Consider the following 54,297-nt stretch of genomic DNA (forward strand, 5'->3'; position numbering starts at 1 on the left):
GGAAATAAAATATGCCCAATCAAGGTTAAAATATTATACCAAATTGCCCCTGTCAGTAATAATGCGGGTTGTTGGTACCAAGTATCAAAAATGGGTACGCCGAGCATGGTATAAATGGCAATTAATAGTGCACCAAATGCGATGGTAGCGTATCGCTGTCCTAAAGCACCAAGAAGAATAAAGCCACACGTAGAAAATGCGAGGCCAAAAAAGAAAAATAAAGGATAGGGAAAAAGGAGTTCAATAGAAACGGATGCAATAAAAAAACAAAAAAGTGTAATAATTAAATTTTTTATTCTACCAGTTAGCCTATCATCTAAGTCAGTTAGTGCTGCAGCAACGACACCCAATGTGAGTGGGATGGTGATTTTAGGCTCTTGACCTAACAACCATGGCACTAAGGTTGCGCCTGTCAGGGCTATAAATATTCGGATATAATATAAAATATGGCTGTTATATAGCACACGACGATAACTGGTAAGCAGTGTTAACACAAAGTACCTCAAAGGTAAGACAAGCCTTAATCTATATAGGATAGCTTGTTTGCAAGGAATAAAAAACCGTTTGGAATCAAGCCAACCGTATTTTTGTCATTGATTTTCTCAGGTGCAGGACGTATGGAACTGAAATCAACACAGATTGGACAGCGTCTGGCTCAGCATCCCTACAATCGGGTTCGCTTACTCAACGCAGGTATTGAAGTCAGTGGTGAAAACCACCAATATCTTATCCCATTTAATGAACTCATTGATCTTCGTTGTAAGAGAGGGATTGTTTGGGGGGAGTTAGAATTTGAAATTGTGAATGAACAGGTTGTTCGTTTACATGGCACGGAATGGAAACAAACTCAGCGCTTTTACCATTATTTAAATGAAAAATGGCAGCAATGGAGCACTGAAATGAGTCAAATCAGTGCTCATGTATTGACTGAGTTAGTTAATACGATTGAACAATTGACTCAGCAAGATCATTGGTTGACATTACATCAATTGGCTGAAATAAAGGATAAAATATCACAAAAGTTCTCATCATTGCCTATGCCTTTAGCACGCATTTCATTGTTTGAAAATTGTGCATCACAGTATCAAGAATGCCTGAATTGGCTAAATAACAGCCAAGAATGTCGAAAACAAATTAATGACTATTGGTGTGAGTCTGTTTTAGTTCGTTATCACGATTTTTTCCAGCAAGTAGAAACATCACCTCTCAATTATTCTCAGTCCTTATCTGTGATCAATGGTGAGGATAATGTATTAGTGCTGGCGGGGGCTGGAAGTGGTAAAACATCAGTCCTAGTCGCTAGAGCGGGTTGGCTTATCTTGCGAGGTTTGGTAAAACCAGAACAAATTCTCTTGCTGGCTTTTGGTCGTAAAGCTGCGGATGAAATGAACGAACGTATTCACTCACGCCTACAACAAGATATTGAAGCAAAAACTTTTCATGCTCTTGCTTTACACATTATTCGTGAAGGTAGCAAAAAATCGCCAGTGATTAGTGAGTTAGAAACAGATACTCAAAAACGGCATACATTATTATTAAATGAATGGCGGGAACAATGTTCGGCTAAGAAAGCGCAAGCAAAAGGGTGGCGAGAATGGCTTTCTGAAGAGTTACAATGGGAAATTCCAGACGGTGAATTCTGGAAAGACGAAAAAATTAGCACTAAAGTCGCTACTCGGTTAGACCGTTGGCTAAGTTTAATGCGTATGCATGGTGGTAGCCAGAAGGACATGATTGAGAATGCAGCGGAAGAAATAAGAGATCTTTTCCAAAAACGTATTCGTTTAATGGCGCCGTTATTGAAAGCGTGGAAAAGCGCATTGAAAGATGAAGGTGCAATTGATTTTTCAGGATTAATTCATCAGGCCATCAATATTCTAGAAAAAGGGCGTTTTATTAGCCCATGGAAACATATTTTAGTTGATGAGTTTCAAGATATTTCTCCTCTTCGCGCTAAGTTATTGCAAGTACTACGCAAGCAGAATAAGCAAACGACGTTATTTGCTGTTGGAGATGATTGGCAAGCTATCTACCGGTTTAGTGGTGCAGAATTAGACTTAACCACATCGTTTGAACATAACTTTGGTATTGGAGAACTTTGCGCTTTAGACACAACTTATCGTTTTAATGAGCGTATAGGTGAGGTTGCTAATCAGTTTATTTTACAAAACCCTATGCAGTTAGATAAGCCATTGAATAGCTTAACTAAAGGAAATAAAAAATCCGTTATTCTTCTGTATGAAGATGCACTGGAACGTTTGTTGGATAAAATGAGTGGTTATGTTCTTGATGATGAAACGATATTAGTGCTCGCTCGCTATCATTATTTAAAACCTAATATATTAGGTAAAGCCAAGACCCGTTGGCCAAAATTAAATATTCAGTTTATGACTATTCATGCCTCAAAAGGGCAGCAAGCAGACCATGTGATAATTTGTGGTTTGAATAGTGGAAAGGATGGTTTCCCTGCTCCTGCGCGAGAATCAATTATTGAGCAAGCATTACTGCCTAAGCCAGAAGATTTTGACCATGCAGAAGAAAGACGTTTGCTATATGTTGCATTAACACGGGCTAAGCAGCAAGTTTGGTTGCTTTATCATCCAGAAAAGCCGTCAGAATTTGTTGATGAACTCAAGCAATTGGGTGTTCCAAAGCAAAAGAAACCGTAAGGTAATCTTATTTTGTATTAAGCGCCAGAATGTTGTGGCGCTTAATATTGATAGATTAGTTAGTTCGTTTAGTTAAGTAGCTTTGGTAATCAGGAATAACAATGTCTATCGCATTATCAAAATAGGTGGAAGTAATTAAAAAATCAGCAGTTGCAGGGTTGGTTGCGACAGGAATATTCCATACTGTGGCTAAGCGCAGCAAAGCTTTAACATCTGGGTCATGAGGTACTGCATTAAGAGGGTCCCAGAAGAAAATCAATAGGTCGATTTTTTGTTCCGCAATCATTGAACCAATTTGTTGGTCTCCCCCCATTGGGCCGCTTAACATACTGGTGACTGGCAATCCAGTGTGCTGGTTAATTAAATTACCGGTTGTTCCTGTTGCATATAAATTGTGAGTTTGAAGCCGTTCATTGTTTTTCTTAGTCCAAGATAATAATGAGGGTTTACAGTGGTCATGGGCAACCAAAGCAATATTTTTTGAGGCTGTAATTTTACGGGTAGTTGATTCCATGATATTCCCTTAAATAAGATGCGAGATAGACATCTTTAAAAATTGAATGAGCAAAGATATACAACATATATCATAATGCTAATGAATAGTTTATAGATTTTGGGAGATATTTTGATGAGAGATCAAGAAATTGCTGAAATTTTAAAGAGTGTCCGAACTATCGCTTTAGTCGGGGCGAGTGATAAGACAAATAGGCCAAGTTATGAAGTTATGGAATATCTTTTGCGCCAAGGTTATACCGTTATTCCAGTGAGCCCAAAATTGGTAGGGCAAACTTTATTAGGGCAGCTTGTATACGAAAAGCTTAGTGATATACCTGTTCCTATTGATATGGTCGATGTATTTCGTAATGCAGAAGCTGCAGTAGGAGTAGCCAGGGAAGCGGTAGAAGTAAAAGCTAAAGTTTTGTGGTTACAAAAAGGCGTGATTAGCGAAGAAGCGCAAAAAATTGCTTTGCAGGCAGGTTTACAGTTTGTTATGGATAAATGCCCAAAACAAGAAATCCCTGCATTAGGCCTTGAAAAATAAACTACATTTTAGCGTTAAAAAGTAAAGCAGCTAGTTAGCTGCTTTACGGTTGCGTTCATAAATAACAATATCGATATTTGCAGGTTAGTTGCGAAGGCGAGGTGCTTGCAACTGAGACCTTATTGATTCCGCTAGTTCATCCATTGATGGTTGTTCTGGATGGTCTTCTGCGGTTTCATAGGTAATTTGAGCTTCGGCCAAATAAGTATGAACAGCATCCCCATTGTCATCTTCCATAACAACATGATACCAAGGTAGATCGCGTAGTGTGCTGTTAGCGGCAATATCATCATCATGTGGTTGTTCGAGCGAATACTCAGCGTCTACATCTACAACAACGCCTAAGTAGCCGAGAAGTTTGTGTCTAACTTGTTGCCCGATTCCATATTTACTGGTGATCATCATAGCGACCTCCTAAAAGCCTTGCTTATACTTCAAACTATATATGGGCAGTGCTACGCGTTTTCAAGCTAAGATATGGACAATTATCAATAACGCAATACACTGTCTTTATACGTAACTATCAAAAGCAGTGCCTCATTTAGCAGATTATCTGTTCAATGAATAAAAAACAACTGTTAAAAGAAGGTATCAATACAATATGCTCTGACAATGGAGGCTCACATGACTGCATCAGGTCGTTATTTTTATATTTATGGTCGTGTTCAAGGGGTTGGGTTTCGTTACCAAACCTATCATTGGGCTAATCAGAATGGCATAAAAGGCTTTGTGTGTAACCGGGATGACGGCAGCGTTAAGTTAGCTGTTTATGGCTCAGAGCAAGATATTGAGTTTGTTGATGACTGGCTGAAAGCGGGTGGTCCTCCGGGAGCAAAGATAGACCATTTTTTCACCGAAAATTGGAAAGCTGAGCCAATAGCGGATTTTAGTGTCCGCTATTAGCAAGAAATTAAATACATTTCACCGGTTTTGGCAGGCCAGCAAGTTTAGTGGCTTGCTTAGCTGGGCCTTTTGGAAATAGCCGGTATAAATAGCGGCTATTGCCTTTTTCTTCCCCAAATTGTTGAGAAACTGCTTTAACCAACATACGGATAGCCGGTGAGGTATTAAATTCCAAGTAGAAATTCCTGACGAAACGGATAATTTCTAGGTGTTCATTAGTAATTTCAATATCTTCTTGCTGCGCGAGTAAAGGGATTAATTCTTCACTCCATTGTTGGCTATCAAGCAGGTAACCTTGCGCATCTGTTTCTATTTCTTGATTATTAAAAACCAACATACTCTTATTCAACTCAAATAAAATTAGAACGTAAATTTAGCAAAAATTGGGATATAACCCAAGTAAAGTCGTTAGAATGTCGATATTTTCATCTAACAGTATGAAAGACGTATATTTTTAAAGCGAATGATCAAATTAGGGGTTTACATCCAATGAGAGGATGTTTATAGTGCACGTCATTGCGGAGGGGTGGCCGAGCGGCTGAAGGCAGCGGTCTTGAAAACCGCCGATGGGAAACCATCCGAGAGTTCGAATCTCTCCTCCTCCGCCATATTCACTTACAATCAAGTCTACTAAAGTCTTCCAATCCCAAGTAAATCAAGCATTCTAACTAAATCCCATTATTCCAACGTCTACTAACGTCTATTGAAAACTACCCCCTTTAGGTGGTACATATGGGGGTACATTTATACCCCATGATTTGAGTACCCCCAAATGAAGCTAACAGTTAAACAAATTGATTCCAGTAAGCCTAAAGAAAAAGACTACAAACTATCTGATGGCGGTGGACTGTATCTATTGGTTAAAACTAATGGCGGAAAGTATTGGCGGTTAAAATACCGAATCGATGGCAAAGAGAAACTTTTAGCTATTGGAATTTATCCAACCGTTACACTAGCTGATGCGAGAAGAAAGCGAGATGATGCAAAGAGATTGCTGGCGGATGGAATTGACCCAAACCAACAACGCAAAGAACAAAAGCAAGCCTCAAAGATTGACAGTGTAAACACTTTTAAAAATATCGCCCTTGAATGGTATGAGGGAAGAAAGGATCGCTGGTCTGTTGGTTATCGTGATGACATGATGGACGCATTCGAAAAAGACGTCTTTCCTTATATAGGTAATCGCCCGATTGCTGAAATCAAACCTATGGAATTACTCGAAGTACTTTCTATTATGGAAAAGCGCGGAGCAACCGAGAAGCTAAAGAAAGTGCGTCAACGTTGTGGCGAGGTATGGAAGTACGCCATTATTACTGGTAGGGCAGAGTATAACCCTGCGCCAGATTTAGCCAGTGCCTTTGTACCACATAAGCGTGAGCACTACGCCCATCTTTCAGTTAGTGAATTACCAGAGTTTCTTTCTTCTATAGATAAGTATATGGGGAGCCAGATTGTTAGAGTGGCGCTAAGGGTGCTTATTTTAACTGGAGTTCGACCAGGCGAATTGAGAAAGGCGGAATGGTCAGAAATTAACTTTGATACTGGGGTATGGGAAATACCAGCTGAAAAAATGAAGATGCGCCGCCCTCATATTGTTCCACTATCAGAGCAGGTTATTGATTTACTGAAACAGATACATCCAATCAGTGGCAGCTATCAATATATATTCCCTAGCCGTACTGATTATAGAAAGCATATATCAGATATGGCATTGAATACGATGATTAGGCGCATGGGCTACAGCGGCAGAGCCACAGGCCACGGCTTCAGACACACAATGAGCACCATCTTACATGAGCAAGGCTATAACACTGCATGGATTGAGACACAGCTAGCGCATGTTGATAAAAACTCTATTCGTGGAACGTATAACCATGCTCAGTATATTGATGGGCGTAGAGAAATGCTTCAATGGTACGCTGATTATATGGGGGCATTAGAGAACGGGGATAATGTTGTCCACGGCAACTTTAAACGTGCTTAAGTCACCAGCAGTCGCATACAGAACCAGATAATAAAATGTCTGGTTTTTTGTTTTGTAATGAACTGTTATTGCAGTAAATATTTAAAATATCAACTAACTTATCCACAAGAACCATCCAATTAGTTCACTTGATAATACGCAGATATACTATACACTTTACTTTAGTATTTCTTAATGGATGACAGTAGACCACAGATAACTCAGGGAGTGAGGCGTGGATATATTAGCTAGCCGAAAATGGCTAACACTTAAAGAAACATCTCGTTTTTTAAGTAAGAAATTAAAAAATGAGATTAGATTATCTGATGTTGCGCGATTGATTGCTGATGGCGTAATAAGACCCTCAGTTTTTTTTCATACCCCAGTTTTTGTTAGGGCTGTAGACATTACAGATAGGCCGCTTTCTTATGTTTTGTCTGAAACAGAAACAGCTCTTTCCGATAATCGCAAGTTATTAAGCCAAGAGCCAATATTACCTAATACATTAGTACCTCACGCCACACCTATTGATAATCAAATCATGAGAGTTTCTAGTTTGTGGTCAGCTTTGCCTACGGGTAATCGTGCGGAGTTTGTGAGGCAAGCAATCATTGAGAAGCTACAGCGTGAACTTTGATGATTTATGCAACAGTACGTGCGCGTGCGAGACTATAAACCTTTGACGATTTAGTGACACGCTAAGAATGATGATTTTCGGGCACGTTGGCAAAGGCTGTTAGATAGTTTTTACACATCTTAGAACGGGAGTTTTTACACACGCTAGACGGAATTATCGGACACGTTAGCGGCTAGTTTTCGGACATCGTAGCAAGAGTTTTCGGAGTCCATAAAAAGGGTTGAATTAGCGACAAATATAGACATTAAATCTTAACAATTCTTAACGTTAATTCAGATGAAATCTTAAGGTTTCTTAGGGTAAATGATAAGGTTTGATAAGGTATGTGTTAACAATTGTAAACGTTTGGATGATAACATTTGATAACGTATTTTCACGCAGTACCACCTCACGAAACCTCACGCCATTAATATTTTACTACTAGCCAAAACTAGCCTTGCTACTAGGGAAAACTAGAGGTTATTGCGCAAAAACGCTAAATAGTTAATGTGAGTCGTTAGTAATTAACGCATTGATAAATAAATAGTATTTTGTATCTAATGAAATTGCGCATTGATGCCAAAATTGCGCACTAAAACTGCGCACAGAATTGCGAATTCGCAGTTTGAAAATTGCGAACAAAAGTGCGAGTTTCGCAGTTGGCCATGAGGTGGAATGTAGTATTAAAGCCGCTTTCTGTCTGGCTTTGTTCAATGATGGCCTGTTATCAATTGTTATGGTTCATTGTTGAGAAATGTTAAGGTTGTTCGCAGTTTACTACTACATAAAACTACACTTTGAACTTAGTAAAACTTAGTAAAACTTAGTAATCATTCACAGTTTGATATGTATCGGAATGTATCGGTAAATTGCGCACTAGATGCTAAGAAATGCTAAGGTTTAATGCGCAGTTGAATACCAAGTTTTACGGGGGTAATTAGCTACTCAGTTTCCCTGCTATATCCTTGTGACGCTTCCACGCTGAATAAATATCCTTATCCCACGCTTTACCGCCTTTAGTTTGATATCCAGCCTCATTAATTCGTTCAGCGATAACGCGCCCGTTATCTATGCCCTCTGATAGCACCAAATTAACCACAGAAACGACAGCAGACTCATTATAGGTATACGGTGGGATATCTGCCTTTCCAGCAATCAAAGACGCCACAGACGATTCTAGGCGTTCTACTAGCGATAGCATACGAGCGTCAGGGTTGCTGTCTGGTCGGTTTAACTTCTCTTTGATAGCTGAGACTATCCACGATGTTTTATCGCTACCAGAGTTCGATACAGCATCATTAAACAGGGCTTGTAGTTCAGCAGGTAGACGAAAGGCAATAAGATTAGATTTACTCATGATAATAGTCCGTTATTAGCTCAGTGAGTGCTTATTATATCAGCGTATAACACTGTTATACAGATTAGAAAATATAAAATTGCTGGTGGATTTAACGAGTAATTGTATAACTTAATATAACAAAGTCAGGGTAACTTACTGTAAAACAAGCAAAGCGTATTATTGCGCCTTGTAACTAACTGAATGCATAGCAAAGCTCAAATTTGAGCACAGTCTAATTTTACCAATAGAATCAATCGGCTCATTTTTGAGCCTGTATTTGTCAATAGAAACAGTGCCCTCAAAATTGAGGAGGGTTAACGATTGTGATTATGGCCATAGTCGGAAAGGGTGACAGTTGAAATGCTACCCTTGGTACTAAGGACGGCTTGAAATGAAGCTCTCATATAAAAACCACAAATTAGTGCCTTTAGCCAAAGTAGCTAAATATTAGCCAGTACAGCTAACTACTCGAAAATCACGGTGTAGCTATTTTGATATCAAAAAGAATCGCAGCAATAACGTACCAAAATGGTACTAATATAAACCACGGTGGTACTATGGTGTTGTTATAGTGATTGTAAGGTATCCGTTTTGGTATCCACCGAAAAGGCTATATTTTACTGGATACTCCATCCGCTGAATGTTGACAATTGTTGACATCAGAACCAGACAAAACCAGACATGGGAACCTGACAAAACCTGACATGAGAACAAAGTAAATGTTGTTAATTGTTGTGGTCGAAAACTTGTCAAAACTTGTCATCACGCCAAAGAAATTTATAAGCCCCGTTCAAAACCAAGTAGGTACGCAGTAGGTATGTGTTTAATTCTCGCATTTCGCTATAATTAAATAAAATCATGATGTTGTGGAAAAGTACGCAGAATGGTACGCAGCAAAACAAGGGTAATAAGTTTTGACTAGTCTTGACGGATATAACTTGGTTGCCACTGTGAAACATAACCCATTGATTTTTCCGAGACCGTCACTTTGGGTTAGCCATGAGGTAGCGTATTTTAACCTGTGCGCGTGGTTGCCATTTTGACGGTTGCCACTCTGGTTGCCAGCAAAACAGCATGTTTTATGCTAGTGGATTGATAGCCTTTGATTGTTCCAGTTCAGCACAATCAAGGTATAGCGATAATCACAACACCTTTGAGGTATAGCCATGTTACAACGTGAAGCAATAGAAGCCGTTATGATGGAGTTAGCCCACCAGCAAGGGCAATCACTTAACGGACGCGATAGGTTAGCAATTAGAACAGGTGTAGCGCAGACAATGCAGGCTAAAGAGCGTCATAGGCGGAGAATGACAGCACCAACCTACCAATGGACTAAGCCAGCACCAAAACGATAATAGGTTGCCTTGATATCAAGGGTACTTAAGGCGGTTAAATAGGACTCCTTGAGATTAAGGAGTCATGAGGCTCTGAAATTGGAGGCTCGTCACTGGCTGGCAATATTCTAATCATGGCCATGAGATAAAAGTAACCACTTTGGTAACCACCAAAAGTAACCACAATGCAAATAAGCATTGCGATACCCACAGGACAATTTTGTCCTCTGAATATTAATTTCATACTGATAATAAAAACATCTCATAACGATAAATGTAATCATCTTAAAAGGATGGTCGTAATTAATTGGTAGATGTGAACTATATTTCATATAAAATATTCTACGCTTAGGACTTAAAGCCATAAACAAGAGTGTTATAAGCTATTAAATTGTGTCTGTGAGAAATATTATAAAAAAGGTGAAGCATTGTGAGCATATTAAAATCGATTTGGGATTTTTTTGGGCTTTATCAGACTAAAAAAATAAGAATTTTACATGCGTTAATTCTACTTTTGGTAATATCACAAATCATTGTGAGTAATTGGATGACGGGAACTAAGTCAGTAGTTGTTCCGTTTTTTGACGAGACTTATTTATTCACTTGGATTCATATCGTTTCAGGTTTTGTGCTTTTTTTCTTAACGTTCTTTTTAGTCGTGTTATGTTTTAACCAGCGAGGGTTTAGATATTTTTATCCCTATCTCTGGGGGGACTTTAAGCAAATCAAAGAAGATATAAACTCTCTTTTAGCTAAAAAGCTACCAGACAGCTTACCTAAAGGGCTTGCCGCGACAGTTCAAGGGTTAGGGTTAGGTGCTTTATCAATTGTTATTTTGTCTGGTATTGCATGGTTTATTCTATGGTTACAGCAGTCACCACTTGCTTTAGAGGCTAGAAGTATTCATAAATCACTCACAATTTTAATTGAGATTTATATTTATGGTCACGGTGGTTTAGGGATTATTCATTTTATAATTTGGAAAAAAAGTAAAAATAAATAGGTTTGCTTGATACCTCATTGGCAATATGGGTGATTAGTCGCCCATATTCATTAAATGATATTTTTTTGCAATCTGTAGATGCTAATAAGTTACCGTGACGCAAATATGCGTTACTTAGTAAATCAATAGCTTATCTACTCTGAACATGAATGACTAAAGCTAAAATAACGGTCCTATTACGGTCCGTATAACACGATTAAACGGCAAGATTACGGCAAGGTTAAACGGGGATGTTACGGGGAGGGTTAAGCCGATAACGGTAAGGTTACGGTAAGGAATCAGGGCGAGATTACGGCGAGGTTTCCACAATGGTTTCCAGTGAAAACGGACTTTAGCAAATGGAAACTAACACTAAGGTTACGCTAAGGCTTCAGGTGGTCAATTTGACCGTTAGTAATGAAAACAATGTGTTGCCACCTCTTACCATTGGTCGCTGAAGCGATGACCAATGAGCGTTAATCTGGTTTTGTGACAGAATTAAACGTTATCAATTAGTTATATTTTGATTCCGTCGATTTAACGGAATTAAGTATAATCAACAGCTTATATCTACATACGGGATTATCCCGTATCATCATGGATAAATTGACGTTTAGATCACCCCTAGAAATTGGAATTATTACCCAATCTTCCAGAGTCCCATCAGCATTTTATTTTAACCAATAGCTTATATTGTGATGGTATCAAGATGAATAAACCAGAAATGAGAAAAGCAAAATCAATCAGGATCACCACATCAGGAACGGTAACAAAAGCCCCTGAGAGGGTTAAAACAGCTACAGGTAAAGTTATGGTCACAATGACTATTCAGGCTGAGAGTGACAAGCGTAGCCCGTACCCATTAAAGATAGTGGCATTCGATATTAACGCGCTGGAGCTTATGACCTGCCAGAAAGGAAACAAAGTCACGGCTACAGGTCGCTATGAATGGTTTAATGGTTATCAGCTAACAGGGGCGCAGATAGTTACCTGTTAGTAAAAGTTAGTATCAATACTGACATTAGAATTAGCGTAATGTGGTAATATTCAGTTAACTATTACCTCTAAACTTGACAAAACTTGATTTTGAAATATTATAGAATCATGCAAAAGAAGCTAAATATTGAGCAATTAAATCTTGCAATGCAAGAAAAAGGGATGACACAGACTTCTGTGGCTAATGCCCTGTCTGTTTCCAAAGAGGCTGTATCTCAATGGATAAATGAAAAGGTTTTCCCAAGACCCAATAAATTACTTCAACTAGGTAAGTTACTAAACTTAAATGTAAAAGAGTTAGTAATATCTACCGACAATGATATGCCAAGGGTTGCTTTCCGCAAGATGAAAGGAACTAAAACAAAGGATTTTCATGTTGAGAAAGCCCAGTCAATTGGTTATCTACTTAAGCAATTAACTGAGTATCTTCCTTTTGATACATTAGAAGTTCCACCAACACTAAAAAAACCAAATTGCGATTACTCGTATTTATGTCAGGTAACTTCGAAAGTTAGAAAAGATATAGGTATTGATGATGATACAGTTATTACCTTTCAACATTTAATTAAAAGGTTTAAGTCTCTGCAGACTGTAATCATTCCCGTTCTATGGGGTAGCAAAAATAGACATGAGAACGCAATACATATTTATCTCCCTGATAGTAAAACAACGTGGGTGTATTTAAATCTTGATACTAATATTCATGATTTTAAATTTTGGATGTCACATGAATTAGGGCATTGCTTGTCTCCAAGTTTAGATGGTGATGATGCAGAGGATTTTGCAGATGCTTTTGCGTCTCATATACTTTTTCCTGATAAGGTATGTAGTAAAGCTTACGATGGTATAGTCAAGCTACAATCTAATACAGATAGAATTTCTAAAATACTGGAGTGGGCTGATAAATATGTTATATCTCCAATTACAGTCTATCAGCAATTAAATAAATTTGCGGTTCATTCTGGTAAAGAGAAAATTGAATTCAGTAAATCCTTTTATGGTGCTGTCACTAATTTCAATAAAAAATATCCAAACTTCAGTGAGGCTTTATTTACTAATAGAGATAAAGATGCTTGTGCGTTATCTTCAGATTTTATAAAGATAGCAGAAGAGGGATTTGAAACACCTATATTTTCTCTTATTTCAAAGTATATTAAAGAAAAAGGTAAAGGTGCTAGCTTTATTCAGTCTGTGTTAGATTTATCTCCTTTAGACGCACGTAGTATTTATTCTGAGTTAGTGTAATGGCTCAAAAGAAAATATTAGTTGATACTAACTCTTATCTACGAATGGCTGAAAATATTCATCCATTATTGTTTACTATATTCGGAAAAGATGAATATTGCTTATATGTATTACCTGAATTAAATAAAGAATTAAATAACAATAAGTTTCAAAGTAAATTCCCATGGGTACACGAAGCTGATTTTGTTGGTAATAGATCTAAGTTTCCAACTGTAGGAAGAAAAGCGAAAAATAGCATAAAACAGACAGAAGAGTATCTTTGGGACTATGTTCTTAGCGATTTACCAGGACCATCTCCTGTTGATGTAAAATATATAGCTTATTCTTTAGAGCTGAATATACCTGTTGTGACAGATGATCAAGATATGATTGAGTTAGCATCAGTTTTTGATGCTGTAACGATGTCAACAATTGATCTATTAAAATTAATGGTTGATTGTAGTCATATAAATCTTAGCAAAATACAAGCGTTGTGCATGTATTGGAATTATAATAGAGATTATCCATCAAATTATCATCGCGATATAAAAAAACACTTCCCTGAGCTACTCCTCTCAGCTTAATAGCAAAGCATGAAAAAAGCAGTGAATAAATACGGATAAGGTTATTTCTGGTTGGCATTTCATTATATGCAATAAAATCGCCATTGATGATATTTATGCAATGATGTTACTGGAAAGTGTAAGGCTAACATTGAGATTAAAAATCACCTCAAAACAGGCATGACAAAAATATTAGGGGGTACATTTGGGGGTATCTATAAAGTTAGAATTTAAATAATTATTTATTATCAATGTATTGATTACTATGTATGGCTCTCTCCTCCTCCACTTCTAGCAACATCTTCCAAAGTCTTCCAATTCTAAGTAAATCAAGCATTCCAACTAAATCACATTATTCCAATGTCTACTAACGTCTATTAAAAACTACCCCCCCTTAGGTGGTACATTTATACTCCATAATTTGAGTGCCCCCAAATGAAGCTAATCATTATACTAGCTGATGCCAGAAGAAAGCGTGATGATGCAAAGAGATTACTGGTGGAGGGAATTGACCCAAACCAACAACCCAAAGAACAAAAGCTGGTGGAATGGGCTAAAAAATAGCAGGGGAATTTATTAAGCACCATAATTCACCATAAGATATGGTGCTTGTGAATTAGCCGTGTAAGTTAATTGGTATTCATTTTTAATTATTCTTGATAATGCTGAATTTTAAGCTTTAAGTTACTTAAGTGTTCATTTAGAGATAAAATTTGGTTTTCAAGATTAGCGTAGTGTTCAGTAAGCAAATTCATTCTCTCAAATGAAGTTGATGTTCCTATATTTCTTAGTGCCGCGTATTCTTTAATCTTTTTTAAAGGCATGCCAGTTTCTTTTAAACGAGTGATAAACTTAACCCATTCAATATCATCTTCAGAATAGTACCTATGATTGTTTGCTTGTCTGGATGATTTCAATATTCCTTCTTTTTCATAGTATCTAAGGGTGTATATGGTGAATCCGGTTAGTTGTGCAAACTGACTGATTGAATAATTCATGTATTACCTAGAAGTTTCTTGACCTAGAGTTAACTCTATCCTTTACCCTTTTGAAACTTTTGTCAAAGAGGGTATGTCATGAGAAATAAACATTATGCGGTTATTACAGGTGCGAGCTCAGGTATTGGTCGTGCAATTTCAATAAAATTAGCTGAGCGTGGATTTAATATTATTGCTGTAGCAAGGCGAGATTCCTTGTTGAACCAATTGAAAATCGAATTGCGTAAGATTAATCAATACATTGAGGTCGTAACAAAATCATGTGATTTATCTATTACAGATGATGCAATGTCACTTTATGAGGAACTGAAAGCTTTTGATATTCGGGTATGGGTAAATAACGCCGGTGTTGGATATTATGGGGAAGCATTCTCTCAGCCAATAAAAGATGCACAAACTTTATTAAATTTGAATATCAATACACTCGCAGTTCTATCGTTAATGTTCGTGCGTGATAATCAGAATATTGATGATTCACAGTTGGTCAATGTAAGTTCTGCGGGAGGATATACTATCGTACCTACAGCCGTTACCTATTGTGCTTCGAAATTTTTTGTTAGCTCTTTTACTGAGGGATTGGCTCATGAATTATTGAACTTGGATGCTAAGATTAAAGTAAAATTACTGGCTCCTGCAGCGACCAAAACAGATTTTGGTCGAATTGCTAACGGAGTAGAATATTATGATTATGATAAAGTTTTTGGTACATATCATTCTTGCGAGGAACTAGCTGATTTCTTCATTCAGCTATATGACTCAAACAATGTTGTTGGATATATAGATAGAGAGAGCTTTAGCTTTAAATTACTAGATAATAAAATGCCTTACGCAAATAACAATAAATTTAATCAAAAAATATAAATACGAAAAAACCGCCAAAGTATAAGCCGAGGCGGTTATGTATAATTGGCTTTATCAACTAAAGGGCTCACCAAATGAAAAAATCATGGTAATAAAGCCAGTTGTACTAATGCTTATATGATGGTTGCTAGGCAGAATATACGTTAACGAAACGTTAATAATATAAGGTGTTTTTTGTTGATCTAATGGCGTTTTATTTGTATTTTTTGGCTTAATCAGACATGAGAGTAAATAGCATGCAGTTTTGAGTTACCATCCCACATAACTAAATAATGATTAATACCATGGGTTATAAGTAAATCATCAAGGTTAGTTTCATCAAAAAATTTCAGTGGATAGAAAGATAGTAACTTGTTGAAATTGTTTTATAAATATAATATTTAATATCTTAATGCCATGGATTTTATCAAGATGAATAAATTATTAGTTCCAATTTTTTGTATTGCTTCTTTATCAGGATGTGCGGTGACTGAGTATAATTATGTTCCTGACTCACAAAAAATCAGTGAGCCTAAAATAGGTCAGGTCAACCATATTACAGTAGGGCAACCCTTAGTAAGAGAAGGCAATATTAGTGAAATAGACGGAATTAAAGTATTAAACCCTGTGCAGATAGATTTGGCATACAAAATTATTCCGGGTGTATTCAAAAAAGTGGGCTCAAGTGATAAAGGCGATTTTTATATGCCAGACCAAATAATTGACTCTGGTTCGGTCGTTGTTGAGGTTTTAGGGCAACCTTGGAATTCACTTTTAATTAAAAAAGGGTCTAGTCCTAATGAAATTTGTATCGTAACGGATGTCAATGTTGCTGTTTGTAGCGATAAAGCACAAATCGAACAGGTAAAATTAAATAATTCTGATGGTAATTCATTTGAACAAGCCTTAATTTTCAATGGGATAAATGACCAGGTTGTCGATATTAGTTATCAGAAAATAGGTTCGAATATTGAGAACCAAGGATTTGGTGATACGATTCAGTATAATCTTAAAAACAGCGACATTATTTCTTATCGAAATGTAAAATTAAAAGTTATTGATAGCTCAGAAAATTCATTAACCTATACAGTGATAAGCAATTTTTCTGACAATTAATGTATGTCGCATTAATTAACCAATTGAAAAACAGCGTTAAACTAAATTTAATCTCTAGTTAAGCGCTGTCTCGGCATCTTTTCTCGTGTTGTTATCTTGCTAACTTCAAAATATTTGGATCACATCGACAATTGTATAATATTGTCTTTTTAGTATACGTCACATACTCTAAGTTAAATTGATTTAACTTAGAGGGTGTTATTTATGATGAATATCCAATCTGACCACAATAGCTTTTTTATTTTATCCGATGACAAGCAAACTCGTCTTGCCGAGATAACCTTTGTTTATACTGGCGATGAACTGGTGATTATTGACCACACCGTGGTTGATGAAAGCTTAAAAGGACAGGGCATTGCAAAGTTATTAGTTGCTAAGGTTGTTGATCGAATGAGAAATGAAGGCCGAAAAATTATTCCATTATGCCCTTTTGCAAAAGCAATATTCGATAGAACACCTGAATACAGTGATATCCGCCAATAACATTTGCTAATTACTGATGAGGTAAGTATGAGTATTCAATTTAATGATAAAATACCTGATTTACAGTTGATTACCGCACGTTCGAAGGATGTTGGTGGGCTTCCTGTTGCACGAGTTTTGCCTACAAGGGAGCGTAGGTTAATAGGAGCTTGGTGTTTTCTTGACCACGCGGGCCCGACGGTTTTTAAAGGCGACTCAGAGGGAATGAAGGTATCACCTCATCCTCATACTGCTTTACAAACATTCACTTGGATGATTGAAGGTGAAGTATTGCATCGAGATAGCCTTGGCTATGAACAGGTTATTCGACCAGGGCAGGTTAATTTAATGACAGCAGGTTATGGGATCAGTCATTCTGAAGATACCTATGGAGAGAGCCGCCAGTTACATGCTGTGCAACTGTGGATTGCTTTACCCGAAGCAGTTAAAGATATTTCCCCACGCTTTGACCATTATCCTACATTACCTCGTTGGGCTGAAGGCGAGATCCATTTCCATTTATTAGTTGGGGAATATGGCACTTATAAAGCACCAACATTGACATTTTCACCGTTGATCGGGCTTGATATTATTGCGAAGAAAACAGCCCGACAAGTTTTAACTTTACGACCTGAATTTGAATACGGTATTTTTGCCATAAGTGGAAGTGCTACTATTGAAGGACAGCAAATTAAGAGTAATGAATTAGTTTATTTAGGCAAAAATATAACAGAAATTTCTATAGAGCTAGCTTCAGATAGCCACATTTTATTACTTGGTGGTGAGCCTTTAAATGAGTCAGTACTAATGTGGTGGAATTTTATTGGTCGAACTAAAGCCGATATTCATGCCGCAGTTGAGGAATGGAACCAAGGAAACCCACGTTTTGGTCGTGTTTTTAACGATGAGCGCGAGCCAACACCAGCTCCAATTATGCCATAATCAATTTAAGTAACTCCTTTGTCCTTATTTTATAAAAAAGGAGTTACAGCCATTGCTATTCTCTATTATTTTTTCATATTTATATTTGTCTTTAGCCGAAAATGGCTTTGGATTTAATTTAAGACTCATTTTTATACTCATATTATGGGTTCATAACCTGACTTTTATCGAAAAACTGATAATATGTATAAAAAAGGCTATTTTTAAGTCAAAGCAAGCCGTAGCTGTTAGAGGTGGACGATAGAAATGAGTAAAAAATACCCATTGGGAATCATTTTTTTAAGTTTATTCCCTATTTCTTTTGTATCATTAGCGTTTCAAGAACAGCAATATAACCCAGTCGTGTTTAATCTGGCTCAACTTTATGATTTCAATCCTGTTAGAGGTGCTGTTAAGCAAATAAAATCAGTTGTTTATAATGAAGATAAATCAATTAATTATGAATCAATGTTAAAAATTGGCCATGATGGTTGTGTGGAAAGTTTTACTTTTGATCAAAAGAAAGATGAGTATTTAAATGGTGCTCATAACTATCTTTTTGTAAAACGAGTTAAAAATAAATTGATTGGTAGGGATGTTAGTGGTCCTGTCGAAATGGTGATAGGTGATAACTGTCAAATAATATCTAAAAAAGATTCAAATGGTGAATTAATCTACCAATATAACAAAGATGGCATTATTGCTGGCTCATTGCTTGCTGACACGAAAAAACAATATAGCAAAAATGATTATAATGAATTTAAACTTCCAACAACGATAAAATATTTTAAAGATAATGCACTCATCTCAGAGACTATAGTCACTTATGGGAAAGATATGAGTAAGCCGTTTGATCATACAATGGATATCCGTGCATTGGGACAAACGATATTATTAGTCAATTCTAAGTGCGATTATAATACTAAAAATATTGCCTATAAATGCAACTTTACTTTAAATCTTAATTCGAATGGTAATAATATTAAATTACTAAAAAATAGCATTACTGAAGTCGATTTTTATTAAATATAGGAGATGTTTAATGGCTATTTCTGCAAGAAATCAACTTACAGGTGTTGTTGAGTCGGTTGTTATCGGCTCAGTAAATGATGAAATTATTTTAAATTTAGGTAATGGAGAAAGCATTGCTGCAATCATCACTAAAAACAGCACTAAACAGTTAGGGTTAGAAAAAGGCAAACAAGCAGTTGCGGTGATTAAAGCACCTTGGGTTGTTCTTGTTTCTGATGCACAAGAGTACCAATTTTCAGCACGTAACCAATTCGATGGCAAAGTAGAGTCTATTGAAAAAGGCAGTGTAAACTCAGTCGTTAATGTAAAAACGGATGCAGGAACATTATTATCAGCAGTAGTAACGAATAACAGTACAATTGAAATGGGGTTAGCAGTGAACAGTAAAGTAACTGCCATAGTTAAAGCCTCTTCGGTTATTTTAGCAACCAAAAAGTAATGGTGTTCTTATTTTATAAAAAGCGGCCATTGTAAATGAAGTGGCCCCCTTTTCTATTTCCGACATGAAATTAAGAGCTGACTAGTATCTAATATCTTAATTTTCTTGCCTTTTTTTTCAATCAATTTATCACTGACAAGTTTAGATAGTGTTCGATTTAATTGCCTAACGGAGACTCCTAGCATTGCGGCTAAAGAGTCACGCTTTTCTAATTGAAAACTTTCTCCATTCTGCTTTTCAGCAAAAGTAAGATAGCGTCTTAATTTATATTCAACTGAATATGATGCACTGGAGTGTAACTGTGATGTGTTATAAAGCTTTTTACTAAGGTGCTGACAGATAAATTGCAAAAATAATGGTGAGTAAATTTCTTTTTTTCGGATCATAGATAAAGGTAGCGCAAGTAAGTCTGCATCAGTAACTGCTTGGATCGTATTATAGATACGGTCATTTTCAAGATTGCTTTGAAAAAGTTCTAAATCACCAATTATAGAAAATGTATTTTCAAATGAAAAAATGACTTTGCAACCGTTAGTTTCATAACGTTCAATTTGCAGTTTCCCGTTAACAAGGAAGTAAAGGTGACTGATTTGGCTATCTTGAAATATTAAATATTCTTTGGCCTTTATGTGGATAAATTTTGTATTTTTGAGAGTTTCGTCAGAAATGATTTTATCAAGTTGATGATGAGTAATAAATTCTGCACGCTTTATTGTAGAGTTTATTGCTTTCATTGTTATAACCATTTTTCGCTTGAAATTATACTTAAATCATACTCGTTTTTTTCATTTAAAAAAGGACATATGTCCTTTTTTAAATGGTAATAACCTTGCTAGCTTATTAAAAAATAACTCGCAGGATATTAACATGAAAGTCCCTTTAAAACCGTCAAGCGTATTTACTAAAAGCATAAAAGCAGCAATTAACGTAATGCCAAAAGTTGAACTACACGTACATTTAGATACATGTTTAAGTTTTTCTTATGTTAAACAAACCATTCCAATACTAACGTTTAATGAGTTTAAACACGGCTTTATTGCACCAGAAAGATGCGAAGATCTTGGCGATTTTCTACGTTGCATTGAACCGCAACTTAATATATTACAGACAAAATCTGCTATTGGGCTAGCAGTTGATGATTTGTTTGAGCAATTAAAAATGGATAATGTAATTTATACAGAAATTCGGTTTGCTCCTTTATTACATACTCAACATGGTCTTTCAAGCCGAGAGGTTGTCGATATAACATTAGATGCGATGAATTCGGCAGTTGTAAAGTACGAAATAGAAGCTGGCTTGATTTTGTGTACTTTGAGGCATTTTACTGCCTCTCAAAGTCTTGAAACGGCAAAATTAGTTGTAGAATATCAATCTCGTGGTGTTGTAGCACTAGATTTAGCTGCCGATGAGGCTCGCTTTTCATTAGACAATCATGAAATTGCATTTAACTATGTCAGAGAGCATGGCGGCAATGTTATCGCACATGCTGGAGAGGCTTTAGGCTATGAAAGTGTGATTGAAACATTAGATAAATTAAAAGTTTCTCGTATAGGACATGGGGTTAGAAGTATTGAAAATTCAAATACGATTGAAAAGCTCAAAGCGTTAAATGTATTACTTGAAGTTTGCCCAAGTTGCAATTTGGTGTGCAATGTCTTTGATAGTATCGAAAACCACCCTATTAATAAGTTGAAACAGCAGGGCGTTAAATTAAGCATAAATACAGATGCGCGAACAGTTGCGGATGTAACATTAAATAAAGAGTACCAATTATTGCATGATATATTTGGTTGGAGTATTGCTGACTTTACTGAGTGTAATGTAAATGCATTACTGGCAAGTTTTATTGCAGAAGAAAAAAGAGCATTGTTAATGAAAAAGCTACTAAATTAATAGAGTTGATAGAAAAAGAAGGAGGTCTTTATCCTCCTTCGCTATTGTGGTTAATTATATGTAATACCATGCAAACTCCAATGATGAGTAATCTCTCTAATGATTAATAAAAAAGCACTGAATTCGCTATTTGTCGGCAATTGTGTTGAATGAATGGGGCTGCCATTAATCACATCGACCAATTCATTAAAAGCGTCTTCAATCTGCGATGTCGTGATAAAGTTACCATTAATATGCCTACTTTCTATCAGTAAATTTAATTTGTTATCATGACTAAAAAGCAATATTTCTCCTGTAGGGAGCTGTTTTTTTATCGGAATAATTGCGTTTTCGATATGTTCAATTGCCATTTCAGCTTCATAAGCTGTAATAGGGGCATGCTGAAACGTAAAGCCATTAAAATTCTTAATGCCAATAGGTAAAATTATTTTATCCGATAGGTAAGATAAAATGGCTTCATTGTCTTGAATATCCAATTGAATATGATTTTTCATTGTGGCCTCATTCATATATGATGATTTCATCATGCTACGCTGGTTAGTATTATCTGTATAGTAAATCCATTAATGTGAATGAATTGTTAATATGTTGCACAACATGGTAATGAGTATAAATTGAAAATTCCCATCTCATGACGTGCTAAAATTCAGCCTTTTCTCGTCAGGGAAAATAAGATGTAATGAAACGATAAAATTGATTGTATTATATTTTGAAGTTACACTATTTTTGCAATATAACAACATGATTAAAGTTAGAAAAGTGTTTTCTAATTTATAGAATAATAAAAGTTAAATTCTAACTTCGAGTTATGCTATAAATAGATGAGTTAAAATTATCTATTTATAACAGGGTGAGCTTATGTCAGAAATAAGAATTGTTGCAACAGTAATTGCAAAAGATAATGAAGTTGATTTTGTGAAAGCAGCAACTAAATCAATTGTTGAGCCAAGCAATAAGGATGAAGGTTGTCTTCAGTATGAATTACATCAAGATAATGCTAATCCAAACATTTTTATTTTCTTTGAGATTTGGAAGGACCAAAAATCATTAGATAAACATAATGGAACACAACATTTGAAAGATTTCATTGAGAAGATAGAAGATAAAATTGATTCATTAGATGTGAAATTAATAAGCAAAATTGCATAATATTAATTAATAATGGCTAAATAACAAAAAGGAATACAAATGTATTCCTTTTTAATTTGATTACCCGAAAATTTCGGTGAGATGTGTTTTGTAATCGTTGATATATTTTTTAATATTGGGTTCTTTGATCACGTCGTTTACCATAAAGGTTGGGAATTTTTTCAATCCGAGAAATTGTTGTGATTTATGAAAGGCAAAATAGACACCATCAACACCTCGACCATCAAAAAAATTATCAAACTCATCAAATGCATCAAGAGGGGCATTCCAAGTCACCGAAAGCATATATTTTCTTCCATGAAGTAGGCCTCCAGTACCATATTGTTTGCTTGGATCTTGGCGAGTACGACCATCGCTTGTATATAAATGACCATGACCGAGGGTATAAACCTCGTCCATATATTTTTTTACCATCCAAGGCATCATCATCCACCAACCAGGCATTTGGTAAATAATCGTATCGGCCCAAAGAAATTTTTTAACTTCATTATCGATATCGTAGCCCGACTCGATATGGGTTTCTTGCATAGTGTGCCCTAACTCATTTAGCGTGGTTTTGGCTACATCATGTAATGTACGATTAAGCTGGCCTGCCGAGTGAGCAAATGTTTGTCCGCCATTGAGAAGAAGAATTTTCATTTGTATTGCCTTATTCGTTAATTGCTAAGTTATATTTAGGCTAACAAACTAAAATAAAGATAAAAAGTAGAGTAATAAAACAGAATTTGTTACTTTAATGGATTTATTGTCTATGTTTATGATTTAATTAGGCGAAGTTTAGTCAAATATCACTATAAAGACTATTTTTATAGTTAAAACTATTAATAATAGAGATTATTGATTTTTTAGCAAAAGTCTATTGAGCTTACGGCTATTTTTCTCTGCATTATCCCATCGTATTCTTTGTCGTATTCAAATTGTCGCAGTAATTATGGGTTAGTTCGTAGCGAATGAACATGGACTATCCAGATAATTACCCGTGAAGCTTAATGTAAAAAATTTAAGAAAGGTAACATAATGACGATTCCTGTAATTGGTGTGGGTACATTCCGTTTAAAAGATGATGTCGTGATTGCTTCAGTAAAAAATGCATTAGATGTTGGGTACCGCGCTGTTGATACAGCACAAATTTATGAGAATGAAGCTGCGGTTGGGCAGGCTATTGCAGAAAGTGGCGTTGAGCGCAGCGAGCTTTATATCACAACAAAAATTTGGATTGAGAATTTAAGTAAAGATAAACTTATCCCAAGTTTTAAACAAAGTTTAAGTGATTTGCAAATGGATTATGTGGACTTAACACTAGTGCATTGGCCATCTCCAAATGATGCGGTTTCTGTTGAAGAGTTCATGCAAGCATTATTGGAAGCCAAAAAACAAGGGTTAACACGTGAAATTGGTATTTCTAATTTCACTATTCCATTAATGGAAAAAGCAATCGCGGCAGTCGGTGTTGAAAATATTGCGACAAACCAAATAGAGCTTTCACCTTATCTGCAAAACAAAAAAGTTGTAGAGTGGGCAAAACAACATAATATCCATATTACCTCTTATATGACATTAGCGTATGGCAAAGCATTAAAGGATGAGGTTATTGCGAGTATTGCACAGAAACACAATGCAACATCCGCTCAGGTTATTTTAGCGTGGGCGATTGGTGAAGGGTATTCTGTTATTCCATCATCAACAAAACGTGAAAATTTATTAAGTAACTTGCAAGCAACTCAATTACAGTTAGATAGTGACGATAAAGCGGCGATTGCAGCATTAGATTGTAATGACCGCTTAGTTAGCCCAGAAGGTTTAGCGCCAAACTGGGACTAATTGATTATTCTATATGCTCAGAGGCTAGGATTTGTTATGGCCTCTGAATTTCTGCAAGATATTGAGTTAAGCTATCAATAAAAACCCGAATACGCTGGCTGACAACGCGGTCACTGTAATATACGGCATGGAATGGTAAAGGAACAGGCTGCAATTCATCCTTTAATACTTCGACAAATTGGCCATTTTGAATATATTTATTCACCATAAAGTCAGACAAACATGCAATCCCATTTCCAGCTAAACAAAGCTGTCTTAGTGTCTCCCCGCTATTTGATGATATCCCTGCAGTAACTTCCATTAGTTGCCCATCAATGCCTTTAACTGGCCACATATTTAATGATGCAGGTTCAGTAAAGGTCAGGCATGTATGATGCAAAAGATCTTGAGGAGATTTAGGCTCATCATGTTGTTCCAGATAATTTGGCGACGCAATAATCTTGCGATAACTCTTAAATAATGGGCGAGCACGTAAGCTGGAGTCGGTGAGATGCCCTGCCCGAATAGCAACATCAACTTTCCGTTCAATTAAATTAACAAAGGTTTCCGATGAAACTAACGACAAGTGAATGTCTGGATATTGTTTGCGAAAAATAGCAACAAAAGGAATTAATATATGCAATACAATCGGCGTTGCTGCATCAATTCGTAATAGGCCTTTTGGAGAGCTTTGTGTGTCATATAATTCATCTTCTGCCGCTTGCATTTCTTGCAAGATAATTTTCATGCGTTGAAAATAAATTTCGCCCTCTGCAGTTAGGTCAATTTGCCTGGTGGTACGGTTAAGTAAATTGACCCCCAGTTTTTCTTCCAATTTTTTGACGATTCGGCTCACAGCTGAATTTGCTAAATTAAGTTTATCAGCCGCTTTACTAAAGCTTTTTTGTTCTACCACTTCTATAAATACACGGGCTTCTTCAGATGTTGCTCTCATAATAATTTTATTAGCCAATAAGATGATAGAAAAGGTGACTATTATAGTAACAGCAATAGGTCTTAAAATTTAAACTAAAAGTTTAAGAGAATGGGGTTTTATTAGCTTAAAAGCTAATCATATTGAATCATAACCTATCGCTTTTCTTAAAAGAATTTTTAGTGCTTCAGTGTAATTTTCCTTGTGAATTGCATGTTTCGCTAATTAGCACGATAAAAGCCTTAGCCTTTACTAGGGACGTGTTTTCTCCTTGATTGAGTTAGTGGATGCTTCCTTGGATGATTGCGCTGCAGAATGTATTTTTTGTCTTACCGATTGCAAGACGTATTTCACTGATATTAGTGAAAACCACATAACAGTGTTGATGAAATTTGCTAATATCAAGGTGAAATTTATGGGGACTATTTTGAATGGGTTTTTATGTCGATAAAAATTATTGTTTTATTCTTTATCACTGCGTTGGCTGAAATTGCAGGCTGTTACTTTCCTTATCTTTGGATGAAAAAGCAAGGTGGGGCTTGGCTATTGATCCCTGCGGCGTTAAGTTTAATGCTATTTGTCTGGTTATTGACATTGCATCCGGAAGCAAGTGGCCGAATTTATGCTACTTATGGCGGGATATATATTGCAACCGCATTAGTTTGGCTGAAAGTGGTTGATGGTGTGTCTCTTACCGTGACTGACTGGGTAGGTGCTCTAGTTGTGCTCCTTGGAGCAGGGATTATAATTAGTGGTTGGAAATAGACGATAGTGTTATCACGTCACCTTGAAAAAAAATATTTGTTTATTTTAAGATGACGTGCATTTAAGGCGATCACAAAATGATTCCTTTATGTTTATTTCATCAGATAAATACTAAATCTATATTTAAATTAAATTTAAAATTTATTTTTTCTAAAAAATAGACGTATTCTCTTTTACGAAATGTTAATTGAAATGGAATTTAACTAAAATAGTTTAAATGTAACATTTGATCTAAATCAATTTAACAATAAATACTCTATTGGTAGTAATTTTAATTGATGTTTAACTACTCAGTTAATATTAATTAAACTTTTATTTTCACTTTCATTGATTTTAGGCAATATCTAATCATATTAGGCTGCTATTCTCTCACCGATTTATACAAAAAATATAAAGAGGTAGCAATGAACGTTAGTCGCAGAAAGTTTTTTAAAATCTGCGCTGGCGGGATGGCAGGTACAACTGTAGCTGCGTTAGGTTTTATGCCTGGAATGGCAATAGCTAATGTACGTGAATATAAATTACTTCGCTCTAAAGAGACGCGTAATACTTGTACCTACTGTTCTGTCGGTTGTGGATTACTAATATATAGCATGGGCGATGGCGCCATGAATGCTAAATCCGCGATATTCCATGTCGAAGGTGACTCAGACCACCCGGTAAACCGTGGTGCTTTATGCCCTAAAGGGGCTGGTCTGCTCGATTATATCCAAAGCGAAAATCGTTTACGTTATCCTGAATATAGAGCACCAGGCTCTGATAAATGGGAGCGCATTAGTTGGGATGATGCCTTCACACGCATTGCACGCTTAATGAAAGATGACCGCGATGCGAATTTCATCGAAAAAAATGCTGAAGGAACAACAGTAAACCGTTGGTTATCAACAGGGATGCTTTGCGCATCAGCTGCCAGTAACGAAACGGGAATGTTGACACAAAAATTCGCCAGATCGCTAGGAATGCTAGCGGTTGACAACCAAGCGCGTGTCTGACACGGACCAACGGTAGCAAGTCTTGCTCCAACATTTGGTCGCGGTGCGATGACCAACCACTGGGTTGATATCAAAAATGCCGATGTTGTCGTCGTTATGGGCGGTAATGCTGCGGAAGCACATCCTGTTGGGTTCCGTTGGGCAATTGAAGCGAAAAATAATAATGATGCCACACTGATTGTCATAGACCCGCGTTTTACGCGTACCGCATCAGTTGCTGACCATTATGTCCCAATTCGTTCAGGTACCGATATTACCTTTTTATCGGGCGTTTTACTGTACCTGATTGAAAATCAAAAAATCAATGCTGAATATGTTCAGAACTATACCAATGCATCATTGATTGTTAGAGATGATTTTGACTTTAACGATGGCTTATTTAGTGGCTATGACGCTGATAAGCGTAGTTATGACAAAACCAGTTGGAACTATAAGTTTGATGAAAATGGTCACGCATTACGCGATGACACTTTACAAGACCCACGTTGCGTGTGGAATTTACTTCACAAACACGTATCACGCTATACGCCTGATATTGTTGAGCAAATTTGTGGAACACCAAAAGCAGACTTCTTGAAGGTTTGTGAAATTTTAGCCACAACAAGCGCGGCAGATAAAGCCGGGACTTTCCTGTATGCGTTAGGTTGGACACAACATACTGTTGGTGCACAAAATATTCGTACCATGGCCATGATCCAGTTACTGCTAGGTAACATGGGGGTTGCTGGTGGTGGCGTGAACGCGTTACGTGGGCACTCGAATATTCAAGGCTTAACAGATTTAGGGTTACTATCAACCAGTTTACCGGGTTACTTGACACTACCTTCTGAAAAACATCAGAACATTGATAGCTACCTTACTGCAAATACGCCAAAAGCGACATTGCCAAATCAGGTAAATTTCTGGAGCAACTATCCTAAGTTCTTTGTGAGTTTGATGAAGTCTTTCTATGGGGATTCCGCTCAAGCTGAGAACCAATGGGGTTATGACTGGTTACCTAAATGGGACCAAGCTTATGATGTGATGAAGTATTTTGACATGATGAGCAAAGACCAAGTGACTGGCTATATCTGTCAAGGGTTTAACCCAGTAGCGTCATTCCCTGATAAAAATAAAGTGGTTAGCTGCCTTAGTAAGTTGAAATACCTGATTGTTGTCGACCCGTTAGTCACTGAAACGGCTAATTTCTGGCAAAATCATGGTGAGATGAATGACGTTGATACAGCTTCGATTCAAACCGAAGTGTTCCGTTTGCCATCCACTTGTTTTGCGGAAGAAGATGGTTCGATAGCCAACTCAGGCCGTTGGTTACAATGGCACTGGCAAGCGGCAGATGCTCCAGGTGAAGCGCGTAATGATGGCCAAATATTGACCGGTATTCTGTATAAAATCCGTGAACTGTATGAGAAAGAAGGCGGCCAAGGCCAAGATCCTCTGATGCAAATGAAATGGAATTATAAACAACAATTCCATCCGGAATCAGAAGAAGTGGCGAAAGAAAACAACGGTGTTGCACTGGTTGATCTTTATGATGCCGATGGCAATTTACAAGCGAAAAAAGGCGAACTACTCAGCTCATTTGCTTTATTGCGTGCAGATGGTTCAACGGCATCTTCTTGCTGGATTTACACTGGTAGCTGGACTGAGAAAGGCAACCAGATGGCAAATCGTGATAATAGCGACCCATCCGGTATCGGTAATACACTTGGTTGGGCATGGGCATGGCCTCTGAACCGCCGTGTGATTTATAACCGTGCTTCTTGTGACACCCAAGGTAAACCGTGGAATAAAGACCGCGTGCTTATCGAGTGGAATGGTAAAAAATGGGTCGGTAATGATATTCCTGACTTCAATGCTTCTGCTCCTGAAGTCGGAACTGGGCCATTCATCATGCAACCAGAAGGTTTAGGTCGTTTATTTGCTATCGATAAGATGGCTGAAGGGCCATTCCCTGAGCACTATGAGCCATTTGAAACACCACTTGGCACTAACCCGTTGCACCCGAATGTGGTTTCTAACCCAGCGGCGCGGATTTTTGATGAAGACAAGAAACGTCTTGGCGACCACAAAGATTTCCCTTATGTCGGAACCACATACCGTTTAACAGAGCATTTCCATACGTGGACTAAGCATGCTCGCTTGAACGCAATTGCTCAGCCTGAGCAATTTGTTGAGATCAGCGAAACATTAGCAAAAGCCAAAGGAATTGCGTTAGGCGATAAGGTCAAAGTCAGCAGTAAACGTGGGTTTATCAAGGCTGTTGCAGTTGTCACTCCTAGATTACAAACGCTGATGGTGGATGGCAAACCAATTGAAACAGTTGGACTACCTATTCACTGGGGCTTTGAAGGCGCGACTCAAAAAGGGTTTATCACCAATACGTTAACGCCGTCTGTCGGCGATGCTAACTCTCAGACACCTGAGTATAAGGCATTCTTAGTTAACATTGAGAAGGCGTAAGGGAGGGAACATGTCCATGCAATCTCAAGACATTATTAAACGTTCCGCGACCAATAGCATTACGCCTCCGCCACAAGCGCGTGATGATAAGCTTGAAGTCTGTAAGCTCATTGATGTGTCATCTTGTATCGGCTGTAAAGCTTGTCAAGTGGCATGTTCTGAGTGGAATGATATCCGTGACGAAGTTGGTCATTGCGTTGGGGTTTATGATAACCCAACGGATTTAAGCGCAAAATCGTGGACGGTGATGCGTTTTAGCGAAACCACTGAAATGGGTAAGCTAGAATGGTTGATCCGTAAAGATGGCTGTATGCACTGTACCGACCCTGGATGTTTGAAATCTTGCCCATCAGCTGGAGCAATCATTCAGTACGCAAATGGTATTGTGGATTTCCAATCAGAGCACTGTATTGGTTGTGGTTATTGTATCGCGGGTTGCCCATTCAACATTCCTCGATTAAACCCGAAAGACAATCGAGTGTACAAGTGTACCTTGTGCGTTGATAGGGTGAGTGTTGGTCAAGAGCCAGCATGTGTGAAAACTTGTCCAACGGGGGCTATCCGTTTCGGCACGAAAAAAGAGATGTTGGAATACGGTGCAGAGCGCGTAACTAAATTGCAAAATCGGGGGTATGCGCAAGCGGGAATTTATGATCCTGAAGGTGTGGGTGGTACGCATGTTGTTTATGTGCTTCACCATGCTGACAAACCTGAACTGTATCATGGCCTGCCTAAAGACCCGCAAATTGATACACCAATCAATCTGTGGCAGGGCATCTTGAAACCACTTTCTGTCGTTGGATTTATCGCGACCTTTGCAGGGTTGATTTTCCACTATGTGGGAATTGGTCCAAACAAAGAAGTGAGTGATGAAGAGGAGAAAGATGACCATGAGTAAGAAAAGCAAAATGATTGTGCGGACAAAGTTTATTGACCGCGCGTGTCACTGGACGGTTGTCATCAGCTTCTTCTTGGTTGCTTTGTCGGGGATCGCGTTATTTTTCCCAACATTGAAATGGTTGACGGAAACCTTTGGTACACCGCAAATGGGACGGATTTTACATCCCTTCTTTGGTGTGTTGATTTTCGTTGTGCTGATGTTTATGTTTGTTCGCTTTGTGAAACACAATATTCCAGATAAGCAAGACTTACCTTGGATTAAAAATATTGTCGAAGTATTGAAGGGTAATGAACATGAAGTGGCTGATGTAGGTAAATATAACGCCGGTCAAAAAATGATGTTCTGGAGCATCATGAGCCTGATTTTTGTGCTCTTGATAACTGGTATTATCATTTGGCGCCCTTATTTTGCACATTTATTCCCAATGTGGGTTGTGCGGTGGGGGTTGTTGATTCATGCCGTTGCTGCAATTGTATTGATCCATGCCATTTTAATTCATATGTACATGGCATTCTGGGTTAAAGGTTCAATCAACGGAATGATCGAAGGGAAAGTTAGCCGCCGTTGGGCGCGAAAACATCACCCTCGTTGGTACCGTGATGTAGAAGCGAAAGAAGCCAAAGCCGAAGCTGAAAGTAAAAAATAATTTACGCAGTAGGTGCTAAATAACATTAAGCCATCACATTGTGATGGCTTAGGTTGTTGACAAAGCGGGATAAAAGCGTGGTTTTTCCCACTTTGTGTTATCAGCCGAAAATCAATAAATTGATTTTCCTAATTTATTTTCAAAACCTATTAGATTTGCAGCTAAACATAATATGTTTGGCTGCAAATCTGAGCCATCACATTGTGATGGCTTTTTTGTGGGTATTTGGGCTTATATGGTTTCTTATTGATGAGATTTGTTTAAAAAGTCACTGGCCTTGATGCGATACAACACATGCTCTTGCAACCAATGGCCATCAGGGAGTGCTGGGTGATAAAAGTTATTTAGTTGTTTTATCATTCCTAGTCTTTTCATTACGGATTCTGATGGTGAATTAACCACTGCCGTAAATGCAACCAGTTCGGGCAGATTTAGTTTATCAAAAGCATATTCGATGACACGACTCGCTCCTTCAGTGGCATAGCCGTGGTGCCAATATTCCGGTAACAGACGCCAACTTAATTCGATACAAGGGGAAAAAGGTAAATTAGAGGCGGGAATATTTAAACCAATAAACCCAATGAATTGTCTATTGGATTTTAATTCAACAGCCCATAATCCCCATCCTCCTTGTTGAGCAAATTTATCTATGATGGCTTGCATAAATTGTGCATTTTGCTGCTCATTAAGCACAGAAGGAAAATAATGCATGACATCGGGATGGCTATTCATTTGGTAAAATGACTGTTTATCTTCTTCTTGCCACCCACGTAGCCGTAAACGTATTGTTTCTAACTCAATGATTTTCATGGCTACTTTTTATTAAGACGCATATGAAGAATAGGGAATGGATTACCTTCGCCGTCTAATTCAGAACGTGCATATTGTGTAAAACCCATATGTTGATAGAACCCGATAGCTTGAGGATTTTGTTCGTTAACATCCAACTCAGTAATGCCTAAGGTATCAATGGCATATTGAAGCAGTTTTTTCCCTGTACCTTGGCCTCTACTTTCTTGGGAAATAAACAACATTTCAAGGCGGTGTTTATCGCACCCTAGAAAACCGGTCATATTGCCTGCGCTATTGAATGTCACAAAAACAGCTAAATACGGCAAATAAATATCTTTGATAGCAATTTTTAGTTCAGCAATTTTTTCTTCAGTTAAAAAATGGTGAGTTGCTCTCACTGAAGACTCCCAAACACGAATAATATCATCATCGTGTGCACGTGTTGCGCTTTGGACTATCATTATATTATCTCCGTGTATTGATTGGAAAATCTTAACTGCTGGTTTTCTTCTGTCAATCGTTTGTTTTTAATTTACCTTAAGATTGTTTTTGAGATATTTATCGCAGAAAAAAAAGTCAACTTCGTCATTATTAGATAAGTTGCGGTGTGATTTTTCGCTAAGTTCTTTATATAGCGATGAACGTATTTTTCTTTGTTGCTTTAATTGTAGGGGTATATTAATGAAATATAAATTGCTAACTCTCTGTTTATCTACGGCATTATTAACACCTATTGCGCCTGTATTAGCGAGTACAGATAGCAAAACAGATATGGTTTTAGATCAAGTTTTAGTCCTTAGCCGCCATAATTTACGTACACCTATCGTAAATACCGGTATTCTTACTGAAGTGACTGATAAAAAATGGCCTGCATGGGATGCACAAAGTGGTTATCTCACTACTAAAGGCGGCGCACTTGAAGTCTACATGGGGCATTATTTTAGGGAGTGGATAGACCAAAACAAATTACTTGCAGATGAACTGTGTCCAACAAGTAATGAGGATGTATACCTTTATACAAATAGTCTCCAAAGAACGATAGCAACTGCCCAATTCTTTGCTGCAGGCGCATTTCCAGGATGCAAGGTAAGTATTCATCATCAGCCTGAAATTGGTAAAATGGACCCTGTTTTTAACCCAATTATTACCAATGCTTCCCCTGAATTTAAACAGCAGGCACTCGCTGAGATGGAACAATATTTTAAAGGGTTATCACTGACTGCGGGTTATGACGAATTAGATAGTGTTCTGAATATTAAAGATTCTCAGAAATGTAAAACAGACAAATTATGTAATTTAAATAACCAAAAAAACAGCTTTATTATTGAAGCTGAAAAAGAACCAGGCGTCAGTGGTCCATTAAAAATTGCGAATTCAGCGGTGGATGCGATAGACCTTCAATATTATGAAGGTTTTCCTGCTAATGAAGTGGCTTGGGGGCTTGTGAATACCCCTGAAAAATGGAAAAAACTGAATACGCTAAAAAATGCTTACCAAGAAACGTTATTTACGCCAAAAATCATTGCAAAAAATGTCGCACATCCAATACTCAATTATATCGATAAAGGCTTTGTTTCGGTCGATAAAGGAGAAACAGCAAAATTTATATTCTTAGTCGGTCATGACTCGAATATTGCGTCACTCATGTCAGCAATGGATTTTAAACCGTATCAATTACCAGAGCAGTATGAACATACCCCGATTGGAGGTAAATTAGTGTTCCAACGCTGGACAGATAAGCAAGCGAATAAAGATTTTATGAAAGTCGAATATGTTTACCAAACTGCAGACCAGCTTAGAGATAATACGTATTTATCATTACAAACACCGCCTAAACATGTCACATTAGAGCTAAAAGGGTGTCCAATTGATAAAAGCGGCTATTGTTCTTGGGAAGATTTTCAAAAAGTCATGGCGACAGCCTTAGAACAGTAATCACGGTATATTGATGCCCTACAAACTTGAGCGGGGCATCATTTTTTGGGAAGATAGCCAAATTATATATTGGGTTTATTAATATCTTATGTGGACAAAATAGTCACTATGCCTATTCAGTTTTTTCAGCTAAATCAAATTGCTACCGCAGATCTTATCGCATTAAATACTCATCCAGCTGTACTTGAACATATGCCTCTAGGCAGCAGCCATTTCGATGAACAGGCCTGCCAGCAGTGGGTTTCAGGAAAAGAGCTGCATTGGGAGCAACATGGCTATGGAGTATGGGCCATTATGATTGATGACCAATTTGCCGGCTGGGGAGGGTTACAAAATGAAGCGGGTGATGCAGATTTAGCTTTAGTGTTACATCCTAAGTTTTGGGGAAAGGGAAAATCTATTGTTAAGAATATTATTAATAAAGCTTTTACATCACTGAAGGTTGAGTCAGTTACAATACATTTACCGTTAACACGCAAGAAAGTATCCGCGATTTTACGTTATGGTTTTACTGAAGAACGCATTGTTGATTTTGATGGTATTCCTTTTAAACGCTTTAGATTAAGCCATTCATCAGTTTTATAGCATAAAAAAACCCCGCTAAAAAAGCAGGGCGTGAAAATCACGAAAATGTTTATGAGCCTTTAATTTACCCTAAATGAACACATAAATAGCCCTATAAAGTGTATGTCTTTGCTGTTTTTTGTAACAATCATTAAGGCTAAACCTTTTGTTTGTAAAATGTGTTTGCTTAAGCTACAAATAGCACTTTAGTATTTATTATCTAACCACTAATACACTAGTTTTTGCATAACGAACTACTGAGGCGGCATTAGAACCCAGCAAATAGGTTGACATACTCGGGCGGCGTGAACCTAATAGAATAATATCGGCGTTGATATCTTCTGCGGTTGCCAAAATTTCGTCTTTAACAGAACCAACGGTTGCTTTCGCCTTTATTTTATCTGCAGGGATATCAAATAGTTTAATTTTTTCTTTTAATTCTGTAAGGATAATTTCAGCTTGTTTTTCGTCGTCAGGGAAGTCTCCTGGTAAGATGGTGCCACCATAGCGTAAATAGTTTGAAATTGGTGCGGTTACGGCAAGAAAGTACACTGTTGCATCATTCAATTTTTGTAGCGAATTAACATGAGGAACTAATAAGTTAGTGAGAGCATCTTCGGTTACATCGATCGGAACTAAGATTGTATTGTACATAATATCTCCCTTTCTCTTTTATATTATAAGTTTAGAACAATATCATACATTGTGAAATTGATTATTAATAGTAATGAATTTATTGGTGGAAGGGTGTGAGCAAGTAGCCGTAATAAGATTTTTCATCAAAAAAAGAGGGGAGCCTGATGCCATTATAATGAATAACATCAGGTAAAATGCAGGAAATATTGGGGTAGATTTATTTTTTTACGCAAGCTTCTTTTAAGCCAGCTTTGCAGGCTTGAGCTAGATATTCAGCTGCAGATTTTTCATTGATTTCAATTCCCTCGCCACTTTCTAGCATTTTACCGACTTGGTATTGTGCGGGTGGAAATTTTTTATCAGCAGATTTTTTGAACCACTCAAAAGCCGTAATATAATTTTGTTTTACACCAATACCTTGATAGTAAAACTGGCCCATATAATTTTGGGCTTCAACATTGCCTTTATTGGCTGATTTTTCGAATAGATCCATGGCTGTTTCAAGGTTGGCCTCAACCCCATTACCATTTAAATACATGTCCCCTAAAAACAACTGAGCATCAGAATTGCCCTTATTCGATGCCATCGTTAACCATTTTTTTGCTTTACCATAGTCCTGTTTAAGCTCGTTACCAAGGTAATAGCCAATTCCTAACATGACTTGCGCTTTTATATCGCCTTTTTGCGCTTCTTGCTCGATACGTTTGATAGTTTCTTTGGGAACCGCAGCGACACTTAGGTTAATTGAAAAGGCACATAAAATAATAAATGAAAGAATTCTAAGCATAATTTGATATCTTATTTTAGCGTTGTTTATTTCTATTTTTAATAAAATGTCTCAATGAGATTTATTACCAACAAAGTATATTACATAAAGAAAAGTTTACATCAAAATACGTAATATAAAATAAGCTATAAGCCTGAGGACTTTACGCATTTTTAGAGTTATTGGCATCATCTATACTCTACGATTTTAATTTAAAAATATCAATATATAATAAAAATATACAATATATTAGGGCATGGGATTTCCTATCTTTTAGCCATGTTATGTGTTTGTTGTAACAAGATATTAATAAGAGAAATGATTAAGAAGTCATGCCAGGCAGATGAAAAGATAAGGGAATGGAATATTAATTGATATTTTAAGTGTGGTTTAAGGCGTTAGGGTGATTATTTTATAAAAACATTTAATACGAATAAATTTTCGATATAAAACACATCAGAAGTGAGAAAAGTGAATTAAATAAGGGCGGCTGATGTGTTATTAGAAAGGTGTGAATTAAAGTTTACAGAATTCGCACCTTTAGCAATATAAAAAAAACCTTTATGTTGATGGCTTAAAAAAGCTTATGACTCAAATAGTGGGGTAGGTTTACCATTGTCATCAATTGTGACATTTAAACCTATGACAGCAAAAGACAACCTTAGTCATCTTATTTGTACAAGCATTTGTTATTTAATAATTTAATAAAATCCCCATTGACAAGTTAAGACAGGTTAAGCCACCATAAGACATACTTAATGTGTCCACCAGTGTGTCCATCAAAACTGGATGACAATTGTAAAAATGGGGCAACAATGGCAATAACAGATACATTTTTGCGAACAAATCAGGGCAAAAAACAATCATCGGTTATCGAAAAATCAGATCGTGACGGTTTGTGGGTGCGCATTTCTAAAAATGGCGTGGTGTCTTTTTTCTATCGATACCGATTTCTAGGTAAGCAGGATAAGATGACTATTGGGAAATACCCTGTAATGTCACTCAAAGAAGCCAGATCTAAGGTTTTGCACTGGTCAAAGGTTCTAAGTGAGGGGCAAAACCCAAAACTGGTTCAGTCCTTGGAAATTGAAACTATCAATCAGAATAGCTCATTTGAAGACTTATATCGACAGTGGCATGAGATGCATTTTGAAGGGAAGGTAAGTTCAGTGAACGTATTGAGAACTTTTGAAATACACGTATTCCCTAAGTTAGGTAAGTATTCACCAGAGCAGTTAACTACAAAAATATGGGTTTCTTATTTAGATGGAATGTCTAAAAAGTACTCAGAAATCACGAAGCGCATTTTAAATAACTCAGCTGAATGTTATGAGTGGGCTAGAAAGCGGAACATGATAGCTCTAAACCCGCTATTAAATCTTAGCCCTAAAGATTTCGGTGTTAAAAAGGGGCAAGGTTCACGCACGCTAGACGACTCAGAAATTTACTACATTTTAAAAGCTAGCAAAGAATCAAGAATGGAAGAGAAAAACGCTTTGTTTGTATTTTTATGCCTTTACTATGGTTGTCGTGTTGGTGAGCTTCGATTAGCCAAAAAAAGCGATTTTGACTTCAATAAAATGATATGGGTAGTTCCTGCAGAGAACCACAAGACAGGAGGCTCAACAGGAATGCCATTAATAAGACCAATAATAGAAGACTCTGTTCCTGCTATACAAAGGCTTATCGAGTTAGCTGATAGTGAAGTAATTTTTAACTCAGGAACGGATGTTATATCTTTTAATTTTCACCTATCATTTCCTAAAAATCTTATTCGATACTGCAAAAGAAGTTATGATGTAATCATCCCTCATTTTTCTATGCATGACCTAAGACGTACCGCTAGAACGAATTTCTCAGAATTAACCGCGCCTCATGTCGCAGAAACAATGCTAGGTCATAAATTACCCGGGGTATGGGGTGTTTATGATAAATACAGCTATATGAATGAGATGAGAGAGGCTTATAAAAAGTGGTGGGATAAATTGGAGTTAATAACGAAATTCGCCCCAAGTTAGGGGCGTTATTTTCATTTGCGGCTCGCTTTACTTAGTTCCGAATCTTTCGTTTGCCATTCTAAAACTTTATATTTAAACCATCTATTTTCAGATCCTTGATAGCTACAGTCAGGTTCGGGAAATGGTAATACTGCACGCTTTCTTCTTCTGTCTAGCGTTCTTGAAGAAATTCGTAGATGTTCACATACATCTTTAGTGGTCATATATGCATTATCAAGGGTCACTTATCACCTCCCTTCACATATCCATTCTTCAATATTGCCGCTGCAACTTCAGCTGGAGTTCCTAACCACATAGCATCGTCAATAATGGCGTTTAGATTTCCATAGCTGAGGTCTTCAACTGTTTTTGGCCATACATCATTCGGCACATGATAGATGACGCAATCAGTTATCTGGATAGTGGTCATTTGAATGATTTCCTCTGTGGTGAAATTCATTCGTTGATAACCGGCATTCCAAACGGCATCAGTTACTTCACCCGGATCCCCGCCTGCATTTTTAATGATACTGACTAGGTTAAAATCAAGCGTTGTCATTGCCCACCTCCATTAACCCCTCAAGCCTCACGACTAACTCATACATTTCACTTTTGCATTGACGGGTTTTTGTTAATTCGCCCATGCGATTGTTTATCTGAATCAACTCATCATCAATTTTTACCAGTTCAGCACGTAGTTGTTTACTATTTGGTACGTTCAGGGTTCCGTTTGGAACGGAGGTGTGCTGCTCTGGTATAAGGTGATTTTTCTCACCTTTAAATTCTGGCTTTGTGACAGAATTAAGTGATATCAATTGGTTGGCGGAGGTATCTTCTAAAAGGGGCGATTTCCCCTCTTTAGCTTCAACCCACTGGTAAACTCTTGAGCCGTTTTTTACCTGACTAACCACATTTCCATTTTTGATATCAGTTTTTAAACGCCCGCCAATGTTATTTGCCGAATCTCCAGTTGCTTTAGCTAGTTCAGCGGCCGTCATAGCGTGGGTGCTTTGCTGTAAAACTTCTCTTAAGATTTCAATCTTAGGGCGCTCATCACTAGCCTGACATGAAAATTCTGAAGCAATAGGGCTCTTATTTATTTTTGGTTCTGGCTGGTTAATAAGTTGATACATACCATTAACCAGCTTTACCGCACCTTTTCGCATTTGATTGGTAATCATTGCATTAACAACTTGGGCGCTTTGATCCACATGCAAAGCAAGCGTATCGATATCACATGGACCTACTTCTTCAAGCGCATCGATAATTAAAGGGTTATTGCTCATCATTCACCTTCCTTGCGCGTTTTTTCTTTTTGGTGATCGGGATTAATTTAGGTGCAACGATTTGTGGTGCTGGCGGTAGAGGAGGGCATACGCCCATCCTGATATAACAGCGTTGTCTGATCCCGTGAATAATTCGAGCCGTCCAATCGCAACCATCATCCACATAGTGAGTAACCCGAACTATCACATCGTCGTAATCAACCATTTCATGGTCAGTGTTGTTTTGTTCAATCACTTGTTAGCCTCCTTGCTAATAATTTTGTAGGCATGTAATACATGGTTAGCCTTACCGTAAATCGTTGTTACTCGAAAAAAGAAACCTGTAGACGCTTCATGGACTGGTGCGCTTAGCAAGGCTTTATCTATCAGCCGATTTAACAATCGACGCTCTGTAACAAAAGATAAAATGGTTATCTTTGCTGTGTTGCCCATGGCGATATATTCAATTTTCATTTTTTACCGTCCTTAGTGCATGGTTGGCATTGCAGGGAAACCACCTTCTGATTCCAGTGCACGGATATAATCATCGTTAAGAATGCAAAGACCTTCGCGCCCTTTGGCTGATAGACGAGGACCGTGTTCTAGTGAGATATCAAGAAAATCGATATACACTCGGACAGTAAAGTCAGCCCATAATGCTTTCCCGACGGTTTCAACCATGATCCGTTCTAAGTTTTCACTTAGTGCAAGGCGCAGAGGAGCAGGGTAAATACTCAGTGACGATTTGCCATTGCTATAGATGGTTGCTAAATCAATGCCGCCGTTGCCATTTGGCACCTCAATAGTGCCGTTTTTCTTTTGTTGTTCGCGGATAAAGCAAGCCACTACCACCCAACGCCAAACTGAAACACGTTGTTCAGGTGTTAGGGTGTCTGGTTCATCAGCTAACTTACCCATCACGGCAGCAGCCAAATACAAGCCTTTTATTAACTCTTTATCGTAGTGACCACATTCAAGCGCCTTAACTGCGTCAGAATAAGAAATCAAAGTGCCATCGTCGGCAATAACGCCGTTACCTGCATCAGTAAAATAAGCCATTATTTAGCCTCCGGCGTGTAGATAGCCTTGTCGTGTGAAAACTCACCGTTCCATGTCTTTTTCATTGGAAGCTCACCTTTCATATAGAGCTGATATAAGCGGTGACAACCTTTTTCTAATAAGACTGGTGTCACTTTTATAAATTCTTCCATGCCATGAGGAGTGACTTTGGTTTCTTCCTCTGTGAGATATTTATCCCGAGCGTAGGAAGCGACTCGCCATTTGGGTGATTTCTCAAGGTCACGTCGTGAGTTATAAACCCAGTTTCGTTCTGAAGCCCACCACATCATTTTGTTAACATTTACACCATTAAGTGCTTTGCAAAATGAGGTGATCGTTATGCCTTTGCTGAAATGCTTACCTAGGCTTTCCACTGTGGCGTTGAGGTGTTTATTTTCAATCTGGAAAGCTTCTGCGCGGTCTTCTGCTTCAATTACCATCAGTGCAAGCTGTTTTCGACTAACTTCTACTGGCGCAGGGCGAAAATAAGCATCTTCCATTTTTTCAAAGAAAGACCAGGCTTCGTCGCTATCGACAATTTTCGACATACGGGCAGCGCCTTTTTCGGTCCATAGGGTAACGCTTCTAGCTTTGTTTGAAATTTGTGCGTAACTATTGGTTACTCGCAAATCTTTTAGTTCATCACCTGAAACGGTGTGGCAGTGAACCCCTTCAATAAATCGTTCTTTATTGCGAGATAAATTGTTGCGGATATTGGCTTCATCAACGCCATAACCAGCCGCTAATGTTTCCGTGGTGACAACTCGGACACCTTTCCATTCAATAACGGGTAGTGCGTTAGCATCTATTGTGATTAATTCGCTCATAATTAAACCCTCTTAATATCAATTTTTAACTTATTGGCTAATCGGCGTTGCTGTCTATTTAATGGCATTCGAATGTCATTGCCGTTTCTTTCAAATTGGGATAAGTGTTTGCAAACATTGGCATAATCTTTAACTTCATTTCTTTCTAAACTAAGCCCTTGAGCAATAGTCATACCTGCAATTCCCTGTTGAGTTCTGCTGCGTTTTCTTTTGCTCATAAATAACTCTCCGCCACTTTAATTTTTGCTTTAGATAAACAACGGTCAGTTGCTTGGCTGCTTATTTTCTGCTGATCACTTAACGCGCCATTTACTGGCGGTTTGGCAATGTAAAAAGCTTTGTTATATTGCTCAGCGGCACGTCGATATAACTTTCTATCTTCAAGTGACTTGCCAGTATTCATATAATGTTCAAAATTACTCACAGCCCACCTCCGAAGTTTTATTAATATTGGCTTCCAGTAATTCAGCTTCTTTTTTACTTTTAATTTTTTCCCTTGCTTTTTTATTACGTTCTTTTTGTTGTTCTTCATATTCAATTGCGCGAGTTAATAAAGAATTACGCAGTGAGTTGTGCTCTATTCGATATTCAGCCCACCGCAAGTCTTTTTCTGTTCTGGCTAAATATTTAGCCTGACCCCACAATATGGATGCTTTTAAATAATCACCGGCTTGTTCTGCTTTTGCTGCCTGTTGTGCAATACTTAAATAACTTGGCTTCATTTATTCATTTCCTTTTGATGTAAATGTTCAGCAATGAGCAAAGTAATATCACTAATGAACTCTTTGCCTTCGTCGGTTAGCTTTCCGTGTTTATTGTAAAAACTATCGTAGACTTCAATTATTTGCTGGTCGGTTGCTCCTGCTTCTTTACGGCAAATGTTATTTTCGTATAAGTTGATTAATGATTGTTTTAATACCTCAGTATCTAAATCAACTCGGTATTTAATACCATCGACAGTTCGCTCGAATGTTGATGCTTTCTTTTTTCTTTTTAGATAATCAAAGATTGCATCAATAAAATGTTTTCTTCTTTTATCTAATAAAGTTGATTTTTCCATTTCATTATTCCTGATTTTAGATAAAGGGAACCCCTCAGCGTTGACGCTGATTTAAATTTAACTTGATTGTTTAATTATTTATTGGTTATTGCTTCTTGAAGTCTTCCGTATTTTATTACCGCATCTTCCTTTGCTTCTTCGAGTTTTGTGTTTGCTTTTTGCCATTCCTTTTCTAACTGTAAAATATACTTTTCTTTTTTAAGCTTCCGTTTTAAATCTCGATATATTTCAGCCTGTCTATCTATATACTCTGGCAGCATGGCACCGCGCTTAAAGACAGGAGTACCACCAGGCAACTGTGTTTTAATGTCTGGCTCGTTAGTTGGCTTGCCTAGCTTACTGAACTCATCACTAGCAAGGATGTGTGCATATTTATTGATAGCTGCATCTTCAGTGAAATAGCTTTTATTGCATGGCTGAACAAAATAAACCTCACGAGTAATGACCTGAATGTCGTGACCTGTTGTTATTTCTATAGGCTTTGCTTTGTTTGTCATTTTAATTTTCCTTAATAAGAGCGTCTAAACTATTGAGTGTTTTACTTAATGTATTTGCCATTAAATCTAATTGTGCATATAGCGTTGGGGTGTCTGGTTCATTTTCGTATATGTCACTTTTAAGTTGATGCAGAGAAAGCTCGACATTATTAATATCCCCAATAGCACCATGTAACTTATTTTCTGATAACTTACTATTTTGATTGGGGGGGGGGGCAGAACGCCGTTTAATTTCCTCACTAGAATAATAAACATTATCATCTAATGCTTTAGCAATAATGATTGACTCTTGAATCAATAAACCTATTTTACATAGAACGTCTTTTGATAAAGGGTCATTGTCACTACATGAAGAGTCAAACAATAAGGTACCAATTGCTCCGACACCTTCAATTAATGCTTCTGATGTCATTTCGTTATTAATAGAAATTCCACTAAGTTGCTCGATTGAGTAGTTTTTGAAATCTTTTATTTTTATTGTGTCGCTAGTTTTCATTTTTATTTCCCAAGATTAATTTTAATTAATGCCTCATGAGCGCGAATTACTGATAATAAGGCTGCAGCCAAAGTATTTAGGGTGTTTTCATTATCAATAAATCCTGAATCTAAAATTAAATTAATAATGGCCTTTGCGTAGGTTAATTCAGTGTTAGCTGCATCTCTTAATTGAATATTGTCATTCACTATTCTTTCTCCAAAATATCATCGACCTCAGTTTCACATTGAGCGATTAATTGACTGGCTATATGTTTTTCGCTGTTGTCTCTATTTAGATATTGAGCAGCAATTAAAAACGCTTTCACTCGGTTAAACACATCCATACATTCACTAACTTGTACTTTGGGGGGGGGGGCTGTTTTATTCATGTCCATTATCCCGTTGTGCATTTTCTTCAAGTAGGTACAAAGAAACATCATTTGATAAATCAAGCGCCAAGCCAATTAACTCCTCAATAGTAGATGTGTCTTTGTGCCGTAAATTCTCTTTATTGATAGTGAATAATAGTGAACTCAGCTGAGCGCTTTTTTTTGCGGCGACACTTAATTCAATTTCGTGTGACATGTCACGCTCCTACAGGTGTTTGTGATGCCAGCGATAAAACATAATCACGAACAAGTTGTAATTTTGCTGATTTCAAATCCGTTGCATAAACCTCTTTGCGTTCAGCTTTAGCTTGTGGATCACTACGCTTTACAGCAAAGAAGCAGAACTTAAACAGACCTGTACGGATATCAGGTTTAAGTACATTGGTATTTGGCGCATAATGTATAGTCGACATTTTTTAAACCTCGTCATTATGAGTTAAAAATTTAGCTGGCTGCATTTCACCTTCACCGCGCATGAGCCACCTTAGATTTACACCTAAAGCTTCAGATAAAGCTGCTCCTCGCTCAATTCCCACGCCTTTTACTCGGCCAGTAGCCAATGCACTGATTGTGCTTTGTGAAACTCCAATACCCCAAGCTAAAGCGGCTTGTGTCATTCCAGAGTGTGCGAGAGCCAAGCGCAAACGTGTTGCGAATGAGTTTTTTATGCCCGTAGTCAGTTGCTCGACCTTGATTTCATTTTTTAATGGAAAATCAAACGCAATGCTTGATTGAATGCTAGATGATGTATCTATTAGTGCTCTAAATTTTTCTTGCAGTATTGCTTCAATTATCTCGCTTTCAGTTTCTGAAAGCTTTCCTGATAATATGAGAAGACTGACACACTGAGTTTGCTCCGCAAGACTGGACATGTAGCATGCATTTCTCATTAACAAATCATATGCCTTATTCATTTTTATCTCCTAAGCGATTTTTAATGATAATAGACAGAGCGTTTTTAAATGTCAATCGCTAAAGCGATATTTTTTTATATTGACGTTTACTAGGAAATATAAGATTATCCTCATACTGTACAAATAAACAGTATGAGGGTGTAATGAAAAAAATGGAAGTTAGTTTCTACTATAGAAATAGACCAGGGCGCTATAGATTGGATAAGACAAGATTATGTTATTTATATTGTTTTGATAAAAGTATAATCACCCCTAGTAAATTAATACTATCATCGACTGAAACCAAAGGGATGCGAGAGTCATCAACGGATAAGTAGTCATTAGCTGCACTTTTAATATATCTATAAGCACTAATATTTTTATTTATTTCAATCAACACCAGATCATTTTGAGAAGGGAGCTCTTTAGGGTCAATAACTACTATGCTTCCTTTGGTGATCTCGCTAATTCCTGTATCTGATTCAATTTCATAGGCTTTTAATGAAGGCTTGAATATATTACTAGGTATAAGAAATTGATTATGTGTAGGTTTGTTTCCTTTCAATACAGCCAATTCTGCATACTTTCCAGTCATCACTTCAAATGGTGGGAGTGCTTTATTTCTTGCTGTTTCAGTATCACCACCATGTTGTAGCCACTCTGCATCAACACCAAGTACGCGAGCTATATCAACCAATCTTCTGCTTGACGATGCTTCTCCTGACACTAATTTCCATACACTTGATTGTGCCATACCTACAGCTTCAGCTAGGGACGCTTGCGTGAATCCCGAATTTTTCATTGCTGACTTTAACCGTTCTGAAAGACTCATATATTACCTCATTAAACTATAGCGATGGCGATATTATACATTAATCGCTTTGGCGATTGAATACTGTTTATTTATACGCTAGAATCGCTATAGGAATATTGGAGGGTTTATGAAAAATGAAATTATAGACAAAGCGATTAACAGTATTGGTACGACACAATTAGGGTTTGCGAAGCTAATAGGCGTCTCACAGTCAACAGTTTCTGATTGGTTAAACAATAAGAAAAAAGTATCCCCTAGATTGGTGCCTTCGATTGTTAATTTAACAAATGGAGCTGTAAAGGCTCACGAAATTCGACCTGATCTACCAGAGCTTTTCGGTAATGCACATGCACCAGATACACAACATACTGATGCCTAAGCATTACTTTCCTGATGACGCGAATTGGATTCAGGAAATGTTATTGCAACTGTCACCGAGTGCGAGAAATAGGGCGCTGGTGGCTTATTCAGAAGTGTATCAGCAGCATTGGGAGTTAGAACCAGTTTCATATCGCAAAGACAACAAAGCGAGACATGAAGCGAACTCAAGACTAAGGCAGTACGTGAGACGTTATTCGAAGGCAATGCAAGGTTATACCTCAGCGCCGTTGTTGGTTGGTCAGTAATTTCATTAAGGGAGTATTCAGGGGTTAAGACGTTTAGCCGTCTAGACTGTTTTCTGGGGAAGAGGGGAAAACTTTCTAGGGGGGTAAGGGGGGTGATCTTTGAAAGGGGTGTTAGGGAAGGCACTGCCAAGGAAGGAGTTAGATCTTAAATATAGACCTCTATAGGGGTTATAAAACCCACCAGCCGTTTAGATGGCTAAATGATAAATCTTCCAAAGGCTTCGTCCTTGGCAGGGTAAATTATTCAAGTGAGGAACGGATGTTAAACATTACACCAAATTTTGCACAGGAACGCGGTTTAGCTATGTTGCGTCAAAACTGGAAGCAAAACCGCACGTTTATGATTTATAGCCCAACAGGGAGCGGTAAGACAGGGCTAGCGGCATTTATCACAAACGGTTACATCAAGCGCAATATGCGAGTTATGTTCTGTGCGCCATATACAAACCTGATCGCCCAAACAGCTGAGCGTTTTCAAGAGTATGGCATACCAATGGAAGAAATCGGATTTGTTTGGGCCAATCATCCCAATTATGATCCAACAAAATTAATCCAAATTGCCTCAGCAGATACGGTTATTCGTCGTGAGTTTCCTGACAACATTGATTTACTCATCATCGACGAGGCCCATTTACGCCGTAAGAAAATACTCGAAGTCATTCGTGATACTGAACTCAAAGTAATCGGGCTGTCGGGAACACCGTTTTCCCCGTTTCTTGGTGAGTATTACGAAAGGCTGATTAAACCCACAACGATGAAGGAGCTTATTCAGCGTGGGGATCTAAGTAAATACGAATTTTACGCACCGACAAAACCAGATTTATCAAAAGTGAAATCAGTTCGTAGTGAGGAATTCGGTAGTGATTATAAAGAGGCTGAAATTGCTGAAATTATGTCAGGTGCGGATTTGGTTGGCGACGTGGTTGATAACTGGCTGGCTAATGGTGAAAACCTACCAACGATCTGTTTTTGCGTCACTGTCAGCCATGCAAATTATGTCACCGTTGCTTTTAACCGCTCAGGGGTGAATGCGGAGGTCATTACAGCTGATACGCCACATGATGAACGTCGAGTCATCATTCACCGTTTCGAACAGGGTGCAACCAAGATCATTGTTAATGTCGGAACGCTTGTAGCGGGTTTTGATAGTGATGTTCGTTGCATCATTTATGCCCGACCTACTAAATCAGAAATTCGCTGGGTGCAGTGTCTTGGCCGCGGATTACGTAAAGCGCCGGGCAAAGATAAATGTCTCATCTTTGATCATTCCGGTTCTGTCCATCGCTTAGGCTTTCCTGATGATATCGAATATGACGAACTGCCAAACAAAAATGACGGCATGAAAGAGGTTAATAGTTTTCGTGAGCAAGAAAAACGCGAGAAGAAACCGAAAGAATGCACATCATGCCACTTCATGAAGCCTGCAGGTATTTACGTTTGCCCTAAATGTGGATTTAAGCCACTCGCCGGGGAAGACGTAGAAGTCGACACGACACGCAATATCAAAAAATTAGGTAAGACTGAAAAAGTTTACACCCAACAAGAAAAGCAAAGTTTCTATTCCCAACTTAAATATTACCAAAACGTTAGAGCGGTTGAAGGCAAGCCGATTAGTGACGGGTGGGTCGGTCACACATTTAAAGATAAGTTCGGTGTATTCCCTTATGGACTACACAGTACCCCTCAAGAGATTACACCAGAGGTCAGTAATTTCATTAAACATAAGCGGATCCGTTTCGTAAAGGGTCGGCAAAAAGCAAAAGAGCAGTTCGCACGTATTAAAGGTCAGTTAAAAAATGGCACACCACAGCAAGGAGCATTACTTTGAATACAATTAATGCCGCAAAAGGACAATGGGCAAAAATATTTGCGCACTATGGGCTACCCCCTATAACTGGGCGTAAACACTTTAAAGGCAAATGTCCATTATGTGAGAGAAAGGGCAAGTTTCGTATTGATGATAAAAATGGGCTAGGCACATGGATTTGCACCTGTGATTCGGGTACTGGCTTTCAGCTACTGGAAAAAACACAAGGTAAGAGTTTTAAAGTTCTGGCTGATGAAGTGGATATGCTTCTTGGCAATCATCGAGAAAATATAGCACCTAAACCACAAACTAAAGATACCTCAATTGCAGGGTTTAGAGAGCGGATCATCAAGTGCTATTCAAACCTAAAATCACTGAAAGATACCTCAGCAGCGAAATATCTACACAATCGCGGTATCTATGAGCTGCCGAGTGAACAGGTTAAATTTTGTGATAAGCAACCCGTAAAACATAACCCTAACAGCTTTCAAGCTATCTGGTCGCTTGCAACAGACTCAAAAGGGCAGCTTTGTTACCTGCATAGGACGTATTTAGAAGGCGATAAAAAAGCGCGGCTATCGCTGGTCAAACGAATGGACTCGTTGCAGGAGGATAATTACTTAGAGTATGCAAACTCAGTCGCTATCCGTATGTTCCCCGTAGCTTCAACGTTGGGGATCGCTGAAGGAATCGAAACCGCACTTTCCTGTAAGCAAATCTATGGTGTTAATACTTGGTCGACAATGAATGCTGGACATATGGCGAAGTTTGTCGCTCCAAAAGGTGTTAAGCACCTGATTGTTTTCGCTGATAACGATTGGAGCGCAACGGGTGAGGCGGCAGCTTATGAATGCGCCAGAAAAAACCTAGTAGCCAACAATGATATAGAAAAAGTAAGCGTGAGATGGCCTGACCTAAACGATTTTAATGATTTGCTCACTCAAGGTTGCGAAGCAAGGGAACGTGTTTTTATTCGGAAACAAAGAGAGGCGGCTTAATGAAACTCGAAAATGCACTGAAAAACTTTCACCCTAAGTCACCTACATTCGGCAATGTAGCAGGTTGTACTTCCCCTGACCGAATAACGGGAACGGATATCATGGCAGCTATGGGGATGACTGAATCACAAGCTAAGTTTGGTATGACGGCTTTTTTGGCGAAAAATGATATCAGCGAAGAGGATAAGTTTTCTACGGTAGAAGCCTTAACCCAATACGCTAAAAAAATCACACCTAAGCTGGTGGCTAAAGCTGCAGGTAAAAAGTTGGGTTATTGCCTAATTATTCTGGCCAAGATGGCATTTGAAGATTATGCCCGTTCAGCTGGTTCAGTTTTTCCATGTTCAGCATGTAGCGGTAAAGGTCTTATTTATAAGCGCAAGGACGTAGTCAAACATCCTGGTATAACTAGACTAGACGGAACTGTAATTATTGAGCCGTGGACGAAAAATGAAGAAGTGGGTGAATTGTGCCAAGAGTGTAATGGTAAGGGGCGACTAGCACACCGTTGCCGCTGTAAAGGACGGGGTAAGGTATTAGATGACATTCAAACTAAGCTGCAGGGCGCGCCTGTATTTAAAGATTGCCCTCGTTGTGCGGGTAAGGGGTTCAACCGGGTGCCGTCGTCTGTGGCATATAATGCGATAAAACACTTAGTGCCTGATTTAACCCAATCGTCATGGTCACGAAATTGGAAGCCATTTTATGAAAAGTTAGCTAGTAAATGTTTTATTGAAGAAAGTGCGGCAGAACTGGCATTTAGCAGGGTAATAAAATAATGTGTTTTATTTGATTTTTGCATAGAATTGGCTTATTATCTTCTAATAATGGACATTCTATACCTAGTCGCATTAAACCAATTCAAGGCCTCGCAATCGCGGGGCTTTTTTGTACCTAAAACAAACATAAGACTTGCTGTTACGTTTGGTCAGAGTTACATGTGTAGTTATGCACAATAACTGACCAGAGGTTTAAAAATATCATGTTAAAACAGTGTGATATGACAGAAAAGGCAAGGCTTGTATTTAATGCGGTTACAGAGGAACCAGCCACAGTAGGTGAAATCGCATGGCTTAGTAATCTAACCGATTCATGCTGCCGATTAATACTGACCCAGTTAGCGATGGCGGGTTTAATCAAAGAAAACATCAAAGAAAGTACATATCAAAATATCTAGCACTGTGAAAATGGGCGGCTGGTGGGTGTTGGTAGCACCTTACCAGCCATTCGCCCGTTGGATACGGATCACGGACAAACTAAAGCCCACTGCTTATGTGCACAAAGCAAGTGAAGCTTATCAAAAAAGGTTTCCATGATCTATGAAAAACGCTGTGAATTTAAACAGTATTAATTTAGTCAATGATGACTCACTCAGCTACATAAAGACACTTCCCGATAATAGTATTGACCTAATTGCAACTGACCCACCTTATTTTCAGGTTAAGTCATGTAATTGGGATAATCAGTGGGAAAACGTCACTGCATATTTATCGTGGCTTGATGAAATGCTTGCGGAATTTTGGCGTGTTCTGAAGCCAAACGGTAGCTTATATATGTTTTGTGGTTCAAAGCTGGCGGCTGATACGGAATTATTAGTGCGTGAGCGGTTCGATGTGCTTAACCACATTATTTGGGCTAAACCATCGGGACCATGGCGACGACAAAATAAAGAAAGCCTGAGAAGTTATTTCCCAGCAACTGAGCGTATCTTGTTTGCTGAACACTATCAAAGCCCTTACAAGGGAAAAAGCAGTGGTTATCTTCAGCGACGTAGAGAGTTGAAAGAAAGCACGCTGAGGCCATTGATTGAATATTTTAAGCAAGCAAGAGATTCATTAGGCATAACAGCAAAGGAAATACATCAGGCCACTGGAAAGCAAATGGCTTCTCATTGGTTTGGCTATAGTCAATGGCAATTACCGAACGAATCAGACTACTTGAAGCTACAAGAGCTATTTAACCAAATGGCGGTAAAAAAGTTCAGCGGCAATCCATTAAGCCGCCAGCACGCTGATTTAGTTAGCGAACAAAAGCTACTAAATCGTGAATATCATGAGTTATCTCAGCAATACCAACTATTAAGGCGTCCGTTTACTGTGACAGTAGATGTTCCTTATACCGATGTTTGGGTATACCCACCTGTTCAGTATTACCCCGGCAAACATCCATGTGAAAAGCCTTCAGCGATGATGGAACACATTATTAATAGTAGTAGCCGAGAGGGTGATGTAGTGGCTGATTTCTTCATGGGTTCTGGCGCCACAATAAAAGCAGCATTAAAACTCAATCGTCGAGTTATAGGAGTTGAACTAGAAACCGACAGATTTGAGCAGACCAAAACGGAGATAAGTAAAACCTCCTGTTTCTAATTTTTAATTAACTCGGGCACTCCGTAGGGGGTGAAATTATGCGTATGGATAAATATAGCAACGCAGCCTACGGTAGTGCTGGGCTTACAGCATTCTTTGCAAGCTTATCGCTTTATGAATGGGGTTTTATTATTAGGATAGCGTTAAGCGTTGCCAGCCGAGGTTACGCAATACGTTTATTGTTTTAAAACTATAATTCTTTACAATTATCAAAGATTACTTGAGAGATATTAGCGTTTTTTTGGGCTATAGTTTCGCCGGTAATGATATTTTAAGAGTTAAAATTGTGAAGAGCGTCAATCGTTTTATAGATTTTATGGTGGGAATGCAATATACACTAGGTATTTTCACTGCATCACTTCTTATTTTTCTTATAGGCAACTGGATGTAAATCTTCTAGAGCAAATAACCAATCTTTACCTATCAAAGCATTTGAGATAACGCTAAATAAGAATTCTGTTTATTTTGCTACTTGAAAAAATAAATACCGTCCCGATATAGGAGATACACCGTATTTCACTTAATCGTGGCGTCCCATACTAGGTAAAATTAGAATTACGGTGTAGACCCGTCAGCAATGGCGGGTTTTCTATTTAAGAGACTGTCTTTGTTATGAGTAAAATATTTAATTTTATTATTGCGTTATTTTTACTAGGTGCTGGCTTTGTGTTAGGCCTCTCCCTTTCCTATAAAGATGAAGTAAGCGTTGTTGAAAGAACCAAGCGCACTGTGCTTGGATACTTGAACAGCCCTAAATTAGAGTCTTTTAAAGACGTGGAATACCACTTCAATAAAATATCTCATAATGGTGGAGAGGTTGGTTATGTTTGCGGCTATGTATCTCGACACTATGACTTTGTCAGTGAAGTTGAATTTAAGCGCTTTGTGGTTAAAGTATATATAAAGCCTGATGGGGAAATTAATATATCAATACCAGCGATAGATGGCGTTGAGGAAGTTTTTGATAAACCGCAAATTGACAAACTGTGGAATAGTTATTGTATATCACCCACCCTCAGCAAGTAAAAAAAACCACCTACAGCAAGAGGTGGCGGTATACATACCATTGGGAAAAACCAGAAAAAAAGCTCTCTAAATGTTTGCAGATTAATTTATATCACTAACGTTACTTAAGGTAAATATCCAAAAATAATTCCGTTCACATAATGAAAACTCTATTTACTAGCTTCTATCTTGCACATAGCGGCATTAAAGCGAGTAGGGTTTTCATTGTGGAGAATGCCAAGGCTGATTGCCTAACTCGCATGGGTTATCTGTACTTATCAGGATAGAAGCACACACGCCATGGGGAACCTGAACGCATACACTCTCAGCGTATGACTCCACAATACTTATAATCTGCTATAAAGTTCTGGTAGCGCGGAACAGTCTGGCTGAACTAAATCAGCCAACACCATTTCGAGCAACAAAATATTCCCAAAATTATTCCAAGGGGTATTACAAGGCCTTTTCCATGCATTGCTTTGGTTTATCAAGATAATTTACCTTAATCTTGTGATCAACTTATCAATACAGCGTACATTAGGTTCCTTATAACCTTATAGTTACTTTAGTATTAATGATATATAACCAATTCACCCCCGAAGGAACAGAGCCTTATGGCTAGAAACAAAAAGCTTGTATATGGAGCATTAAATATAACTATTCACCCTCACTCCCCTCAAAAATACGTTGAATTATTTAAGGATACCTTCAGGTTAGCCAAAACAGTTAACTTAGGTGGCGATGTTTATGCGATATTAAAGTTTTTTTCAAAAACCGCAGGTAGTACATCTGACACTGACCCATATGAGGGTGAGATTTTAAAATATATGGATATTAGTAAAGATAGTGACTGGTATAGTATCGCTACAAATGAGTTAGCAACAGATGAAGAAAAAGAAAAAATAGTCATACCTGAACACCTTAAGCCTAACGCCTCAAGGTTTTCGTTTGTTTTTCTTCCGGAAGCTCATTTGCTGGTGTATGAAGCTCGCTATAATAATAAGAACCTTTCTCATATACAGATAGAAAAATTTTTTAATTCGTTATTTTCAGAAGATAAAATAGTAGATAAATATGGAGTTGTTAACGTTACAAGCCTTACTGCCCCTGATGAGGTTGAACGAATGCTATCTTTGCAAGGAATAAAAAAAATAACCATGGTCACTCGAAGGCCAAATCCGGATGATATTCATAATGCAGAGCAGGAGTTTAAAGAAAGACTTAAACGGATCAATGCAATCGAAGAAGAAAAAACTTTTAAAGCAGATAGAGATAGCGACATTACTCCAGATCAAGAATTGAAAGTAGAAGCTCTGATTGCATCCCGTAATGGTAAGGTAACGATTAAAAGGCAAGATCATGAGGGCTTTTCAGAGGAGCTATCGAGCTCTGACAAACCATTGAAAGGGTATGAGATTTACGACCCGAATGATACACTGCCAATTAACGTTCTTCTAGATAAAGCAAAATCAATTTATGATGATTTTAGACAATGGCTTACTAAATGATAGATGTAATAAAGAGATATTGGTCAATCTATGGTGGTTTTTCAGCGCTATTTAAAAGTAGTTACTTTTATCTGGCTCTTATCTTAACTGCTATATTGTATCCAGCCTGGTCAAAGTCGGGGTGGTGGGGTGATATTCTATCACTACTACCTAACTTACTCGGCTTTTCTCTTGGTGGGTTGGCTATTTTGCTTGCGGTAGGTGATGATGGCTTTAAAAAGCTTATAGCGGGAAGTGGGAATAATAGCAATCCATCTCCGTACATGGAGGCGTGCACTGCTTTTGTCCATTTTATATTTTTGCAAATAATTGCGATTCTTATAGCACTATTAGCTAAAACTTACGGAACCATTCTCCCCGGATTATGGTACAAACCAGTGCTCTTGATGCTAAGTTACTTTGGCTATTTCATATTCATTTATTCTGTTTTTTGCACACTAGCAGCTGTTTTTGCCGTATTTAGGGTTGCTGACTGGTTTGATGAATATATAACAGTATTTAATTCAAATAATAAAGATAAAAAATAGCATTTAATTTAATCGCTTCAAAAAGCATTACATTAATGCGCCACTTGTCTTTTTTCATTTTAATTACCCCCTAAAAAATTCGGTTATGTATAAAATCACGACTGTATGACCGAGAGAACCATGGATTTCAAGTTATCTAGCATAAATTAACTCAAGGTCTCCATAGGGGGGCTTTTTTATTACCCAAATTCCAATTAACTTCATTAATCTAAATCCGGCTACCTGCTGGTGGCTTTCTATTAACTAAATATCGGAACACTCCGCAGGGGGTGGATATGCGTATGCCTGAAAAGTATTCAAGCCCCGCTGCAATCATATGGGGTGTTCTAACATCCATATTTGGCATTTTCACACTAGATCAATGGGCTGTCATCGTGGGTATTTTATGTACTGTTGGTACTTTTGCTGTGAATTGGTACTACAAACGGAAAGAATTCAAATTAAGAGAGGCTAACAGTGGCAAAGATACCAAATAAAATAAAAAAGGCTGCCGCTGGTGGCTTAATT

Annotated in this window: 72 protein-coding genes and 1 tRNA gene (2 of these 73 running past the window's edge); 40 read left to right on the forward strand and 33 right to left on the reverse strand. The window is 37.8% G+C overall.

The features are described from left to right. A protein-coding gene (gene yccS / locus PR725_RS16140; RefSeq protein WP_004909659.1) for a YccS family putative transporter crosses the window boundary here: on the reverse strand, positions 1–494 show its start. Its footprint begins 1,657 nt before the window's first position; 494 of the gene's 2,151 nt are visible here — the first part of the coding sequence; the start codon lies at positions 492–494; its stop codon lies off the left edge, out of view. A gap of 123 nt (positions 495–617) precedes the next feature. Here yccS and helD point away from each other — a divergent pair, with 123 nt between their 5' ends. Beyond that, entirely contained in the window at positions 618–2,669 is a 2,052-nt protein-coding gene (gene helD / locus PR725_RS16145) for a DNA helicase IV (protein ID WP_117162069.1), read from the forward strand. A gap of 55 nt (positions 2,670–2,724) precedes the next feature. Here helD and PR725_RS16150 read toward each other — a convergent pair whose 3' ends face one another. Further along, entirely contained in the window at positions 2,725–3,183 is a 459-nt protein-coding gene (locus PR725_RS16150) for a methylglyoxal synthase (RefSeq protein WP_109911069.1), read from the reverse strand. Positions 3,184–3,297: 114 nt separating this feature from the next. Here PR725_RS16150 and PR725_RS16155 point away from each other — a divergent pair, with 114 nt between their 5' ends. After that, on the forward strand, positions 3,298–3,711 hold the full coding sequence (locus PR725_RS16155) for a CoA-binding protein (RefSeq protein ID WP_198634896.1): 414 nt from the start codon (positions 3,298–3,300) through the stop codon (positions 3,709–3,711). A gap of 84 nt (positions 3,712–3,795) precedes the next feature. On the opposite strand, the gene hspQ is transcribed toward PR725_RS16155, so the two are convergent. Further along, a complete protein-coding gene (gene hspQ / locus PR725_RS16160; protein ID WP_181937016.1) occupies positions 3,796–4,116 on the reverse strand; it encodes a heat shock protein HspQ in 321 nt (106 codons plus the stop codon). 219 nt (positions 4,117–4,335) lie between these two features. Here hspQ and PR725_RS16165 point away from each other — a divergent pair, with 219 nt between their 5' ends. Beyond that, positions 4,336–4,614: an acylphosphatase gene (locus tag PR725_RS16165; protein ID WP_184957450.1), complete on the forward strand. Its 279-nt coding sequence runs from the start codon at positions 4,336–4,338 to the stop codon at positions 4,612–4,614. Positions 4,615–4,621: 7 nt separating this feature from the next. Here PR725_RS16165 and PR725_RS16170 read toward each other — a convergent pair whose 3' ends face one another. Further along, the gene (locus PR725_RS16170; protein ID WP_004256090.1) at positions 4,622–4,951 is read right to left on the reverse strand and encodes a TusE/DsrC/DsvC family sulfur relay protein; all 330 of its coding nucleotides are present in this window, start codon (positions 4,949–4,951) and stop codon (positions 4,622–4,624) included. 183 nt (positions 4,952–5,134) lie between these two features. Between PR725_RS16170 and PR725_RS16175 the strand changes: the two genes are divergently transcribed. The 3 genes from PR725_RS16175 (at position 5,135) to PR725_RS16185 (ending at position 7,214) form a co-directional block, all read left to right on the forward strand. Then, positions 5,135–5,222, forward strand: a tRNA-Ser gene (locus tag PR725_RS16175). A 164-nt stretch (positions 5,223–5,386) separates the two neighbouring features. Next, on the forward strand, positions 5,387–6,598 hold the full coding sequence (locus PR725_RS16180) for a tyrosine-type recombinase/integrase (RefSeq protein WP_008915269.1): 1,212 nt from the start codon (positions 5,387–5,389) through the stop codon (positions 6,596–6,598). 214 nt (positions 6,599–6,812) lie between these two features. Then, complete coding sequence (locus tag PR725_RS16185; RefSeq protein WP_272569795.1) at positions 6,813–7,214, forward strand: hypothetical protein; 402 nt, start codon at positions 6,813–6,815, stop codon at positions 7,212–7,214. A gap of 916 nt (positions 7,215–8,130) precedes the next feature. Here the strand turns inward: PR725_RS16185 and PR725_RS16190 are convergent. Next, entirely contained in the window at positions 8,131–8,550 is a 420-nt protein-coding gene (locus PR725_RS16190; RefSeq protein WP_144140302.1) for a hypothetical protein, read from the reverse strand. A 1,148-nt stretch (positions 8,551–9,698) separates the two neighbouring features. Between PR725_RS16190 and PR725_RS16195 the strand changes: the two genes are divergently transcribed. The 5 genes from PR725_RS16195 (at position 9,699) to PR725_RS16215 (ending at position 13,652) form a co-directional block, all read left to right on the forward strand. Continuing rightward, positions 9,699–9,887 (forward strand): hypothetical protein, encoded by a 189-nt coding sequence (locus PR725_RS16195; protein WP_129765453.1) that lies wholly within the window; start codon positions 9,699–9,701, stop codon positions 9,885–9,887. 409 nt (positions 9,888–10,296) lie between these two features. Then, positions 10,297–10,869, forward strand: coding sequence for a cytochrome b/b6 domain-containing protein (locus PR725_RS16200; RefSeq protein ID WP_272569798.1), 573 nt, complete (start codon positions 10,297–10,299; stop codon positions 10,867–10,869). A gap of 688 nt (positions 10,870–11,557) precedes the next feature. After that, on the forward strand, positions 11,558–11,845 hold the full coding sequence (locus PR725_RS16205) for a hypothetical protein (protein WP_272569800.1): 288 nt from the start codon (positions 11,558–11,560) through the stop codon (positions 11,843–11,845). A gap of 107 nt (positions 11,846–11,952) precedes the next feature. Then, the gene (locus PR725_RS16210) at positions 11,953–13,089 is read left to right on the forward strand and encodes an XRE family transcriptional regulator (RefSeq protein ID WP_272569802.1); all 1,137 of its coding nucleotides are present in this window, start codon (positions 11,953–11,955) and stop codon (positions 13,087–13,089) included. After that, positions 13,089–13,652, forward strand: coding sequence for a DNA-binding protein (locus PR725_RS16215; protein WP_272569805.1), 564 nt, complete (start codon positions 13,089–13,091; stop codon positions 13,650–13,652). The genes PR725_RS16210 and PR725_RS16215 overlap by 1 nt, the downstream gene beginning before the upstream one ends. 629 nt (positions 13,653–14,281) lie before the next feature. Here PR725_RS16215 and PR725_RS16220 read toward each other — a convergent pair. Next, entirely contained in the window at positions 14,282–14,629 is a 348-nt protein-coding gene (locus PR725_RS16220) for a MerR family transcriptional regulator (RefSeq protein WP_272569808.1), read from the reverse strand. A 78-nt stretch (positions 14,630–14,707) separates the two neighbouring features. On the opposite strand from PR725_RS16220, the gene PR725_RS16225 reads away from it, so the two are divergent. The 6 genes from PR725_RS16225 to PR725_RS16250 all read left to right on the forward strand — a co-directional run bounded on the left by PR725_RS16225 (position 14,708) and on the right by PR725_RS16250 (position 19,439). Continuing rightward, a complete protein-coding gene (locus PR725_RS16225; protein ID WP_004909680.1) occupies positions 14,708–15,490 on the forward strand; it encodes an SDR family NAD(P)-dependent oxidoreductase in 783 nt (260 codons plus the stop codon). Between the two features lie 411 nt (positions 15,491–15,901). After that, entirely contained in the window at positions 15,902–16,585 is a 684-nt protein-coding gene (locus PR725_RS16230) for a hypothetical protein (RefSeq protein WP_004909682.1), read from the forward strand. A 207-nt stretch (positions 16,586–16,792) separates the two neighbouring features. Further along, positions 16,793–17,068 (forward strand): GNAT family N-acetyltransferase, encoded by a 276-nt coding sequence (locus PR725_RS16235; protein WP_272520687.1) that lies wholly within the window; start codon positions 16,793–16,795, stop codon positions 17,066–17,068. Positions 17,069–17,095: 27 nt separating this feature from the next. Next, a complete protein-coding gene (locus PR725_RS16240; protein ID WP_109911075.1) occupies positions 17,096–17,989 on the forward strand; it encodes a pirin family protein in 894 nt (297 codons plus the stop codon). A gap of 246 nt (positions 17,990–18,235) precedes the next feature. Further along, the gene (locus PR725_RS16245) at positions 18,236–18,994 is read left to right on the forward strand and encodes a YnfC family lipoprotein (RefSeq protein ID WP_210783331.1); all 759 of its coding nucleotides are present in this window, start codon (positions 18,236–18,238) and stop codon (positions 18,992–18,994) included. Between the two features lie 16 nt (positions 18,995–19,010). After that, on the forward strand, positions 19,011–19,439 hold the full coding sequence (locus tag PR725_RS16250; protein WP_004909693.1) for a TOBE domain-containing protein: 429 nt from the start codon (positions 19,011–19,013) through the stop codon (positions 19,437–19,439). 53 nt (positions 19,440–19,492) lie between these two features. On the opposite strand, the gene PR725_RS16255 is transcribed toward PR725_RS16250, so the two are convergent. Further along, a complete protein-coding gene (locus tag PR725_RS16255; RefSeq protein WP_198634897.1) occupies positions 19,493–20,173 on the reverse strand; it encodes a Crp/Fnr family transcriptional regulator in 681 nt (226 codons plus the stop codon). Positions 20,174–20,306: 133 nt separating this feature from the next. Here PR725_RS16255 and add point away from each other — a divergent pair, with 133 nt between their 5' ends. Further along, the gene (add, locus tag PR725_RS16260) at positions 20,307–21,332 is read left to right on the forward strand and encodes an adenosine deaminase (protein ID WP_220377684.1); all 1,026 of its coding nucleotides are present in this window, start codon (positions 20,307–20,309) and stop codon (positions 21,330–21,332) included. Between the two features lie 50 nt (positions 21,333–21,382). Here add and PR725_RS16265 read toward each other — a convergent pair whose 3' ends face one another. Beyond that, positions 21,383–21,826: a hypothetical protein gene (locus tag PR725_RS16265; RefSeq protein ID WP_147318171.1), complete on the reverse strand. Its 444-nt coding sequence runs from the start codon at positions 21,824–21,826 to the stop codon at positions 21,383–21,385. A 364-nt stretch (positions 21,827–22,190) separates the two neighbouring features. Here PR725_RS16265 and PR725_RS16270 point away from each other — a divergent pair, with 364 nt between their 5' ends. Next, a complete protein-coding gene (locus PR725_RS16270) occupies positions 22,191–22,481 on the forward strand; it encodes a putative quinol monooxygenase (RefSeq protein ID WP_004909705.1) in 291 nt (96 codons plus the stop codon). A 60-nt stretch (positions 22,482–22,541) separates the two neighbouring features. Here the strand turns inward: PR725_RS16270 and PR725_RS16275 are convergent, their stop codons facing one another. Continuing rightward, entirely contained in the window at positions 22,542–23,120 is a 579-nt protein-coding gene (locus PR725_RS16275; protein WP_004909707.1) for an NAD(P)H-dependent oxidoreductase, read from the reverse strand. Positions 23,121–23,498: 378 nt separating this feature from the next. On the opposite strand from PR725_RS16275, the gene dkgB reads away from it, so the two are divergent. After that, positions 23,499–24,302 (forward strand): 2,5-didehydrogluconate reductase DkgB, encoded by an 804-nt coding sequence (dkgB, locus tag PR725_RS16280; RefSeq protein WP_272569816.1) that lies wholly within the window; start codon positions 23,499–23,501, stop codon positions 24,300–24,302. Positions 24,303–24,336: 34 nt separating this feature from the next. Here the strand turns inward: dkgB and yafC are convergent, their stop codons facing one another. Continuing rightward, complete coding sequence (gene yafC, locus PR725_RS16285) at positions 24,337–25,236, reverse strand: DNA-binding transcriptional regulator YafC (protein ID WP_004909711.1); 900 nt, start codon at positions 25,234–25,236, stop codon at positions 24,337–24,339. Between the two features lie 420 nt (positions 25,237–25,656). Here yafC and PR725_RS16290 point away from each other — a divergent pair, with 420 nt between their 5' ends. The 4 genes from PR725_RS16290 to fdnI all read left to right on the forward strand — a co-directional run bounded on the left by PR725_RS16290 (position 25,657) and on the right by fdnI (position 30,979). Continuing rightward, positions 25,657–25,980, forward strand: coding sequence for a YnfA family protein (locus PR725_RS16290; protein WP_110731837.1), 324 nt, complete (start codon positions 25,657–25,659; stop codon positions 25,978–25,980). 404 nt (positions 25,981–26,384) lie between these two features. Continuing rightward, positions 26,385–29,432, forward strand: a complete 3,048-nt coding sequence (fdnG, locus tag PR725_RS16295) for a formate dehydrogenase-N subunit alpha (RefSeq protein WP_117162065.1) — start codon at positions 26,385–26,387, stop codon at positions 29,430–29,432. Between the two features lie 10 nt (positions 29,433–29,442). Further along, complete coding sequence (gene fdxH, locus PR725_RS16300) at positions 29,443–30,330, forward strand: formate dehydrogenase subunit beta (protein WP_004909723.1); 888 nt, start codon at positions 29,443–29,445, stop codon at positions 30,328–30,330. Next, entirely contained in the window at positions 30,323–30,979 is a 657-nt protein-coding gene (fdnI, locus tag PR725_RS16305) for a formate dehydrogenase-N subunit gamma (protein WP_004909726.1), read from the forward strand. The genes fdxH and fdnI overlap by 8 nt, the downstream gene beginning before the upstream one ends. A 243-nt stretch (positions 30,980–31,222) precedes the next feature. On the opposite strand, the gene PR725_RS16310 is transcribed toward fdnI, so the two are convergent. Both PR725_RS16310 and PR725_RS16315 read right to left on the reverse strand, forming a co-directional pair. Beyond that, the gene (locus PR725_RS16310; protein WP_109911080.1) at positions 31,223–31,789 is read right to left on the reverse strand and encodes a GNAT family N-acetyltransferase; all 567 of its coding nucleotides are present in this window, start codon (positions 31,787–31,789) and stop codon (positions 31,223–31,225) included. A gap of 2 nt (positions 31,790–31,791) precedes the next feature. Then, positions 31,792–32,232 (reverse strand): GNAT family N-acetyltransferase, encoded by a 441-nt coding sequence (locus tag PR725_RS16315; RefSeq protein ID WP_004909731.1) that lies wholly within the window; start codon positions 32,230–32,232, stop codon positions 31,792–31,794. A gap of 220 nt (positions 32,233–32,452) precedes the next feature. Here PR725_RS16315 and agp point away from each other — a divergent pair, with 220 nt between their 5' ends. Further along, the gene (gene agp, locus PR725_RS16320; protein WP_109911081.1) at positions 32,453–33,706 is read left to right on the forward strand and encodes a bifunctional glucose-1-phosphatase/inositol phosphatase; all 1,254 of its coding nucleotides are present in this window, start codon (positions 32,453–32,455) and stop codon (positions 33,704–33,706) included. Between the two features lie 108 nt (positions 33,707–33,814). Next, positions 33,815–34,291 (forward strand): GNAT family N-acetyltransferase, encoded by a 477-nt coding sequence (locus PR725_RS16325; protein WP_109911082.1) that lies wholly within the window; start codon positions 33,815–33,817, stop codon positions 34,289–34,291. A gap of 195 nt (positions 34,292–34,486) precedes the next feature. Here PR725_RS16325 and PR725_RS16330 read toward each other — a convergent pair whose 3' ends face one another. Both PR725_RS16330 and PR725_RS16335 read right to left on the reverse strand, forming a co-directional pair. Further along, entirely contained in the window at positions 34,487–34,924 is a 438-nt protein-coding gene (locus PR725_RS16330) for a universal stress protein (RefSeq protein WP_109911083.1), read from the reverse strand. A 199-nt stretch (positions 34,925–35,123) separates the two neighbouring features. Beyond that, positions 35,124–35,693 carry a tetratricopeptide repeat protein gene (locus PR725_RS16335; RefSeq protein WP_004255883.1) on the reverse strand — a complete coding sequence of 190 codons (570 nt, stop codon included), beginning with the start codon at positions 35,691–35,693 and terminating at the stop codon, positions 35,124–35,126. Positions 35,694–36,487: 794 nt separating this feature from the next. Between PR725_RS16335 and PR725_RS16340 the strand changes: the two genes are divergently transcribed. Beyond that, positions 36,488–37,690: a tyrosine-type recombinase/integrase gene (locus PR725_RS16340; protein WP_222959835.1), complete on the forward strand. Its 1,203-nt coding sequence runs from the start codon at positions 36,488–36,490 to the stop codon at positions 37,688–37,690. 11 nt (positions 37,691–37,701) lie between these two features. Here the strand turns inward: PR725_RS16340 and xis are convergent, their stop codons facing one another. From xis to PR725_RS16435, 19 genes are all read right to left on the reverse strand, one after another. Beyond that, the gene (gene xis / locus PR725_RS16345) at positions 37,702–37,893 is read right to left on the reverse strand and encodes an excisionase Xis (protein ID WP_105881218.1); all 192 of its coding nucleotides are present in this window, start codon (positions 37,891–37,893) and stop codon (positions 37,702–37,704) included. 17 nt (positions 37,894–37,910) lie between these two features. Continuing rightward, a complete protein-coding gene (locus PR725_RS16350) occupies positions 37,911–38,228 on the reverse strand; it encodes a hypothetical protein (RefSeq protein ID WP_238564671.1) in 318 nt (105 codons plus the stop codon). Further along, a complete protein-coding gene (locus PR725_RS16355) occupies positions 38,215–38,958 on the reverse strand; it encodes a hypothetical protein (protein ID WP_238564670.1) in 744 nt (247 codons plus the stop codon). The genes PR725_RS16350 and PR725_RS16355 overlap by 14 nt, the downstream gene beginning before the upstream one ends. After that, the gene (locus PR725_RS16360; protein ID WP_238564669.1) at positions 38,945–39,190 is read right to left on the reverse strand and encodes a hypothetical protein; all 246 of its coding nucleotides are present in this window, start codon (positions 39,188–39,190) and stop codon (positions 38,945–38,947) included. The genes PR725_RS16355 and PR725_RS16360 overlap by 14 nt, the downstream gene beginning before the upstream one ends. After that, on the reverse strand, positions 39,187–39,408 hold the full coding sequence (locus tag PR725_RS16365; protein ID WP_115167544.1) for a hypothetical protein: 222 nt from the start codon (positions 39,406–39,408) through the stop codon (positions 39,187–39,189). The genes PR725_RS16360 and PR725_RS16365 overlap by 4 nt, the downstream gene beginning before the upstream one ends. Positions 39,409–39,420: 12 nt before the next feature. Further along, entirely contained in the window at positions 39,421–39,993 is a 573-nt protein-coding gene (locus PR725_RS16370; protein ID WP_272569827.1) for a hypothetical protein, read from the reverse strand. Continuing rightward, complete coding sequence (locus tag PR725_RS16375) at positions 39,993–40,820, reverse strand: ORF6N domain-containing protein (RefSeq protein ID WP_238564667.1); 828 nt, start codon at positions 40,818–40,820, stop codon at positions 39,993–39,995. The genes PR725_RS16370 and PR725_RS16375 overlap by 1 nt, the downstream gene beginning before the upstream one ends. Positions 40,821–40,822: 2 nt before the next feature. Continuing rightward, the gene (locus PR725_RS16380; protein ID WP_238564666.1) at positions 40,823–41,038 is read right to left on the reverse strand and encodes a hypothetical protein; all 216 of its coding nucleotides are present in this window, start codon (positions 41,036–41,038) and stop codon (positions 40,823–40,825) included. Further along, complete coding sequence (locus PR725_RS16385; protein ID WP_238564665.1) at positions 41,035–41,244, reverse strand: hypothetical protein; 210 nt, start codon at positions 41,242–41,244, stop codon at positions 41,035–41,037. Before PR725_RS16385 ends, PR725_RS16380 begins: the two co-directional genes overlap by 4 nt. After that, positions 41,237–41,542 carry an ANR family transcriptional regulator gene (locus PR725_RS16390; protein ID WP_238564664.1) on the reverse strand — a complete coding sequence of 102 codons (306 nt, stop codon included), beginning with the start codon at positions 41,540–41,542 and terminating at the stop codon, positions 41,237–41,239. Before PR725_RS16390 ends, PR725_RS16385 begins: the two co-directional genes overlap by 8 nt. After that, a complete protein-coding gene (locus PR725_RS16395) occupies positions 41,539–41,880 on the reverse strand; it encodes a hypothetical protein (protein WP_105880981.1) in 342 nt (113 codons plus the stop codon). Before PR725_RS16395 ends, PR725_RS16390 begins: the two co-directional genes overlap by 4 nt. 74 nt (positions 41,881–41,954) lie before the next feature. Continuing rightward, on the reverse strand, positions 41,955–42,377 hold the full coding sequence (locus PR725_RS16400) for a hypothetical protein (protein ID WP_238564663.1): 423 nt from the start codon (positions 42,375–42,377) through the stop codon (positions 41,955–41,957). Between the two features lies 1 nt (position 42,378). Further along, positions 42,379–42,873: a hypothetical protein gene (locus PR725_RS16405; RefSeq protein WP_272569832.1), complete on the reverse strand. Its 495-nt coding sequence runs from the start codon at positions 42,871–42,873 to the stop codon at positions 42,379–42,381. A gap of 2 nt (positions 42,874–42,875) precedes the next feature. Further along, the gene (locus PR725_RS16410; protein ID WP_238564624.1) at positions 42,876–43,061 is read right to left on the reverse strand and encodes a hypothetical protein; all 186 of its coding nucleotides are present in this window, start codon (positions 43,059–43,061) and stop codon (positions 42,876–42,878) included. Continuing rightward, complete coding sequence (locus PR725_RS16415) at positions 43,061–43,243, reverse strand: hypothetical protein (RefSeq protein ID WP_272569836.1); 183 nt, start codon at positions 43,241–43,243, stop codon at positions 43,061–43,063. Before PR725_RS16415 ends, PR725_RS16410 begins: the two co-directional genes overlap by 1 nt. Continuing rightward, positions 43,236–43,439 (reverse strand): hypothetical protein, encoded by a 204-nt coding sequence (locus tag PR725_RS16420; RefSeq protein ID WP_238564623.1) that lies wholly within the window; start codon positions 43,437–43,439, stop codon positions 43,236–43,238. The genes PR725_RS16415 and PR725_RS16420 overlap by 8 nt, the downstream gene beginning before the upstream one ends. 1 nt (position 43,440) lies before the next feature. Further along, complete coding sequence (locus PR725_RS16425; RefSeq protein WP_238564622.1) at positions 43,441–43,656, reverse strand: host cell division inhibitor Icd-like protein; 216 nt, start codon at positions 43,654–43,656, stop codon at positions 43,441–43,443. A gap of 3 nt (positions 43,657–43,659) precedes the next feature. Continuing rightward, on the reverse strand, positions 43,660–44,157 hold the full coding sequence (locus PR725_RS16430) for a helix-turn-helix domain-containing protein (RefSeq protein ID WP_238564621.1): 498 nt from the start codon (positions 44,155–44,157) through the stop codon (positions 43,660–43,662). Positions 44,158–44,374: 217 nt separating this feature from the next. Further along, positions 44,375–44,968 (reverse strand): helix-turn-helix domain-containing protein, encoded by a 594-nt coding sequence (locus PR725_RS16435; protein ID WP_238564620.1) that lies wholly within the window; start codon positions 44,966–44,968, stop codon positions 44,375–44,377. 109 nt (positions 44,969–45,077) lie between these two features. Here PR725_RS16435 and PR725_RS16440 point away from each other — a divergent pair, with 109 nt between their 5' ends. The 13 genes from PR725_RS16440 to PR725_RS16500 all read left to right on the forward strand — a co-directional run. Then, positions 45,078–45,329: a transcriptional regulator gene (locus PR725_RS16440; RefSeq protein ID WP_238564619.1), complete on the forward strand. Its 252-nt coding sequence runs from the start codon at positions 45,078–45,080 to the stop codon at positions 45,327–45,329. Then, entirely contained in the window at positions 45,298–45,576 is a 279-nt protein-coding gene (locus tag PR725_RS16445; protein ID WP_238564618.1) for a hypothetical protein, read from the forward strand. The genes PR725_RS16440 and PR725_RS16445 overlap by 32 nt, the downstream gene beginning before the upstream one ends. Positions 45,577–45,835: 259 nt before the next feature. Then, positions 45,836–47,404, forward strand: a complete 1,569-nt coding sequence (locus PR725_RS16450) for a DEAD/DEAH box helicase (protein ID WP_238564617.1) — start codon at positions 45,836–45,838, stop codon at positions 47,402–47,404. Beyond that, entirely contained in the window at positions 47,401–48,381 is a 981-nt protein-coding gene (locus PR725_RS16455) for a DUF7146 domain-containing protein (RefSeq protein ID WP_238564616.1), read from the forward strand. Before PR725_RS16450 ends, PR725_RS16455 begins: the two co-directional genes overlap by 4 nt. Next, on the forward strand, positions 48,381–49,160 hold the full coding sequence (locus PR725_RS16460; RefSeq protein WP_272569844.1) for an antitermination protein Q: 780 nt from the start codon (positions 48,381–48,383) through the stop codon (positions 49,158–49,160). The genes PR725_RS16455 and PR725_RS16460 overlap by 1 nt, the downstream gene beginning before the upstream one ends. Positions 49,161–49,363: 203 nt before the next feature. Further along, complete coding sequence (locus PR725_RS16465; RefSeq protein ID WP_129466288.1) at positions 49,364–49,558, forward strand: TrmB family transcriptional regulator; 195 nt, start codon at positions 49,364–49,366, stop codon at positions 49,556–49,558. Between the two features lie 142 nt (positions 49,559–49,700). Beyond that, a complete protein-coding gene (locus PR725_RS16470) occupies positions 49,701–50,750 on the forward strand; it encodes a DNA-methyltransferase (protein ID WP_238564614.1) in 1,050 nt (349 codons plus the stop codon). Positions 50,751–50,788: 38 nt separating this feature from the next. Then, positions 50,789–50,938, forward strand: coding sequence for a hypothetical protein (locus PR725_RS16475; protein WP_181420521.1), 150 nt, complete (start codon positions 50,789–50,791; stop codon positions 50,936–50,938). Between the two features lie 424 nt (positions 50,939–51,362). Beyond that, positions 51,363–51,776, forward strand: a complete 414-nt coding sequence (locus PR725_RS16480; protein ID WP_272569850.1) for a hypothetical protein — start codon at positions 51,363–51,365, stop codon at positions 51,774–51,776. 593 nt (positions 51,777–52,369) lie between these two features. Further along, the gene (locus tag PR725_RS16485; RefSeq protein ID WP_196732043.1) at positions 52,370–53,263 is read left to right on the forward strand and encodes a DUF4747 family protein; all 894 of its coding nucleotides are present in this window, start codon (positions 52,370–52,372) and stop codon (positions 53,261–53,263) included. Then, a complete protein-coding gene (locus PR725_RS16490) occupies positions 53,260–53,790 on the forward strand; it encodes a hypothetical protein (RefSeq protein ID WP_272569854.1) in 531 nt (176 codons plus the stop codon). Before PR725_RS16485 ends, PR725_RS16490 begins: the two co-directional genes overlap by 4 nt. Before the next feature lie 275 nt (positions 53,791–54,065). Further along, on the forward strand, positions 54,066–54,266 hold the full coding sequence (locus PR725_RS16495) for a phage holin family protein (RefSeq protein WP_094963129.1): 201 nt from the start codon (positions 54,066–54,068) through the stop codon (positions 54,264–54,266). Then, positions 54,247–54,297 carry the 5' portion of a lysozyme gene (locus PR725_RS16500; protein WP_272569856.1) on the forward strand. 516 nt of this gene lie beyond the right edge of the window, so the window shows 51 of its 567 coding nt (coding positions 1–51); it begins with the start codon at positions 54,247–54,249; the stop codon falls past the right edge of the window. The genes PR725_RS16495 and PR725_RS16500 overlap by 20 nt, the downstream gene beginning before the upstream one ends.

The organism is Providencia sp. PROV255 (assembly GCF_028478065.1).
GTDB lineage: Bacteria > Pseudomonadota > Gammaproteobacteria > Enterobacterales > Enterobacteriaceae > Providencia > Providencia rettgeri.

Excerpts from the sequence above, each read along its gene's own strand:
- PR725_RS16240 (WP_109911075.1), top strand. The coding sequence starts at position 17,096 with ATGAGTATTCAATTTAATGATAAAATACCTGATTTACAGTTGATTACC.
- PR725_RS16225 (WP_004909680.1), top strand. The coding sequence starts at position 14,708 with ATGAGAAATAAACATTATGCGGTTATTACAGGTGCGAGCTCAGGTATT.
- PR725_RS16415 (WP_272569836.1), bottom strand. The coding sequence starts at position 43,243 with ATGAATAAAACAGCCCCCCCCCCCAAAGTACAAGTTAGTGAATGTATG.
- PR725_RS16230 (WP_004909682.1), top strand. The coding sequence starts at position 15,902 with ATGAATAAATTATTAGTTCCAATTTTTTGTATTGCTTCTTTATCAGGA.
- yafC (WP_004909711.1), bottom strand. The coding sequence starts at position 25,236 with ATGAGAGCAACATCTGAAGAAGCCCGTGTATTTATAGAAGTGGTAGAA.
- PR725_RS16490 (WP_272569854.1), top strand. The coding sequence starts at position 53,260 with ATGATAGATGTAATAAAGAGATATTGGTCAATCTATGGTGGTTTTTCA.
- hspQ (WP_181937016.1), bottom strand. The coding sequence starts at position 4,116 with ATGATGATCACCAGTAAATATGGAATCGGGCAACAAGTTAGACACAAA.
- PR725_RS16365 (WP_115167544.1), bottom strand. The coding sequence starts at position 39,408 with ATGAAAATTGAATATATCGCCATGGGCAACACAGCAAAGATAACCATT.
- PR725_RS16205 (WP_272569800.1), top strand. The coding sequence starts at position 11,558 with ATGAATAAACCAGAAATGAGAAAAGCAAAATCAATCAGGATCACCACA.
- PR725_RS16310 (WP_109911080.1), bottom strand. The coding sequence starts at position 31,789 with ATGAAAATCATTGAGTTAGAAACAATACGTTTACGGCTACGTGGGTGG.
- PR725_RS16390 (WP_238564664.1), bottom strand. The coding sequence starts at position 41,542 with ATGAAGCCAAGTTATTTAAGTATTGCACAACAGGCAGCAAAAGCAGAA.
- PR725_RS16355 (WP_238564670.1), bottom strand. The coding sequence starts at position 38,958 with ATGATGAGCAATAACCCTTTAATTATCGATGCGCTTGAAGAAGTAGGT.
- PR725_RS16255 (WP_198634897.1), bottom strand. The coding sequence starts at position 20,173 with ATGAAAGCAATAAACTCTACAATAAAGCGTGCAGAATTTATTACTCAT.
- PR725_RS16195 (WP_129765453.1), top strand. The coding sequence starts at position 9,699 with ATGTTACAACGTGAAGCAATAGAAGCCGTTATGATGGAGTTAGCCCAC.
- PR725_RS16440 (WP_238564619.1), top strand. The coding sequence starts at position 45,078 with ATGAAAAATGAAATTATAGACAAAGCGATTAACAGTATTGGTACGACA.
- PR725_RS16445 (WP_238564618.1), top strand. The coding sequence starts at position 45,298 with ATGCACCAGATACACAACATACTGATGCCTAAGCATTACTTTCCTGAT.
- PR725_RS16420 (WP_238564623.1), bottom strand. The coding sequence starts at position 43,439 with ATGTCACACGAAATTGAATTAAGTGTCGCCGCAAAAAAAAGCGCTCAG.
- PR725_RS16470 (WP_238564614.1), top strand. The coding sequence starts at position 49,701 with ATGAAAAACGCTGTGAATTTAAACAGTATTAATTTAGTCAATGATGAC.
- PR725_RS16180 (WP_008915269.1), top strand. The coding sequence starts at position 5,387 with ATGAAGCTAACAGTTAAACAAATTGATTCCAGTAAGCCTAAAGAAAAA.
- dkgB (WP_272569816.1), top strand. The coding sequence starts at position 23,499 with ATGACGATTCCTGTAATTGGTGTGGGTACATTCCGTTTAAAAGATGAT.
- PR725_RS16340 (WP_222959835.1), top strand. The coding sequence starts at position 36,488 with ATGGCAATAACAGATACATTTTTGCGAACAAATCAGGGCAAAAAACAA.
- PR725_RS16235 (WP_272520687.1), top strand. The coding sequence starts at position 16,793 with ATGAATATCCAATCTGACCACAATAGCTTTTTTATTTTATCCGATGAC.
- PR725_RS16495 (WP_094963129.1), top strand. The coding sequence starts at position 54,066 with ATGCGTATGCCTGAAAAGTATTCAAGCCCCGCTGCAATCATATGGGGT.
- PR725_RS16245 (WP_210783331.1), top strand. The coding sequence starts at position 18,236 with ATGAGTAAAAAATACCCATTGGGAATCATTTTTTTAAGTTTATTCCCT.
- xis (WP_105881218.1), bottom strand. The coding sequence starts at position 37,893 with ATGACCACTAAAGATGTATGTGAACATCTACGAATTTCTTCAAGAACG.
- PR725_RS16330 (WP_109911083.1), bottom strand. The coding sequence starts at position 34,924 with ATGTACAATACAATCTTAGTTCCGATCGATGTAACCGAAGATGCTCTC.
- PR725_RS16395 (WP_105880981.1), bottom strand. The coding sequence starts at position 41,880 with ATGGAAAAATCAACTTTATTAGATAAAAGAAGAAAACATTTTATTGAT.
- helD (WP_117162069.1), top strand. The coding sequence starts at position 618 with ATGGAACTGAAATCAACACAGATTGGACAGCGTCTGGCTCAGCATCCC.
- PR725_RS16275 (WP_004909707.1), bottom strand. The coding sequence starts at position 23,120 with ATGAAAATTCTTCTTCTCAATGGCGGACAAACATTTGCTCACTCGGCA.
- PR725_RS16290 (WP_110731837.1), top strand. The coding sequence starts at position 25,657 with ATGTCGATAAAAATTATTGTTTTATTCTTTATCACTGCGTTGGCTGAA.
- PR725_RS16270 (WP_004909705.1), top strand. The coding sequence starts at position 22,191 with ATGTCAGAAATAAGAATTGTTGCAACAGTAATTGCAAAAGATAATGAA.
- PR725_RS16425 (WP_238564622.1), bottom strand. The coding sequence starts at position 43,656 with ATGTCGACTATACATTATGCGCCAAATACCAATGTACTTAAACCTGAT.
- PR725_RS16265 (WP_147318171.1), bottom strand. The coding sequence starts at position 21,826 with ATGAAAAATCATATTCAATTGGATATTCAAGACAATGAAGCCATTTTA.
- PR725_RS16465 (WP_129466288.1), top strand. The coding sequence starts at position 49,364 with ATGTTAAAACAGTGTGATATGACAGAAAAGGCAAGGCTTGTATTTAAT.
- PR725_RS16430 (WP_238564621.1), bottom strand. The coding sequence starts at position 44,157 with ATGAATAAGGCATATGATTTGTTAATGAGAAATGCATGCTACATGTCC.
- PR725_RS16435 (WP_238564620.1), bottom strand. The coding sequence starts at position 44,968 with ATGAGTCTTTCAGAACGGTTAAAGTCAGCAATGAAAAATTCGGGATTC.
- fdnI (WP_004909726.1), top strand. The coding sequence starts at position 30,323 with ATGAGTAAGAAAAGCAAAATGATTGTGCGGACAAAGTTTATTGACCGC.
- PR725_RS16370 (WP_272569827.1), bottom strand. The coding sequence starts at position 39,993 with ATGGCTTATTTTACTGATGCAGGTAACGGCGTTATTGCCGACGATGGC.
- PR725_RS16150 (WP_109911069.1), bottom strand. The coding sequence starts at position 3,183 with ATGGAATCAACTACCCGTAAAATTACAGCCTCAAAAAATATTGCTTTG.
- PR725_RS16190 (WP_144140302.1), bottom strand. The coding sequence starts at position 8,550 with ATGAGTAAATCTAATCTTATTGCCTTTCGTCTACCTGCTGAACTACAA.
- agp (WP_109911081.1), top strand. The coding sequence starts at position 32,453 with ATGAAATATAAATTGCTAACTCTCTGTTTATCTACGGCATTATTAACA.
- PR725_RS16335 (WP_004255883.1), bottom strand. The coding sequence starts at position 35,693 with ATGCTTAGAATTCTTTCATTTATTATTTTATGTGCCTTTTCAATTAAC.
- PR725_RS16400 (WP_238564663.1), bottom strand. The coding sequence starts at position 42,377 with ATGACAAACAAAGCAAAGCCTATAGAAATAACAACAGGTCACGACATT.
- PR725_RS16460 (WP_272569844.1), top strand. The coding sequence starts at position 48,381 with ATGAAACTCGAAAATGCACTGAAAAACTTTCACCCTAAGTCACCTACA.
- PR725_RS16325 (WP_109911082.1), top strand. The coding sequence starts at position 33,815 with ATGCCTATTCAGTTTTTTCAGCTAAATCAAATTGCTACCGCAGATCTT.
- PR725_RS16250 (WP_004909693.1), top strand. The coding sequence starts at position 19,011 with ATGGCTATTTCTGCAAGAAATCAACTTACAGGTGTTGTTGAGTCGGTT.
- PR725_RS16485 (WP_196732043.1), top strand. The coding sequence starts at position 52,370 with ATGGCTAGAAACAAAAAGCTTGTATATGGAGCATTAAATATAACTATT.
- PR725_RS16220 (WP_272569808.1), bottom strand. The coding sequence starts at position 14,629 with ATGAATTATTCAATCAGTCAGTTTGCACAACTAACCGGATTCACCATA.
- PR725_RS16350 (WP_238564671.1), bottom strand. The coding sequence starts at position 38,228 with ATGACAACGCTTGATTTTAACCTAGTCAGTATCATTAAAAATGCAGGC.
- PR725_RS16155 (WP_198634896.1), top strand. The coding sequence starts at position 3,298 with ATGAGAGATCAAGAAATTGCTGAAATTTTAAAGAGTGTCCGAACTATC.
- PR725_RS16315 (WP_004909731.1), bottom strand. The coding sequence starts at position 32,232 with ATGATAGTCCAAAGCGCAACACGTGCACACGATGATGATATTATTCGT.
- PR725_RS16475 (WP_181420521.1), top strand. The coding sequence starts at position 50,789 with ATGCGTATGGATAAATATAGCAACGCAGCCTACGGTAGTGCTGGGCTT.
- PR725_RS16215 (WP_272569805.1), top strand. The coding sequence starts at position 13,089 with ATGGCTCAAAAGAAAATATTAGTTGATACTAACTCTTATCTACGAATG.
- PR725_RS16405 (WP_272569832.1), bottom strand. The coding sequence starts at position 42,873 with ATGAAAACTAGCGACACAATAAAAATAAAAGATTTCAAAAACTACTCA.
- PR725_RS16165 (WP_184957450.1), top strand. The coding sequence starts at position 4,336 with ATGACTGCATCAGGTCGTTATTTTTATATTTATGGTCGTGTTCAAGGG.
- add (WP_220377684.1), top strand. The coding sequence starts at position 20,307 with ATGAAAGTCCCTTTAAAACCGTCAAGCGTATTTACTAAAAGCATAAAA.
- PR725_RS16380 (WP_238564666.1), bottom strand. The coding sequence starts at position 41,038 with ATGAGCAAAAGAAAACGCAGCAGAACTCAACAGGGAATTGCAGGTATG.
- PR725_RS16450 (WP_238564617.1), top strand. The coding sequence starts at position 45,836 with ATGTTAAACATTACACCAAATTTTGCACAGGAACGCGGTTTAGCTATG.
- fdxH (WP_004909723.1), top strand. The coding sequence starts at position 29,443 with ATGTCCATGCAATCTCAAGACATTATTAAACGTTCCGCGACCAATAGC.
- PR725_RS16170 (WP_004256090.1), bottom strand. The coding sequence starts at position 4,951 with ATGTTGGTTTTTAATAATCAAGAAATAGAAACAGATGCGCAAGGTTAC.
- PR725_RS16480 (WP_272569850.1), top strand. The coding sequence starts at position 51,363 with ATGAGTAAAATATTTAATTTTATTATTGCGTTATTTTTACTAGGTGCT.
- PR725_RS16375 (WP_238564667.1), bottom strand. The coding sequence starts at position 40,820 with ATGAGCGAATTAATCACAATAGATGCTAACGCACTACCCGTTATTGAA.
- PR725_RS16210 (WP_272569802.1), top strand. The coding sequence starts at position 11,953 with ATGCAAAAGAAGCTAAATATTGAGCAATTAAATCTTGCAATGCAAGAA.